General features: G+C 37.9%; 51 protein-coding genes, 3 tRNA genes and 1 other RNA gene (1 of these 55 running past the window's edge). 48 read left to right on the top strand and 7 right to left on the bottom strand.

Going from position 1 to position 57,671, the window contains the following annotated elements; all coding sequences use genetic code 11:
- Positions 1-64: 64 nt before the first annotated feature.
- Entirely contained in the window at positions 65-1,453 is a 1,389-nt protein-coding gene (locus EHV10_RS08640; RefSeq protein ID WP_128674106.1) for an ISNCY family transposase, read from the bottom strand.
- Between the two features lie 389 nt (positions 1,454-1,842).
- On the opposite strand from EHV10_RS08640, the gene EHV10_RS08650 reads away from it, so the two are divergent.
- The 4 genes from EHV10_RS08650 to EHV10_RS08665 all read left to right on the top strand — a co-directional run bounded on the left by EHV10_RS08650 (position 1,843) and on the right by EHV10_RS08665 (position 5,150).
- Positions 1,843-2,586 carry an HAD family hydrolase gene (locus tag EHV10_RS08650; protein ID WP_128674311.1) on the top strand — a complete coding sequence of 248 codons (744 nt, stop codon included), beginning with the start codon at positions 1,843-1,845 and terminating at the stop codon, positions 2,584-2,586.
- A gap of 3 nt (positions 2,587-2,589) precedes the next feature.
- Positions 2,590-3,564, top strand: a complete 975-nt coding sequence (locus tag EHV10_RS08655; RefSeq protein WP_128674312.1) for a zinc dependent phospholipase C family protein — start codon at positions 2,590-2,592, stop codon at positions 3,562-3,564.
- Positions 3,565-3,628: 64 nt separating this feature from the next.
- Positions 3,629-4,432 carry a TerD family protein gene (locus EHV10_RS08660; RefSeq protein ID WP_128674602.1) on the top strand — a complete coding sequence of 268 codons (804 nt, stop codon included), beginning with the start codon at positions 3,629-3,631 and terminating at the stop codon, positions 4,430-4,432.
- A gap of 10 nt (positions 4,433-4,442) precedes the next feature.
- Positions 4,443-5,150 carry an AIM24 family protein gene (locus tag EHV10_RS08665; protein ID WP_128674313.1) on the top strand — a complete coding sequence of 236 codons (708 nt, stop codon included), beginning with the start codon at positions 4,443-4,445 and terminating at the stop codon, positions 5,148-5,150.
- Between the two features lie 62 nt (positions 5,151-5,212).
- On the opposite strand, the gene EHV10_RS08670 is transcribed toward EHV10_RS08665, so the two are convergent.
- Complete coding sequence (locus EHV10_RS08670) at positions 5,213-6,994, bottom strand: phosphotransferase (protein ID WP_128674314.1); 1,782 nt, start codon at positions 6,992-6,994, stop codon at positions 5,213-5,215.
- Positions 6,995-7,269: 275 nt separating this feature from the next.
- On the opposite strand from EHV10_RS08670, the gene EHV10_RS08675 reads away from it, so the two are divergent.
- From EHV10_RS08675 to EHV10_RS08750, 17 genes are all read left to right on the top strand, one after another.
- Positions 7,270-8,928 (top strand): cell wall-binding protein, encoded by a 1,659-nt coding sequence (locus EHV10_RS08675; protein WP_128674315.1) that lies wholly within the window; start codon positions 7,270-7,272, stop codon positions 8,926-8,928.
- 296 nt (positions 8,929-9,224) lie between these two features.
- Complete coding sequence (mscL, locus tag EHV10_RS08680) at positions 9,225-9,623, top strand: large-conductance mechanosensitive channel protein MscL (protein ID WP_034213481.1); 399 nt, start codon at positions 9,225-9,227, stop codon at positions 9,621-9,623.
- A gap of 9 nt (positions 9,624-9,632) precedes the next feature.
- Complete coding sequence (locus tag EHV10_RS08685) at positions 9,633-10,007, top strand: desulfoferrodoxin family protein (protein ID WP_034213484.1); 375 nt, start codon at positions 9,633-9,635, stop codon at positions 10,005-10,007.
- A 3-nt stretch (positions 10,008-10,010) separates the two neighbouring features.
- Positions 10,011-10,166, top strand: coding sequence for a rubredoxin (locus EHV10_RS08690; protein ID WP_007594817.1), 156 nt, complete (start codon positions 10,011-10,013; stop codon positions 10,164-10,166).
- 114 nt (positions 10,167-10,280) lie between these two features.
- Complete coding sequence (locus EHV10_RS08695; protein WP_128674316.1) at positions 10,281-10,508, top strand: hypothetical protein; 228 nt, start codon at positions 10,281-10,283, stop codon at positions 10,506-10,508.
- Positions 10,505-10,675 (top strand): DUF6472 family protein, encoded by a 171-nt coding sequence (locus EHV10_RS14630; protein ID WP_009664255.1) that lies wholly within the window; start codon positions 10,505-10,507, stop codon positions 10,673-10,675. The genes EHV10_RS08695 and EHV10_RS14630 overlap by 4 nt, the downstream gene beginning before the upstream one ends.
- Positions 10,675-11,823, top strand: a complete 1,149-nt coding sequence (locus EHV10_RS08700; protein WP_128674317.1) for an ATP-binding protein — start codon at positions 10,675-10,677, stop codon at positions 11,821-11,823. The genes EHV10_RS14630 and EHV10_RS08700 overlap by 1 nt, the downstream gene beginning before the upstream one ends.
- 13 nt (positions 11,824-11,836) lie before the next feature.
- A complete protein-coding gene (locus EHV10_RS08705) occupies positions 11,837-12,988 on the top strand; it encodes a metallophosphoesterase (protein ID WP_128674318.1) in 1,152 nt (383 codons plus the stop codon).
- Positions 12,989-13,000: 12 nt separating this feature from the next.
- Positions 13,001-14,227, top strand: coding sequence for a peptidase T (pepT, locus tag EHV10_RS08710; protein ID WP_128674319.1), 1,227 nt, complete (start codon positions 13,001-13,003; stop codon positions 14,225-14,227).
- 71 nt (positions 14,228-14,298) lie between these two features.
- Positions 14,299-15,732 carry a sulfatase-like hydrolase/transferase gene (locus EHV10_RS08715; protein ID WP_128674320.1) on the top strand — a complete coding sequence of 478 codons (1,434 nt, stop codon included), beginning with the start codon at positions 14,299-14,301 and terminating at the stop codon, positions 15,730-15,732.
- Positions 15,722-17,530 carry a sensor histidine kinase gene (locus tag EHV10_RS08720; protein WP_128674321.1) on the top strand — a complete coding sequence of 603 codons (1,809 nt, stop codon included), beginning with the start codon at positions 15,722-15,724 and terminating at the stop codon, positions 17,528-17,530. Before EHV10_RS08715 ends, EHV10_RS08720 begins: the two co-directional genes overlap by 11 nt.
- A complete protein-coding gene (locus tag EHV10_RS08725) occupies positions 17,508-19,010 on the top strand; it encodes a response regulator transcription factor (protein WP_128674322.1) in 1,503 nt (500 codons plus the stop codon). The genes EHV10_RS08720 and EHV10_RS08725 overlap by 23 nt, the downstream gene beginning before the upstream one ends.
- A gap of 144 nt (positions 19,011-19,154) precedes the next feature.
- Positions 19,155-20,240: an ABC transporter substrate-binding protein gene (locus tag EHV10_RS08730; RefSeq protein ID WP_128674323.1), complete on the top strand. Its 1,086-nt coding sequence runs from the start codon at positions 19,155-19,157 to the stop codon at positions 20,238-20,240.
- Positions 20,241-20,255: 15 nt separating this feature from the next.
- Positions 20,256-21,041, top strand: coding sequence for an ABC transporter permease (locus tag EHV10_RS08735; protein WP_009219646.1), 786 nt, complete (start codon positions 20,256-20,258; stop codon positions 21,039-21,041).
- Between the two features lies 1 nt (position 21,042).
- Positions 21,043-21,831, top strand: coding sequence for an ABC transporter permease (locus tag EHV10_RS08740; RefSeq protein WP_128674324.1), 789 nt, complete (start codon positions 21,043-21,045; stop codon positions 21,829-21,831).
- Entirely contained in the window at positions 21,810-22,586 is a 777-nt protein-coding gene (locus EHV10_RS08745; protein ID WP_128674325.1) for an ABC transporter ATP-binding protein, read from the top strand. Before EHV10_RS08740 ends, EHV10_RS08745 begins: the two co-directional genes overlap by 22 nt.
- An 11-nt stretch (positions 22,587-22,597) precedes the next feature.
- Positions 22,598-23,347, top strand: coding sequence for an ABC transporter ATP-binding protein (locus EHV10_RS08750; RefSeq protein WP_207667148.1), 750 nt, complete (start codon positions 22,598-22,600; stop codon positions 23,345-23,347).
- Between the two features lie 141 nt (positions 23,348-23,488).
- On the opposite strand, the gene EHV10_RS08755 is transcribed toward EHV10_RS08750, so the two are convergent.
- Together EHV10_RS08755 and EHV10_RS08760 are read right to left on the bottom strand one after the other, a co-directional pair.
- Positions 23,489-23,908: an RrF2 family transcriptional regulator gene (locus EHV10_RS08755; protein ID WP_007594809.1), complete on the bottom strand. Its 420-nt coding sequence runs from the start codon at positions 23,906-23,908 to the stop codon at positions 23,489-23,491.
- A gap of 105 nt (positions 23,909-24,013) precedes the next feature.
- On the bottom strand, positions 24,014-24,301 hold the full coding sequence (locus tag EHV10_RS08760) for a GNAT family N-acetyltransferase (RefSeq protein ID WP_408610089.1): 288 nt from the start codon (positions 24,299-24,301) through the stop codon (positions 24,014-24,016).
- Between the two features lie 117 nt (positions 24,302-24,418).
- Between EHV10_RS08760 and EHV10_RS08765 the strand changes: the two genes are divergently transcribed.
- Positions 24,419-24,491: transfer RNA gene (locus tag EHV10_RS08765), tRNA-Thr, on the top strand.
- A 104-nt stretch (positions 24,492-24,595) separates the two neighbouring features.
- Here EHV10_RS08765 and EHV10_RS08770 read toward each other — a convergent pair.
- Both EHV10_RS08770 and EHV10_RS08775 read right to left on the bottom strand, forming a co-directional pair.
- Positions 24,596-25,579, bottom strand: coding sequence for a biotin--[acetyl-CoA-carboxylase] ligase (locus EHV10_RS08770; RefSeq protein WP_128674328.1), 984 nt, complete (start codon positions 25,577-25,579; stop codon positions 24,596-24,598).
- Between the two features lie 29 nt (positions 25,580-25,608).
- Positions 25,609-25,681, bottom strand: a tRNA-Arg gene (locus EHV10_RS08775).
- A gap of 119 nt (positions 25,682-25,800) precedes the next feature.
- On the opposite strand from EHV10_RS08775, the gene EHV10_RS08780 reads away from it, so the two are divergent.
- The 5 genes from EHV10_RS08780 to EHV10_RS08800 all read left to right on the top strand — a co-directional run bounded on the left by EHV10_RS08780 (position 25,801) and on the right by EHV10_RS08800 (position 29,310).
- The gene (locus EHV10_RS08780) at positions 25,801-26,604 is read left to right on the top strand and encodes a hypothetical protein (RefSeq protein WP_128674329.1); all 804 of its coding nucleotides are present in this window, start codon (positions 25,801-25,803) and stop codon (positions 26,602-26,604) included.
- 1 nt (position 26,605) lies between these two features.
- The gene (queA, locus tag EHV10_RS08785) at positions 26,606-27,631 is read left to right on the top strand and encodes a tRNA preQ1(34) S-adenosylmethionine ribosyltransferase-isomerase QueA (RefSeq protein WP_128674603.1); all 1,026 of its coding nucleotides are present in this window, start codon (positions 26,606-26,608) and stop codon (positions 27,629-27,631) included.
- A 23-nt stretch (positions 27,632-27,654) separates the two neighbouring features.
- Positions 27,655-28,248: a L,D-transpeptidase family protein gene (locus EHV10_RS08790; protein WP_034211030.1), complete on the top strand. Its 594-nt coding sequence runs from the start codon at positions 27,655-27,657 to the stop codon at positions 28,246-28,248.
- A gap of 106 nt (positions 28,249-28,354) precedes the next feature.
- The gene (locus EHV10_RS08795) at positions 28,355-28,834 is read left to right on the top strand and encodes a GNAT family N-acetyltransferase (RefSeq protein WP_128674330.1); all 480 of its coding nucleotides are present in this window, start codon (positions 28,355-28,357) and stop codon (positions 28,832-28,834) included.
- Positions 28,831-29,310, top strand: a complete 480-nt coding sequence (locus EHV10_RS08800; protein WP_128674331.1) for a GNAT family N-acetyltransferase — start codon at positions 28,831-28,833, stop codon at positions 29,308-29,310. The genes EHV10_RS08795 and EHV10_RS08800 overlap by 4 nt, the downstream gene beginning before the upstream one ends.
- Before the next feature lie 51 nt (positions 29,311-29,361).
- Here EHV10_RS08800 and EHV10_RS08805 read toward each other — a convergent pair whose 3' ends face one another.
- Positions 29,362-30,264, bottom strand: a complete 903-nt coding sequence (locus EHV10_RS08805) for a selenium metabolism-associated LysR family transcriptional regulator (RefSeq protein WP_128674332.1) — start codon at positions 30,262-30,264, stop codon at positions 29,362-29,364.
- Between the two features lie 243 nt (positions 30,265-30,507).
- On the opposite strand from EHV10_RS08805, the gene EHV10_RS08810 reads away from it, so the two are divergent.
- The 21 genes from EHV10_RS08810 to EHV10_RS08910 all read left to right on the top strand — a co-directional run.
- Positions 30,508-30,580 (top strand) — tRNA-Lys (locus EHV10_RS08810).
- Between the two features lie 141 nt (positions 30,581-30,721).
- On the top strand, positions 30,722-31,804 hold the full coding sequence (locus tag EHV10_RS08815) for a 6-phosphofructokinase (RefSeq protein ID WP_128674333.1): 1,083 nt from the start codon (positions 30,722-30,724) through the stop codon (positions 31,802-31,804).
- Between the two features lie 11 nt (positions 31,805-31,815).
- On the top strand, positions 31,816-33,375 hold the full coding sequence (gene dnaX / locus EHV10_RS08820; RefSeq protein ID WP_128674334.1) for a DNA polymerase III subunit gamma/tau: 1,560 nt from the start codon (positions 31,816-31,818) through the stop codon (positions 33,373-33,375).
- A 10-nt stretch (positions 33,376-33,385) separates the two neighbouring features.
- The gene (locus EHV10_RS08825) at positions 33,386-33,730 is read left to right on the top strand and encodes a YbaB/EbfC family nucleoid-associated protein (RefSeq protein WP_034211039.1); all 345 of its coding nucleotides are present in this window, start codon (positions 33,386-33,388) and stop codon (positions 33,728-33,730) included.
- A complete protein-coding gene (recR, locus tag EHV10_RS08830) occupies positions 33,730-34,326 on the top strand; it encodes a recombination mediator RecR (RefSeq protein WP_128674335.1) in 597 nt (198 codons plus the stop codon). Before EHV10_RS08825 ends, recR begins: the two co-directional genes overlap by 1 nt.
- A gap of 37 nt (positions 34,327-34,363) precedes the next feature.
- Positions 34,364-37,549 (top strand): tetratricopeptide repeat protein, encoded by a 3,186-nt coding sequence (locus EHV10_RS08835; protein WP_128674336.1) that lies wholly within the window; start codon positions 34,364-34,366, stop codon positions 37,547-37,549.
- Positions 37,549-38,241 (top strand): CvpA family protein, encoded by a 693-nt coding sequence (locus tag EHV10_RS08840; RefSeq protein WP_007594772.1) that lies wholly within the window; start codon positions 37,549-37,551, stop codon positions 38,239-38,241. Before EHV10_RS08835 ends, EHV10_RS08840 begins: the two co-directional genes overlap by 1 nt.
- 13 nt (positions 38,242-38,254) lie before the next feature.
- Positions 38,255-39,901, top strand: coding sequence for an O-antigen ligase family protein (locus tag EHV10_RS08845; protein WP_128674337.1), 1,647 nt, complete (start codon positions 38,255-38,257; stop codon positions 39,899-39,901).
- Positions 39,894-40,982 (top strand): tryptophan--tRNA ligase, encoded by a 1,089-nt coding sequence (gene trpS / locus EHV10_RS08850; protein ID WP_128674338.1) that lies wholly within the window; start codon positions 39,894-39,896, stop codon positions 40,980-40,982. The genes EHV10_RS08845 and trpS overlap by 8 nt, the downstream gene beginning before the upstream one ends.
- A gap of 149 nt (positions 40,983-41,131) precedes the next feature.
- A complete protein-coding gene (locus EHV10_RS08855; protein WP_009664247.1) occupies positions 41,132-41,518 on the top strand; it encodes an ArsR/SmtB family transcription factor in 387 nt (128 codons plus the stop codon).
- Positions 41,519-41,530: 12 nt separating this feature from the next.
- Positions 41,531-41,752, top strand: coding sequence for a cation transporter (locus EHV10_RS08860; protein WP_007594764.1), 222 nt, complete (start codon positions 41,531-41,533; stop codon positions 41,750-41,752).
- A gap of 36 nt (positions 41,753-41,788) precedes the next feature.
- Positions 41,789-43,675 carry a heavy metal translocating P-type ATPase gene (locus EHV10_RS08865; protein WP_128674339.1) on the top strand — a complete coding sequence of 629 codons (1,887 nt, stop codon included), beginning with the start codon at positions 41,789-41,791 and terminating at the stop codon, positions 43,673-43,675.
- Positions 43,676-43,685: 10 nt separating this feature from the next.
- Positions 43,686-44,165 carry an S-ribosylhomocysteine lyase gene (locus tag EHV10_RS08870; RefSeq protein WP_128674340.1) on the top strand — a complete coding sequence of 160 codons (480 nt, stop codon included), beginning with the start codon at positions 43,686-43,688 and terminating at the stop codon, positions 44,163-44,165.
- 284 nt (positions 44,166-44,449) lie between these two features.
- Positions 44,450-51,475: a MucBP domain-containing protein gene (locus EHV10_RS08875; RefSeq protein WP_128674341.1), complete on the top strand. Its 7,026-nt coding sequence runs from the start codon at positions 44,450-44,452 to the stop codon at positions 51,473-51,475.
- A gap of 131 nt (positions 51,476-51,606) precedes the next feature.
- Positions 51,607-51,783, top strand: a non-coding RNA gene (gene ssrS / locus EHV10_RS08880) — 6S RNA.
- 59 nt (positions 51,784-51,842) lie between these two features.
- The gene (gene greA / locus EHV10_RS08885) at positions 51,843-52,337 is read left to right on the top strand and encodes a transcription elongation factor GreA (RefSeq protein WP_034215563.1); all 495 of its coding nucleotides are present in this window, start codon (positions 51,843-51,845) and stop codon (positions 52,335-52,337) included.
- Between the two features lie 8 nt (positions 52,338-52,345).
- Complete coding sequence (gene dtd / locus EHV10_RS08890) at positions 52,346-52,783, top strand: D-aminoacyl-tRNA deacylase (RefSeq protein ID WP_128674342.1); 438 nt, start codon at positions 52,346-52,348, stop codon at positions 52,781-52,783.
- A gap of 1 nt (position 52,784) precedes the next feature.
- On the top strand, positions 52,785-54,389 hold the full coding sequence (locus EHV10_RS08895) for a response regulator (protein ID WP_128674343.1): 1,605 nt from the start codon (positions 52,785-52,787) through the stop codon (positions 54,387-54,389).
- 3 nt (positions 54,390-54,392) lie between these two features.
- Positions 54,393-56,183 (top strand): cache domain-containing sensor histidine kinase, encoded by a 1,791-nt coding sequence (locus tag EHV10_RS08900; RefSeq protein ID WP_128674344.1) that lies wholly within the window; start codon positions 54,393-54,395, stop codon positions 56,181-56,183.
- Positions 56,170-57,138 (top strand): type 1 periplasmic-binding domain-containing protein, encoded by a 969-nt coding sequence (locus EHV10_RS08905; protein ID WP_128674345.1) that lies wholly within the window; start codon positions 56,170-56,172, stop codon positions 57,136-57,138. Before EHV10_RS08900 ends, EHV10_RS08905 begins: the two co-directional genes overlap by 14 nt.
- A 15-nt stretch (positions 57,139-57,153) precedes the next feature.
- Positions 57,154-57,671 carry the 5' portion of a galactose ABC transporter substrate-binding protein gene (locus EHV10_RS08910; protein ID WP_128674346.1) on the top strand. The gene runs 502 nt beyond the window's last position, so the window shows 518 of its 1,020 coding nt (coding positions 1-518); it begins with the start codon at positions 57,154-57,156; its stop codon lies beyond the right edge, outside the window.

Here is a 57,671-nt window from a genome sequence, read left to right on the forward strand (position 1 = left end):
TGTCAAGCATAAATGATTATGTCCCAAAAAAATTAATTTATAAGCCCCATAAAAGGGGCTTTTATCATGCACTTTTTATGTCTTCTTCAATTCTGTGTGGCTGTGAGTGTACGAATTTATAAAAGGCACCTAATCTCCAAGGATGGTTCATTGGTGGAATATAAGGTTTTCTAGGCTCGGGTTGTTTGTAATCAGAATCCAAGTCCTTAGATTTATACTCATGGGGCGGTATTTCTTCCAGAGCGTAAATATCTTTGTCATTTACGCACGCAAACAAAGACCTATCAAATGCTTTGATAAGCATAACCTTGGTACCTTTTCGGTAATGGGTCTGCATTCCTTTATTATCTACCATCTTATAAAATTTCTTCTCGAATTGAATCGCATGTCCGGCATCAACAGTTCTCTCGGTTAAAACCGCCAAAGTAAGATTTATTTTTTCTTTAGACGGTTGCTTTTCAAAGACAGATTTGATACCATTACATGGAAGTGAGAACTTCTCATTGAATTCTTTTATGTAGTGGTAAAGGAATTCATTGGCATTATTGATGTCGGTTACGCCTGCGAGTCTAAACTCAATAGGCAGGCGTGACTGTAAGGTTTGATTCAATCGTTCTATGCGTCCTTTAGCCTGTGGTACGCTGCTTGATTCAAGTTGTATACCAAGTTGCTTGCAGGCGTAAGCGAACTGTGTATAGGTGTCTTTGTCGTCAGATAAGGCACCTTTTTTCTTGTATGTAAATACAGTTCGTTTATCAGTAAGAAACTTATAGGGAATACCATAATCAGTAAGAATCTGTTCAAACACATGGTAGTAGCCGTTAAGAGTCTCTTGAGTATCAAACCATGCACCCGTAACAACACCTGAGGCATCATCAATGGCCAAATGTAGATGCCATATCTGTCCGGGCACCCATTCATAAGGTGTAGCATCCATTTGAAGCAATTCGCCGAAATAAGCACATCTTGGACGACGACTGTGAGCATCTTCAACTGCTACTAAGTTAGCTTGTATCTGTGATAATTCCTTTTTTGATGTTGCAGCTTGCTTCTTGGCTCTGAGAGCCTGCTTAATGCGTCTACGCTTAGCTTTTGTAGCCTTTGGAGATAGAATGTACTCTGACTCCAAAATACTCATTACAGAGGAAGAAGAGATGCTTATACCCTCATGCTTTTTAAGAAGCTCCGTATAGTGTTCAAAGTTAGCCTCGTAGTATTTAGTTCTGTATAGATCAATAACCTGACTTCTGACATCAGGACGGATAGTGGTAGCAGGCTTCTTACCTCTGTTACCATGGATAAAGAATGCCTTACCATCTTTAATATAACCTTGTATCATACGGTTTATATGCCTCTTGGTGCATCCTAGGATAAGAGCAGCTCTATCCTTATTAGCTGTATCCGGGTGATCTACCAGCCCTTTAATAACCTCATATTTTCTTTGTTCATTCATTGATAAAATAACCTTTCTGATAAGTCAGTCCCTCCTAGTGTTAGAATATACAAAATACTATTCTACCATAAGTGGGACATTTTTATTTGTGGTATACTAGGACTTTATCATTTATGGCTTATATTCATAGAAGCTAAAGTTAATTTTCTGTTGACCTATTTCAAAAAAGTCGTTATAATAATTAGCTGTGAGCATAGTTACATTATAACATGTAACGGAGAAAGATGGTTGTCGTTAGCCATCTTTTTTTATGTAAAAATTTAGGAAGGAGTGACTCATCATGAGTTACTCCTCCCTCTTTTATGGCTGTCATTTCCCGACAGCCCCCTTTTTGATAATTAAATTTTTTTTAAAATGACTATTTTATAAAAAAGTGTTAAACTATCGATATGAATATTTTATTTACAGATTTGGACAATACTTTGATCTATTCAAAGAAAACGGATATAGCAGAGAAAGTACCGGTGGAGCTTTATAACGGAGAGATAAACAGCTTTATGTCAAAATACTCCTATGAGCTTTTGCATAAATTAAATGAAAAGATCCTTATAGTTCCCATAACAACAAGAACCTATATCCAATACAGCAGAATAGAGCTTGGTATCATCCCAAAGTATGTACTATGTGCAAATGGAGGAATACTTTTAAAAGACGGCATAAAGTCGGATGAATGGTATAAGGAAAGCCTTGATATAGTAAAGCCTTCATCAGATGAGAGAGAAAAAGCATATGCATTTTTGCAAAAAGATAAAAGAAGAAAGTTTGAATGCAGAAATATTGATGACTTATTTATCTTTACAAAATGCGATGAGACTGAGGATGTTGTAAGAGATCTTAAAGCCATACTGGACATGACAAAGGTAGAGGCCTTGTACAATAAAGATAAGCTTTATATAATGCCTAAGAATTTAAACAAGGCGGATACAATTAAGCGTTTTATAAGAGAATATGCTACAGAGAAAGTACAGATATTTGCGGCGGGAGATACGGAGTTTGATACCGGAATGATAGAGATTGCAGACATCGGATTTGCACATAAGGATTTGAATATAAGTAAAAATATTTTCAATGATTATGAAGGACTTTTTTCAGATTTTTATCTGGAAAAGGTTTTAGAATATATTAAGGAGTAGGAAATGCCGGGATTTACAACTCACTATATTTTAGGGTTAAAGGCATATGGTGGCTTAGAAAACTCAGGTTTAAAATATATTATATCTAAATACAGATGGCTGTATCAGCTGGGACTTCAGGGACCGGATATGTTTTTTTACAATATTCCGATACTGAGACACAGGGATTACAGAAATGTCGGTTCATATATGCATGAGAGCCATGTAAATGATTTTTTTGCAAATGCACTTTGTGAGATACAGGGGATGGAATCAAAACAAAAGCAGCAGCAGGCGATAAGCTATATTGCAGGTTTTTTATGCCACTATGTGGGTGATTATATCTGCCATCCTTATATTTACGCAAGGATAGGGCATGAAAACGGAAAAAACAGCGCCTATGTATACGGACTTCATGCAGCACTTGAAAATGATATAGATACCATACTTTTAAAAAAGTATAAGAAAAAGAAAACTTCGGAATTTAATCAGGCAGCCACTCTTGCACTAAACGGTTTTGAGATACAATTTGTTTCGGATTTCCTTGCAAGAGTTATAAATAAAACCTATTATCCGATTACATATAAGAATAATTTCAGAGTAACACCTGCCATGGTACACAGATCTGTACTTGCAATGAGGTTTGGAGTAAGAACTCTTGCCGATCCTACGGGTAGAAAGAAAAACAGGATAAATGCTATAGAATCCCTGTTTTTAAAAAGTCCTATAGTTTCACAGAAGATACTCTCAGATGAAGTACCGGATGTAAAAGGAGCCCTAAATCTTGAACATGAACTTTGGATAAATCCATGGAATAAGAGTGTTCATTCAAATGAAAGCTTTCCGGAGCTCTTTGATAAATGTATTGACAGATGTGAGGAGATATTTAAGATACTGAATACGGAAATAGTGCCGGACAGAATGGAAGAAACCGATTTTCACAGACTGCTTGAGAATATAGGAAATTACTCCTATCATTCAGGACTGGATGTAGGTTGATCAAATGATTAGTATTTAAAAATTTAAATATTATTATTTTAAAGAAAGTGAGGTGAATAAGAGTATGTATCCGATGAATGTAACAAAACCTATAGGTGCAGAACAACTCGATAATCTGAACCAGAAAAAAGGTGTTGTATTAAATAGTGACAATGTAGATATTTTGAATACTTCCTATTACAAGAAGACCGGAAGCACAAATGCCGCCGCTCAGTCCGGAAGTACACAAAGTTCGTCCGGTACTGCAACAAGTCAAAACACCGGACAGGCTCAAAGCACAGGACAAAATGCCAATGTAAGGCGAATAACATTGCCGGCATTAAACAAGAGAGTTTCAAAGGGGCAAAAAGTTTCGCTTACCTTTTCTTCAAATAAGATAAAGGTGAATTTCGGGTGGAATGTGAACAATGCAACCTGTGATGTGGATGTCTCCGCATTTTTACTTGCCGGAAACGGAAAAGTAGTCGGTGATGACTTCTTTGTTTTCTACGGACAGGAGAGCAGTCCTGAGAGAAGTGTACTTTTTAAAAATGTTGAAGAGACGAATGCATTACAGGTATTTGATATAGACACTTCTATATTAAATCCGGCTGTACAAAAGATAGTCTTTGTAATGACTATAAATGATGCACTTGAAAAAGCACTTAATTTCGGTATGCTAAAAGATGCATATATACAGATCGTGGATCCTGTGACAAATACTGAAGTGGCTTCTTTCCTTGTGGAGGAATATTACAACAATATAAATTCCATGATGATGGGAGAAGTATATCTGCACAACGGTGCATGGAAATTTAATGCAATAGGAAACGGAGTAAATAAGGACTTGGCGGGACTTTGCGAATTTTACGGAGTACAAGTCGAATAAGGAGGGGAATATGCTGACATTTGAAGTAATTAACGAGTTGACACTTAAGGTTACCTGCGAGGGAAATGATACATTGATTGCAAAAGCAGGTGCATTCATAGCAGGAGAAAATCCGGGAGGGAAGAACTATACTTTTGAAAAGATGTTACTTGGACCGGGAGGAAGTATCGGACAGGCATTACTCGGACAGCTTGTAAGAAGAGTTGCAGGTGAGAATATACCTCTTATGAAGGTACATTTAAACGGAGCTTCCACAACATACTATGCAAACTACGGACAGCATGTAGTAGTGTATAAGCTTGCACCTGGTGAGACGGTTTCAGTAGAGTCTGAAAATATACTTGCATTTACAAATGACTGTGATTACTCTGTAAGATTTTTGGGTGTAGGTGTACTTTCACAAAAAGGTCTTGCTACAACCACATTGGTGGGTAGAGGAAATAATGCCTATGTGGCACTCCTTTCAGATGGAAATCCGCTTGTGGTTTCAAACGTGAAGTCAAGAGATACACTTGCGGTAGATCCGGATGCTGTAATATGCTGGTTCAGCAAGAACGGAATGGGAGATCCACAGATAAGAGCGGATATTTCATGGAAGACCTTCATAGGTCAGGCTTCAGGAGAATCCTATTCATTTGAATGGTCAGGAAATGAGCCTGTAACAGTTTTGGTTCAGCCAAGCGAGAGAAGCGGCGGAATCAGAGTGAGTGTAGATTAATAAATTTGGGTTATTTAAAGCTTAAAGCAGCCGGAAAATCCGACTGCTTTTTCATCATTTTATTAAAGCTTCATTACTTCATTAAAAAAGTCCTTTGCATATCTGTACATTTTAAGAGAATACTCTCCGAATTCTTCGCCTACATTCGCCTTATATACCGTCCATAGCGCCCAAAGGTAACCGCTGAGTGCCATGTATGAATAAAATTTCTTATACTCATCTGTAAGAGGCTTTCTTTTAAGATATGTTTCTAAAAGTTCATCAGCCTGAGATTTATTATAATAAGAATAGATTGCACACATTGCCACATCTATAATAGGATCCGCCATTCCGGCATATTCCCAGTCAATAAGCTTTATCTTATTATCTGATGTAATGATAAAATTATCGGCTACACTGTCTATATGACAGAGGCAAGTTTCGGATTTTATCTCCTTTAAGAGATCCAGCAAAACCGTCATATTCTTATGAACCGATTCTACATCTTCAAAAGATATTCCACCTGTTTTTTCACAGAGTCCTGTATAATATTCTATTCTCTCGGCTATATCAAAGCTGTGGCTTACACTTACATCAGTCTCATGCAAAGTCCTTAGAAGATCCATACATCTTGACATTTCTTCCTTATTAAAAGCATCGGCATTTTTTGAACCCTCATAAAACTTTGAAATTTTATAACCGCTTTCCTTATTAAAATAAATTATTTTCTCCGTAATATGCAGATCCTTGACAGCCATATAGCAGTCATACTCATTTGAACGGTTTATAAGTACATCTGTGCCCTTTCCGGGTATTCTACATATATAACTCTTATTATCCACTTCAAAAAGAAAAGATTTATTTGTCATACCGGCTTTTAATGTACGAAGACCTTTTATATGACTCTCAGGGATATTAAAAACCTTTGCAATAAGTTCAAGAGCCACATTTCCGCTGTTTTCCATATATTTATCATCAAATGCTCGAAGCTCTTCCAGATTCTCAAACTCATAGACTTGATTTTCAGGCTGTGGATTTATATGTATGGCAGGCAGGGTAGAGTTTTTCTTTTGTAATTCACTCATAAGTACATTTTCCCAATACCAGTCATCACTTCCCGGAGTAACAAAGGCTTTTTCCAGTATCGGCATAAACTCTTTTGAAAAGTCTTTGCTGAAATATACAGGTCCGTACATTACATAGGCATCTCTTCCGCCTACGTTTATAGAAGTGATTTCACGTTTTTTATTGAAATCAAGTACCCATTCATTTGTATTTCCTTCCATATATATGGAAGAATACCATGAGTAAGGTTCATAGCTGTGATACATATTATCTCTCATCCAGTTATCGGAAGAGAGTATATATACATTTGAATTCTCTATATACTTACATGCATAGTGCAATGTAGAAATATTGTTCTTAGTAGAATAGTCAGGATTATACACAAGCTTTACATTGTACTTATCTATAAGATATTCAAAATGCTCCTTTAAATATCCCACAACTATTACTATGTCAAAGACGCCCGCTTCATGGAGCTGCTTGATTTGCCTCTCAATCATTCTCTCACCGAATACCTCAAGCAGTCCCTTGGGCGTTTCAAATGTAAGCGGAACAAATCTTGAGCCGAAGCCTGCAGCCATGATAACGGCACGTTCCACCTTAAAAGGAGCAAGATAATCAAGTCCGGCTTCGGTAAGACTTATACTGCTTCCTTCCTTATATAAGTAGTTTAACGCCATGGCATCTTTTATAAGTGAGTTGATGCTTCCAAGAGATAGGTTTAACTTATTTGCAAGCTCCCTTTGAGTAATCGTATTACATTCAAATATTTCTTTGAGTAAATATGCATATCTGTTCATATAAGCTCCCAATATAATAAAATAAACATTAAGTTCAAAAACAATAAAATTATATCTATATTGAACATATTAGCATAACAGGGGATATAAGTATACATATATATCGCGGAAAAGACAGAAATGTAATATTTTTGTAAGAAATCAGAAAAAGAAAATATATTGTAAGTAATAAAATAAAGTTATATACTAGCTTTGTCTTAAGATAAAGGACTGATAAGAGCCTTTACGGGACGCATTAGATTTTAAAAGGATTTCAAAAAGGAGATGCATTCATTATGAGAAAGCAAACAAAGATTGCTGCATTAATTTCAGCAGCAGCAGTTCTCTCAGTTGGTGGAGCTATGACAGCTTTCGCTGCTACAGGTTGGCAACAGGAGAACGGTACATGGGTATATTATAACAGAAACGAAGAGAAAGTAACAGAGACATGGCAGAAGTCAGGTGACTACTGGTTCTATCTTGACGATAAAGGCGAGATGGCTACAGATTCACTTATCGACGATAACAGCGATACATACTATGTTGATGTTAACGGTGTTATGGTTACAAATCGTTGGGTTGCAGTTGACAACGAGAACGCAGGCGAAGAGAACGAGCCAAATCAGTGGTGGTACTACTTCGGAGCTAACGGTAAGGCTTACAAGAGAAGCGATTCAGCTACAGGCGACGTTTCTTTAAAGACTATCAACGGTAAGAAGTACACATTCAATACTGACGGTAAGATGCAGTATGGTTGGGTAAAAGACGGCGAGACACAGCATGATGAAAATGCTTGGCAGGATGCTGAGTACTACTTCGGTGATGAGAACGACGGTTCTATGACAGAGGGATGGAAAGAGATCGCTATCAAGGATGATCAGGCAGCTGAACTTCAGCCTGGTGACAACTACTGGGATCAGGATCAGACAAGATGGTTCTACTTCAAGGCTTCTGGAAAGAAGGAGAAGAAGCAGACAGGTAAGACAATCAACGGAAGAAAGTATGGCTTCGATGAGTATGGCCGTATGAACGCAGGTTGGTTCACAACAGCTACAGCATCTAACACACCTGCTAAAGATGGCGGTTCACAGGGTATTGCTACATACTCTAACTCATTCTTATACTACTCAACACCTGAAGACGGTGCTAGATCTACAAAGGGTTGGTTCAAGGTAACTCCTGGTTACTACCTCCAGAGAGATAAGTATGAGGATGGATCAGATTACTGGTACTACTCAGACGGTAACGGAAAGCTTGCAGTTAACGAAATCAAGACAGTAAACGGTAAGAAGTATGCATTCGACAACTACGGTAGAATGATTAGCGGATTCGTTGTACTTCAGATGGAAGGTAACACTTTAGGTTCAGGTTACAGCTCAAAGAAGATCGTTCAGAAGGTAGATTCTGACGGTACATATGATACAAGTGACAACTACAACAAGTTTGTAAAGGCTAACGACAGCTTATTCACATCCGGAGAGCTTAAGGCTTACTTCTTCGGCGGAAGCGATGACGGTTCTATGAAGACAGGAAAGCAGACTGTAGAGCTTGATAGCGAAAAGTACACATTCGAGTTCGCTAAGAACGGTTCTAACAAGGGTGCCGGTATCAACGGTATGGAAGATCACAAGTTCTATGTTGGTGGAAAGCTTACAACAGCTGATGCTGACAACAAGATCGAGATCGTTGTCCTTAACAGCAGCAACAAGTTAGTCGCTAAGTTATCTGTAGAGGATGCTCTTTTAGCTTACGGTAACGGTGGAGTTCAGCACTTCAAGTCAAACGGAGACTTAGATTATACAGAGTATAAGTTCACAGGTCTTCCAACAGGAACTAAGGCTTATGTTGTTAACACAACAGGTGCTATGATTAAGAGCGGAACAAAGAAGGACGGAGATGATTACAAGGTTAAGACATCTAACTACACAGTAGATTATGTACGTCTTGAGGAATAATCTCAGTTAATTAAAATAGATTTTATATAGGCTTGAGGTGGAGCGAAGCGAAGCCTCATGGCATCTGATAAATCTAATGCGAGAGGAATACTTCCCTGTGGGGGTATTCCTCTTTTTGTTACTTGTAAATTGTATTAAATAAAAAACAGGAATTATTCTCATTATTGTGCTTGACTTTTTAGAAGTTTTAGTTCATAATAAAAGCACATTGAGGTTGTGTAAAATTAAATCTAACAAGCGTTAGATTTGACGCTAGCAATAGCAGGCTCATGCATAACCGGATATTGGAGGACAAGATGTTAAAAGATTTTAAAGAGTTTGCGTTTAAAGGTAATGTTTTGGATATGGCGATAGGTGTTATCATAGGCGGGGCCTTCGGTAAGATTGTCACATCTTTGGTAAATGATTTGATTATGCCTATCATATCTATATTGACAGGAGGTTTAAACTTCACTGATTTGAAGTATGTTATCACTCCTGCACACGGAGACATAGCTGAGAATGCTATTGCTTACGGATCTTTCATCCAAAATGTAGTTGATTTCCTTATCATTGCATTCTGTATCTTCATGTTTGTAAGACTTATAGAGAAGTTTAAGAAGAAAGAAGAGGCTAAGGTAGAGGAAGCACCTGCAAAGGCTGATGATGTTGTTCTTCTGGAGGAAATTAGAGATTTATTAAAAGCAAAGAACTAAGGAGGAAATATGAGTTTTTATCGTTGTGCACACTGTGGAAATATTGTCTCAGTAGTAGTTGATTGTGGTGGTACACTTGGATGTTGTGGAGAGCCGATGCAGCTCTTAAAGGCTAACACAACAGATGCAGCTAAAGAGAAGCATGTACCTGTAGTAACTGTTGAGGGTAATAAGGTTGTTGTTAATGTAGGTAGCGTAGATCATCCTATGACACCTGAGCATCTTATCAACTTCATCATGATCGAAACAAACCTTGGAAAGCAGTACAAGGGACTTACAGCTGAGGATAAGCCACATGCTGAGTTCGTATTACAGGATGGAGAGAAGCTTATAGCAGCTTATGAGTATTGTAATTTACATGGTTTATGGAAGGCAGAGGTATAATTTATGAAGTATGTATGTGATGTTTGCGGATGGGAATATGATGAGGCTCTTGGAGATCCTGATAACGGAATAGCTCCTGGAACAAAATGGGAAGATCTTCCTGATGATTTTGTTTGCCCACTTTGTGGCGTAGGCAAGGATGAGTTTTCTCAGGAATAATATTTAAATAAAATTATTGAGAGCCCTTAGGGGCTCTTTTTATATATGATCGGGCAGGTTTTCCTGCTCGATTGTTTGACTTGTAAGTATATACTATAGTATATTAGAATCATTATGAATGGAATAAAAAGAGATTACACCGATATGATAGATATGGAGCTTCCAAGCTTGAAGGTTCCTTTATCAAGAAAAGAGAGAGCTTCACAGTATCTGGCTTTTGAGGCCGTATTAAGCGGTAAAAAGCTTTTGGAGAAGGGTGAAGAGATTTGGCTTAAGGAGTATGCGCCTGAGGATTATAAGCAGGAGGTATACAAAAGAGATCAGAGACAGGAAGAAACATGATTTGCGATTATTGTATTAATTATATATATGACGAAGATGCAGAGGGTTATATCTGTGATGTGGATATGGATGAGGATGATTATGCAAGAATGAGAAGCAGTGATTATTCCACCTGTCCGTATTATAGAAGTAATGATGACTATTTGATAGTAAGGAAACAAATGTAATGGAAATTGAGATAGGAAAATTACCGGAGTTACAGAATAAAAAGATAATAGACATAAGGCCCGGACATGAATTTAAAAGAGGAAGTATTCCGGACTCTGTTAATATAGCGGAAGAAGATATACTTGAGAGAATAAAAGATTTTGATAAAACCGATATTATCTGTCTGGTATGTGCTACAGGTAATAAGACCGAGTATCTGGCGGAAGAACTGGAAAGTAAGGGCTATGAGAATATATATAATCTTGTAGGCGGATATGAGGCCTATATGAAACTTAAATTAAATGAGTTTCTAAAAGAGGAAAGTAAAAAAGATGAGTCGAATAAAAGAAGCAGAGATATTGAAAGAAGCCTTATAAAGAAGTTTAGAAAGAGTATCTGGAGAAAATTTACAGCCGCCATAAATGAATATGAGCTTATAAAAGACGGTGATAAGATTGCGGTATGCATATCAGGAGGAAAAGATTCTATGCTGATGGCAAAGCTTTTTCAGGAGCTTTTAAGGCATGGAAAGAGGAATTTTGAGTTGGTATTCCTTGTAATGAATCCGGGATATGATGATATAAATTATCAGACTATAGTGGACAATGCTAAGATTTTGGATGTACCTATAGTAGTATTTGAATCATCCATATATGATATTGTGGCAGAGGATGAGAAATCACCATGTTATCTCTGTGCCAGAATGAGAAGAGGACATTTATATGCCAAGGCAAAGGAGCTGGGATGTAATAAGATTGCTTTGGGACATCATTTTGATGATGTTATAGAAACGATTGTTATGGGAATGTTATACGGTGCCCAGATACAGACAATGATGCCGAAACTTCACTCCACAAATTTTGAAGGTATGGAGCTTATCAGACCGCTTTATCTTGTGAGGGAAGAGGATATTATTCATTGGGCAAAGTACAATGAACTTAATTTTATAAGATGTGCCTGCAGATTGACAGACAATTGCTCCATATCGGAAACAGGCGACAAGGGCTCTATGAGGGCTGAAGTAAAGAAACTTATAAGGGAGTTGGCTGCTAAAAATCCATATATTGAGAAGAATATTTTCAGAAGTGTGGAAAATGTCAGCCTTGATACAGTAATAGCCTACAAGAAAAACGGGGTAAAACACTCTTTCTTGGAGGACTACGATTAAGAGGTTATCTTGTATGAGTGAGAAAACTTTGAATATTATGATAGCTACCGATCTCCACTACCTTTCAAAGAGTATAAATGACGGAGGAGAGGCCTTTGCAAATGTAATGGAAAAGGGCGACGGTAAGGGAATGACATATATTGAAGAAATAGTGGATGCATTCTGCAATGAAGTTAAAAAAAGAAGGCCGGATCTGGTGCTCTTACTGGGTGATTTAACTTTTAACGGAGAGAGAGTAAGCCATTTGGAACTTTCACAAAAACTTAACAGTATAGTGAAAGAGGGTATACCGATATATTTGATACCCGGAAACCATGATATAGATTATGAAAGAAGCTTCGGATTTCGCGGAAATGAAATATATAAGGTTGACAGTGTGTGTGCAAAAGATTTCAGAGAGATATATGCCGACTGCGGTTATAAAAATTATGAGTACTTTGATGAGTATTCCGGAAGCTATATTTCAAAACTTAGGGACGATTTATATTTGATAATGCTGGATACTAATTCCTATCACTCAAATTATTTGTGCAAGGAAAGTATTCTTTGGCTGGATAAGGTGCTTTTTGAACTGTCAAAAGCGGATGCGCAAATACTTGCAGTAAGTCATCAAAATCTTCTTGAGCAAAATTATATGTTTACTGAAGGTTTTATGATTAAAAATGCGGAGGAAATAGAAGCCCTTTATGCCAAATACAATGTAAAGCTGAATCTCAGCGGTCATATGCATATTCAGCATATTGAAAAGAATCTTATAACGGAGATTGTCACATCTTCATTGGCAGTGTCACCAAATCATTTTGCAAATATTATTTATGACGAGAAGTCATTTGAATACTTTACAGAATGTCTGAAGGTAGAGGCTGTAAATGATTTTGAAAATTACAGCAGGCAGTTATTTAAAGGTGTTGGGAGTAGACAATTGAATAAGTTGTTTAATACTCATACCTTTGACAATGATGAAGAAGAAGATATTCAAAAGATGGGCAGAGCATTTCTTAGGATGAATGAATGCTATTTTGCCGGAGAGATTTTTGATACAACGGGTTTTGAAGAAGGCATAAGACTTTGGGAAGATCAGCATGAGAGCTTCACATCTTTATATATAAAGAGTATACTGGATTCTGTGTTCAATGAGCAGAATAAATTTAAATTGGAATTATAGAGAGGAGATACAATGGAAAGATTTGTAGATAGATTTTTGCGTTATGTAAAGAAAAATACAAGATCTGATGAGAGTAAGGCGGGAATAGAGATTCCGTCCACAGCTTCACAGATGGAGTTTTTGGAGGAACTTAGTGAGGAGTTAAAGAGAATAGGTTTTGAGGAAGTTAAGATAAATAAGAAAAATGCATTCCTTACGGCAACAGTTCCTGCAAATGTGGAAAACGCTCCTGTAATAGGATTTATTTCACATGTGGATACAGCGGCTTTTAATGCCGAGAATATTTCACCACAGATACATGAAAACTATGACGGAGGAGATATTGCACTTGGCAACAGCGGATTTGTGCTTTCACCTAAGGAGTTCCCTAATTTAAAAAATTACGTAGGTCAGACTCTTATCACTACCGACGGAACTACACTTCTTGGTGCCGATGATAAGGCGGGAGTTTGTGAGATAGTTTCAGCTATGGAGTATTTGATTGAAAATCCGCAGATAAAACATGGTAAACTAAGAGTTGCTTTCGGATGTGATGAGGAAATAGGTGTCGGAGCTAATAATTTTGATGTGGAAGACTTCGGTTGTGATTTTGCCTATACAATGGATGGAAGTTCTGTAGGTGAATTACAGTTTGAATGTTTTAATGCCGCAGAGGCTAAGATTGATATTTTAGGTAAGAGTGTACATCCGGGTGATGCCAAGAATAAGATGATAAATGCACTTACCATATCAAGAGATATTCAGATGGCCATGCCTCTTTTATCCGTACCGGAAACAACAGAATGTAGAGAGGGCTTTATACATTTGATAGAGGCACATGGTGATGTGGAGAATGCAAGCCTTGTGTATATTATAAGAGATCATAACCGTGAGCTTTTTGAGGATAAGAAGAACACTGTAAGAAAGATTTGTGAAGAAATCAATTCAAGATATGATATAGACAGAGTAAAGCTTGAGATGCATGATGAGTATCGCAATATGGCTGATATCATAAAGAATGATCCAAGAAGTGTGGATATTGCAACAAAGGCTATGGAAAATCTTGGAATAACAGTAAATAAGGATCCTATCAGAGGTGGAACAGACGGTTCCAAGATATCCTTTATGGGGCTTCCTACACCTAATATTTTTGCAGGCGGAGAGAACTTCCACGGAAGATTTGAGTTTGTAAGCGTTCAGTCAATACAAAAGGCTATAGATGTTATTGTGGAGATAGCAAAGATAGCGGCGGAGAAATAATTTGATATATCTAAAGGCTTTGTTCAGCTGAGTAATATAAAGGAATAATTTTTTATATAAGGGGGAATAAAATGGAAATAAAAAAGCCTAATATAATACTACTTTTGTCGGATGATCAAGGTGAATGGGCTATGGGGTGTTCGGGTAATAATGAAATAATAACACCAAACATAGATAGAATTGCAAGAGAGGGAATAAGATTTAAAAACTTTTTTTGTGCATCACCGGTATGTTCACCTGCAAGAGCTACATTGCTAACAGGAAGAATACCCTCACAGCATGGTGTACATGACTGGCTGAGAGATGATAACAAAAAGCAGGAAGAAATCGAGTATCTGAAAGGGCAGACAGGATATACAGATATCCTGTCTAAAAACGGTTATGTCTGTGGTCTGTCGGGTAAGTGGCATCTAGGAAAGAGCTCTACACCGCAAAAAGGCTTTGATTATTGGTTTGCTCATAAGTCAGGTGGAGGTCCCTATTACAATGCACCATTTTATGAGGACGGGGAGCTTGTAAATAAAGATGGCTATGCCACGGACATAATAACCGATAAGGCTATAGACTTTATAAGAAAATATGCTAAAAAACAGCCTTTCTATCTACATGTGGGGTATACGGCGCCTCATTCACCTTGGGTTAATAATCATCCAAAGGAATACACAGATTTATATGATGACTGTGCTTTTGAGACCTGTAAAATGGACGGAGAGCATAAGGACAGTATATATTTGACCAAGGAAGTGCTTAAAAATTTAAAAGAAAACCAAAAAGGCTATTACGGAGCCACTACAGCCATGGACTACAATATAGGACGAATTTTGGACTTGTTGGATGAACTGGATATAAGAAAGGACACCTTACTTGTATTTATGAGTGATAACGGTTTCAGCTGCGGGCATCACGGATTTTGGGGCAAGGGAAATGCGACATTCCCGATAAATATGTATGAATCATCCGTAAAAGTACCTTGCATAATAAGCCATAGAGGAAAAATCCCTGAGGGCTTGGTGAGCTCAGATCTTGTTTCTGCCTATGACTTTATGCCTACACTACTTGAATATCTTGGAATTGATTATGTGTCCGAGATTGATTTGCCGGGGAGAAGCTTTGAGCCCGTTTTGAGGGGAGAGGAGCTGCCAAAGGACAGAGCGGTGGTAGTTATGGATGAGTACGGTCCGAACAGAATGATAAGAGGCGAAAGATATAAATTTATAAAACGTTATCCTTACGGACCTCATGAAATGTATGATCTGCTCAAAGATCCCGGAGAGAAAAACAATCTTATGGAAAAGGCTACCGATGAGAGCACGGAGCTTGCAAATAAGCTTGATTATGAGCTTGAAAAATGGTTTTTAAAATATGTAAATCCGGAAATAGACGGAGCGAAGGAAGCGGTATACGGCTCGGGACAGATAAACTTGGCAGGCTTATGGAGTAAGGGAGAAGTGTCTCACAGCTGTGACGATTACATAAAAGAAAAACTTAAAGAGAATGGCAAGTAGGTTTATAAAAAGAATCAAAGAATATACAGGGGAACTTAAGTTTAAGCTGTATTCCGCTTTCGGAATCATGCTTGTACTTATTGCCCTGTCTACGGCAACGGCGGTGCTTTTGGCAGTTAAGCAGGTTATAATAGTGCAGGTGGGGCAAAGCCGTATAGATGTGCTTAAACAGATATCCGAAAGATCCAATATAATAAAAAACAACCTTATCACAGTAATTAATTTGTATAAGTATAATACAGATTTGGTCCGGTATTTATCACAGACGGAGGCGGGAAATGTTCAAAAAAATGTTTTCGAGCTTGATGAAAAGAGAAAGAATTTTGATGTTGTTTTTAAAGATATAGGCTTTGAATACGATATAGTTATTCAGGGAGAAAACGGTTTTGTCTACTCGTCCTACAAAGAAGGAAGCTATGATTTTGAGAGCTTAAAAACTCAGCTGTGGTATAAAAAAAGCTATGACGAACAGGGAGATATGAGCTTTGTAAGCTATAAGAACGGCTTTATTCGTGAAAAGGAGAAAGCAACCTATGTTTTTGGAGGTTTCTCAAAGATAAAGGATGCTTCGGGTAATGTCCTTGGAACTATATTGATAAGCGTTGATGAAAATGTTCTTGAAAGTTTGTATGCAGGCTTTGAAACACAAGGCAATGTTTATATTTTTGATAAAAAAGGAAATGTCGTATCATCGAGGGATAAAAGTATACTTGGGAAAAATATGATAGGAGCCGAAAATTTTCGCAAGCTGTACGGAAACGGAAGCTCCCATATAATAAAAAAACTGGGGAAATACTATTTTCTGTCAAATTGCTACGACTCTCAGACGGGCTGGACGATAGTCGAGGAGATACCCTGTGAAATAATGTTTTCGGTCTTGATAAATATGACCGGATATCTGGCTGTATCAATGGTGGTTTTTTTATTTACAGCCGCCTTTATTTCATATAGACAGGCAAAGAGTATAAGTGAACCTATAGCGAGCCTTTGTCAATCAATGAAAAGAGTAAGCAGCGGTGAGTTTATATGTGTTCAGGAAGAGAATGCCTGTAATGAGGTGCTTGCTCTGGGAAAAAGTTTTAACTCTATGTCCGGGAAAATCAAAGAGTTGCTGGAAGATATAAGAAATAACGAAAAAGAAAAACGAAAATCGGAGATGGACTTTTTAAGAGCCCAGATAAATCCCCATTTTTTGTATAACACCTTATTTTCCATTCAGTGTATGGCGGAGCTTAACAAAAATGAGCAGGCGGTGAAGATGATAAAAGCCTTCATAGCTTTACTTAGAAAAACCTTATCTACAGACAGGGATTTGATTCCTTTAAGAGAAGAACTTGAAAATACAAAAAGTTATTTAGAGCTTGAAAGAATAAGGTATTCCAATATTATGGATTATGAAATCGAGGTAAGTACAGAGCTTGAATCCTGTCAGGTTCCGGCGCTGATTTTGCAGCCTATAGTTGAAAATGCGATTTTTCATGGCTTGGAAGCCAAGGATTCAGGAGGACTCATAGTATTAGAGGTTCTTAAGGACGGAGAAGATTTACTTATAAATATAAGTGATGACGGCAAGGGTATGAACATCCGGCGTCTAAAAGAGGTTAGAGCACGTATTAACCTTGATGAGGATGAAGCAAGGAAATCCATAGGCCTCGTAAATGTATCCGGTCGTATAAAAATAAACTTCGGAAAAGAATACGGATTGACAATAGACAGTGAAGAAAACATAGGAACCTGTGTCAGCGTGAGGTTGCCTATAATCAAAGGGACGGAATATGAAGATACTTATAGCGGATGATGAAAGGATGATATGCGAGTGGCTGGAATATTGCATAGCGGACAGACAGGATTTTCGTTCAGTCGGAACTGCTTATAATGGAGAGCAGGCATTGACTCTTTTTTATGAGACAAAGCCGGATATTGTGTTTACAGACATAAAGATGCCGGTGAAAAACGGAATAGAGCTGCTAAAAGAAATCAAAAAGGTTTCGCCTTCAATCCTTGTAATTATCCTGACAGCTTTTGCGGAGTTCGACCTTGCAAGAGAGGCAATGCGCTACGGTGCGGATGATTATTTGCTGAAAACCGAGATGAGTAAGGAGAGCCTGGAGCAGATACTTGACAGGGCTAAGGAAAAGCTTGGAAATGGTACAAAAGAGGAAGTAGGAGACAGCGGTGGAAGAAGATATGCCTTTATCAGAGATGTTCTTAAAAACACTGTGCTCAGTGAAAGTAATATACAAAGAATGAAGGATGAGGGAATACGCTGGAGAGACGATGGGCTTTTTGCTGTGGCTTTATGGAAGAAGGATGTAAAAGAAGGCTTTAGTCTGCCTGATGTTGATTTTGTCCATCATCTGGTAGAATTTGAGTATAATAACCTTATATATATGCTTTTGGGTAATCTTTCAAGGGGAATGAGTGAAGGGAAAAAAGAAAAACTTATATATGAGTATGCCGGAAGGCTCAGTGAAGAAAACTCCTGTATGGTGGGAGTAAGCACTGCAATAGATAGGCTTGTTAATCTTACCGATACTGTAACAGAGGCGGTATATTCCTTGGGTTTTGGGTATTATAAAGAAAAAATAAAGGTATATACACCGGGAAAGTCCGCAAAAGAGATAAGAGAGCTTATAGAAAAAAATAAGAGTGGATTCAGACAGAAAATAAGACAACTCTATACGCTTTCAAGAAGAGAATTTAAAAAAAGCCTTGAAGCGGAAATGGAAGAGGCGGCAAGGGGAAGTGAATATACACTGCACGAATTTTCATCTTTCTGTTGCCAAGCCGTCGAGATGGCATATATGAGGTTTGCGGGCAATGACCTTAAGCTTGTACACTGTATGCTTCAGGATGAGCAGTGTAAGATTAATAATACAAACAGCTTTTCCGAGGTGCAAAAAATTGTCAATAATTTTGTAAACTATATTTATGACGAGCTTGATTATGACAAAAGGAAATTTTCCAAAGGCGTGGAGCAGGCTGTAGAATATATAAAAACGCATTATTCAAAGGCAATAAGCTTAGACGAGGTGGCAAAGAGCGCGAACCTGAATCCCGAATATCTGTCAAGAGTATTTAGAGAGGAAACAGGTAGTAATTACAGTACTTATTTAACGGATATACGCTTGAAGCAGGCGGCGTATCTGCTTTCAAATACTCCGCTGAGAGTACAAAAAATTGCCGAAGAAGTAGGATACCCCAATGTGAGCTATTTTTCCACTATTTTTAAAAAGAAGTACGGAGTTAATCCTTACGAGTTCAGAAGAAGAGAATAAAATCAAAAAACAAAAGGAAAGTAAAAAAAACAATACTTTCCTTTTTGATTTGAGAAAATGAGAAAAAAAAGTAAAAAAAACAAAAAGTATAAGTAGGGTTGATAACATATAATAAAATAAAAAGGACTTGGGAGGATCTTAAAAATGAAGAAAAATAAGTTTTTAGCAATGATGTTGGCAGTGGGAATGGCAGTTTCTTTAATTGCTTGCGGTAACAGCGGAAGTTCCGAAAGCAAGGCGGAAGGTGAGACAAAAAAGATGGAGCAGAGTGAGGCTGAAAATACGGGTGATTTGCCGGTGCTCAGAGTGGCGACAATGCCTTTCATAACAAGCTTACCTACGGAATACATCATTAAGAACGGTTTGGATGTTAAGGCGGGCTTTAAGATAGAGCCTACAATGTTTGCAACCGGGGCGCCTATGAATGAAGCTTTGGCTGCTAATCTGTGGGATGTGGGAGCAATGGGAGCTGCATCCATAACAGGAGTGGCAAACTATGATATGATGATTATAGGTGAGGTTTTGGAGTCTACAGACGGTCTTGGAGTATTTGTAAAGCCCGATTCACCTATTGCACAGGCAAAGGGAGCTAATCCGTCCTTCCCTAATGTACTCGGAAGTGCGGAAACGGTAAAAGGAAAGACAATTTTACTTCCGATAGGTACAGCGCAGCATTTTACAACTCTTAAGTGGCTTGAGAAGTTGGGACTGAGTATGACTGATGTAAATATAGTAAATATGGATACCGTTCAGGCTTATCAGGCACTATTGGCGAATCAGTGCGATATAGTTGCCCTTAATGTACCTACATTTTTTGATGCACAAAAAGACGGCATGGTTCAGGTAGGAAATCTTGCGGATCTTGGAACAAGATATGTGGATATGGTTGTTGCAAACCGCAAAGCTGTTGAAGGAAAGAAAGAGATTGTTGCAAAGTATATGGATTGCATCATGGAAGCTTGTGAAGCTTTGAATGCCGATAAGGAAATGGCGGCTGATTTACTGGTTGAGTACTTAAAGGAAGCGGGAACGGAAACAAGCAGAGAAAGCTGTGTAAGTGACCTCGGACGTGTGAATTTTATTACAAGAGAGGATTGGAAGGACAGAGATCTTGGAAAATTTGCAAGAGAGCTGGGCGAATTTTATGTAGGATTGGGACAGCAGGAGCCAAGTTTAATGGAAAAATTTGATAAAAATATAGACGATGAATTTATAAAGCAGAATAAATAAAAAAGGAAGTTACCGATGAAAGGATTTTTTGAAAAAAATAAATACAGGCTTATTTCCCTTTGTTCTGTGGCAGGTGTTTTGCTTATATGGGAGCTTGTAACAGATGTGTTTCATCTTATTTCGCCTATGATGCTGCCGGCACCGGGAAAGGTGCTCGAAACCTTTATATACAAGCTTACAGGCGGAGTAAATCCTGACGGAGGGAGCCTTTTACAGCATATTGTATCAAGTATGAAAATTTCCCTGGGTGGATATTTTGTGGGAGTTTTAATAGGAGTGCCTTTAGGTATATCTATGGCATGGAGTCGGAAGTTCGAGCTTTTTGCAAAGCCTCTGTTCGATGTCATAAGACCTATACCGGCGCTTGCATGGATACCGTTAATGATTTTATGGCTTGGTATAGGCTATGAATCGAAGGTGGGAATAATATTTTTCGCGGCATTTATAAGTGCTACGATAAATTCCTATGCAGGAATCAAGCAAACGAACAAGGTTCATTTGTGGGTTGCAAAAACTTTCGGTGCAAGCAACAGACAGCTTTTGTTTAAGGTTGCTATACCGACCGCAATGCCCATGATTTTTACCGGACTTAGGTTGGCGCTGGGTTCTTCATGGGTTGCGCTTGTAGCAGCTGAGCTTCTTGCGGCTACAAAAGGACTTGGATACATGATACAGGTATCAAGAATGCTAGGTCGTCCGGATGTGATAATTGTAGGAATGGTGACTATAGGCATAATAGGTTACTTATTGTCGAGTATACTTGAGAAATTACAGAAAAAATTTGTGAGGAGGACAAAATAATATGAGCTTAAAAAAGTTTGTAGACAAGAATATTTCCGTAATAATGACTGTTCTTGCCTTTGCTTCCTTACTTATTGTGTGGGAACTGGTTTCAAGGTTTACAAAAGCGGGACTGTTTTTGCCGCCCGCTTCCCTGATATTGGAGAAATTTATACTGAGCTTTAAAGAACCTATAGGAAAGTATACCATGCTTACCCATATAGGGGTGAGCCTTTACAGAGTGGGTGTAGCTTTCGGGCTTTCAACCGTATTCGGTATAGCTTTAGGTGTATCGATGGGATATTCTAAGCTTGCCGAAGCTATACTTAAGCCCATATTTGAATTTATAAGACCAATACCTCCGCTTGCATGGATACCTATGTCTATATTGTGGTTCGGGCTTGGAGATAAAAGTAAGTTTTTCATTATATTTTTAGGCTGTTTTTGCTTTATAACGGTAAATACTTATGAAGGAACAAAAAACGTGGATAAGACTCTTATAGGAGCAGCAAGGATGCTTGGAGCTTCGGAAAGACAGGTGTTTTTTGATATAGTTTTACCGTCATCCGTACCCTATATATTTGCAGGTCTGCAAATAGCGGTAACTGCAGGATGGTCCGCCGTTGTAGGTGCGGAAATGGTACATTCAAATGAAGGAGTAGGCTGGCTCATAGTAATGGGAATGACCTACGGAAAAACGGTGCAAATAATGGTCGGAATGCTTGCGATAGGCTTGGTGGGCTTTGTTTTGGCAACCGGAATGGCAAAGCTTGAAAGGAGATTATGCGCATGGAACAATCAGGGAATGTAAAAACCATACTTGAATGCAGGAATGTATCTAAGGAGTTTGATGCCTATGACAAGAGCGGCAAGACCGAGGTTTTGCGGGATATAAGTTTTTCGGTTAAGGAAAATGAATTTCTGGTGCTTTTCGGACCGGGACAATGCGGAAAGACTACTCTTATAAATGTACTTGCAGGACTTGAAACTGCAACGAGCGGAGAGGTTATAGAAAACGGCAAAAAGGTAACAAAACCGGCACCCGAAAGAGGGGTGGTTTATCAAAAAACAGCCCTGTTTCCTTGGCTTAGTGTAATGGGAAATGTAGAGTTCGGTCCAAGAGTGAGAGGGCAGGACAAAAAAACGAGGCGTGAAACGGCAAAGCATTACATAGACCTTGTAGGCTTGAGCGGTTTTGAAAAAAGCTACCCTTCGCAGCTTTCCGGAGGTATGAGACAACGTGTCGGTATTGCAAGAGCCTATTGCAATCAGCCGGAGATTATGCTGATGGATGAACCCTTCGGACATTTGGATGCACAGACAAGGTATATGATGGAAGAAGAGCTGCAGAGAATATGGCAAAGTGAAAAGAGAACCGTTATCTTTGTAACCAACAACATAGAAGAGGCTCTATTTCTGGCAGACAGAATAATACTTTTAACAAACTGTCCGTCGGGCATAAAAAAGGAGTATATTATTGATATGCCTCATCCAAGAAGCTATGTAGATCCGAAGTTTTTGAGCTACAGACAGGAAATAACTGAGAATATGGATAAATCATTGTAAAGGAGAAAATTTTGGAAGACAATAGAAAAGACAAGGTAAAGGTGACTCATCTTACCAAGAAGTTTGATGATTTATTGGTGCTTGACGATATTTCCTTTACTGTAAAAGAGGGAGAATTTTTATGCATAGTCGGACCTACGGGTTGTGGAAAAACGACATTTTTAAACAGTTTGACAAAGCTTTATAAACCCACAAGCGGAGAAATACTTATTAATGACGAGCCGGTGGACTTGCTTAAGCATAATATCGCCTATATATTTCAGGAATATTCAACTATGCCTTGGCTTACGGTTGAGGAGAATGTAGGCTTCGGTTTGGATATTAAAAAAATTCCAAAAAGTGAGGCGAAAGAAAAGGTAAATGAGTATTTGCAGGTAGTGGGACTGGAAAAATACAGAAAGTATTATCCGGATCAGCTTTCGGCAAGTATGCTCCAAAGAGTTGTTATAGCGAGAGCTTTTGCCACCGAGCCCGAGGTTTTGCTGATGGATGAGCCTTACGGTCAGCTTGACATAGAGCTTAGATTCAGGCTTGAGGATGAGCTTTTGAAGCTTTGGGAAAGAAACAAGACAACGGTGATTTTTATAACACATAATATAGAAGAGGCGGTTTATCTCGGTGAACGTATACTGGTGTTAACAAATAAGCCTACCGGTATAAAAAAAGAGATATACAATAATATCCAAAGACCGAGAAACATTGCAGCCAAGGATTTTGTGGATTTGAGAAATGAAGTTACGGACTTGATAAAGTGGTGGTAGAAGAAATAGTGAGACTCACTAAGTTTTTTGGTAATTTTGATTGAGAACAAGGAAGAGAGTAATACTAAATAGTTTATTTTAAATAGGAGTGTATGGCTAATTATGAGTCATACACTCCATAAAATTAAAGCTTGTTTTGTATTAAATCACAAAGTCATTTCCGGGATCTTCTACTATCAGATCGGCAATGGAAATGTTATCAAAATAATCATTTATCATTTTTGAGAGTTTACTCCACATATCAATAGTGCGGTATTCGCTTGTGCGATACATGCTTTCAGTATCTTCATCATCAATCATTATATTTTCTTCTGCAATTCTAAGTACCTCACCAACAGTGATATCACTTGGATGTCCTGTTAGTTTGTAGCCGCCGCCTTTACCGCGCAGTCCTACAACAAGCTTATGCTTTACAAGAAGTTTTATTATACTTTCCAGGTACTTTTCTGAAATGTCCTGTCTTTTGGCAATGTCACGTAATGGTATAAAGTCATCGGATTTATTTTCTGTCAAATCAATCATAACAAGAAGTGAATATCGCCCTTTTGTTGAAATTTTCATATGATTTACCTACTCCTTAATTTATAATCCTATTATACAGGTAGGTAATAGGTAAATCAAGCAAATAATAAGACAGAAATGAAAATAGTGATGTAACAGTTTATATTAACCTATATAAAGGTCTTTGTATTCATCTCTGTTTTTCTCAAACCATTTTACCGCATAAGAACATGTAGCCTTTATTTTTTTATTATTTGATTTTGCATAGTTTATGACCTCAAGCATAAGTTTTGCAGCAATTCCCTGACCACGAAGAGAGTCATCAACAAATGTATGGTCTATAACTATTGTATTATCATCCAAATTTGGGAAAGTAACCTCAGCAATCATCTTTCCTTTTTCATCATCCATATATATTCTGTTATCAGCTATATTAAACATAGTACCTCCAATATTTTTATTATTTAAGTAAAGAGTAACATGTGAGAGAGAAAAGTCAAGGGATATGTAAATTAAGAGCTCTTAATTCATATTGACAGCAATATGTCTTTATGCTACTATTACCTAGATGCTGCTGTGGCACAGGTGGTAGCGCACCTCATTGGTAGTGAGGAGGTCACGGGTCCGAGTCCCGTCAGCAGCTTGAGCTTAACCCTTGATTTTACAGGGGTTATTTTTTATGTGTTGTATTTTGAATTGTATATTAACGATTTTTGCTTACAAAAAAGCAGGTTTTTCCTGCTCATTTTATACATAACCGTATAGTCCTCTTACGCTGACCTCACCGCTGATAATTCTTTTTATTTTCCCTTCCGCATTTACAAGCAGTGCACCTGTTTCATCAATTCCAAGAGCAACTCCTTGGTAAATTCCTTTAGGGTCAAGTATCTTCACGTCTTTGCCGATATTTACCAAATGATTTTCATAGTTTTCCTTCAGTCCGCTCATATCACCGGTTTTTAGAAAGATATTCATATTTTTGTAGAAATGATATATAACAGCTGCAATCAATTTTGATCTATCCGCTAAAATACCGGTTTCCAGCAAAAGAGATGATGCCATATCTTTTATATCATCAGGGAATTCCTTATTATTAACATTTATACCCATTCCCGAAATAATGTATTTTATACCGTCCATATCTGAGCTCATTTCTGTAAGTATACCTGATATTTTCTTTGAATTTATGACTATATCGTTAGGCCATTTGATGGTGGCGTTTATAGGGTAAAGCTCTTCTATAGCATCACAAAGGGAGACAGCGGTTACAAGAGTGATCATAGAAGTCTTTTCTACAGCCATCTCAGGCTTTATACAAAGGCTCATAAAGATACCGACTCCGGCAGGTGAACTCCAACTTCTTCCCATTCTGCCTTTTCCCAAAGTTTGCTTATCGGCTACTACAAGGAAGTCGGAATTTATCTTTTCAGCCATCAGTCTGGCGTAGTTATTGGTAGAGTCGACTTCATCCAGATATATTATCTGTGGCGCATTGGAGAGTTTATAAGAATTTATATTTTGCTCTATTTCCACTTGATTTAGAATATCGCTTTTTGCCAAAAGAAGATAGCCTTTGTTATTTACAGACTCTATATTGTAGCCTTCTTTTTTCAGTGTGGAAATAGCCTTCCATACAGCAGTCCTTGAGACACCGAGACTTTCCGAAATATCTTGACCGGATACGTGAATGTTATTTGATAATAGGATTTTTAAAACTTCATTCTTTAACATATTTCTCCTTATATGTCACTAAAAAATAATGTATCAAGTGGGATTCGAACCCACAGTCTTCAGAGTCGGAGTCTGATGCGTTATCCAATACGCTATTGATACAAATAAATATTACAAAATTATATCATTTTTTATAATAAATTGATAGGTGCTTTTTGCAATAATATTTGATAAAATAATACCGGAATCAAAAGGTTATAAATTATTATAAAGAGGCATTTATGAGAAATAAAAAAATAATAACAGGAATAGGTATGATGGCAGTGATGATGGCGGTTGCTACGGGCTGCAGCAATACAAGTAATGCGGTAAGCACTGAGGAGACCACTACAGTTGCCGAGTCTACCATGTCTGAAGAGGAAAGAGTATTATCGGATTATAAAACATATGGTATGCAAAAGGATCCGATTCCGGGAATTATAGAGCTTGTGAAGGCTTATCAGTACGCAAAAGTAAATGCGGATGCCAGAAGAATGTACAATGTTTTTGGAAGAAGTGATGAGGACGGACTTGCAGATTTGCAGGCAAAACTGACAGATGAGGCAAAGGTATACGAGTCATTTGATGACACTGTTACCTATGTGACAAAGGGATATGAGGATAATTCATATGTGGTATTTATCAGTTCAAATGTAAAGTTCCATGATATTGATACAAAAGCACCTATGCTTACATGGGCATATGTAAAAGAAGAACCTAAGGATGCTTTTTATATGGTAGAGACTGACAAGCTGACTGATGAAGAGAGGCAGTATGTAGAGGATGTTTCCAAGTCTGAGGATATTATTGCGCTTGATGCACAGATGAGAAAAGACCTTGCAACTGCTGTAACAAGTGATATACAGCTTGGAACACTGTACTCTATTTGGGTGCAAAATGCGTCTACAAATGAGAGCGGTGCTGCAGTGGAAACTTCAGAGCAACCTACAGAAACAACTGTAGAAGAAAGTACTGTGGAAAGCATTACAGAAACAAGTAAAGAGGAAGCTAATGTATCCATATCGGAGACAAAGAGCGGAAACTGATATGGATGTAAAAGATTTTTGGTATGATTTACCACAAGAACTTATAGCACAGGATCCTCTTGAAGACAGAGCTTCTTCAAGACTTTTGGTACTTGATAAAGTGAGTGGGGATATCAGTCATAAGCATTTTTTTGATATTATAGATTATCTAAATGAGGGTGATTGCCTGGTACTTAATGAAACAAAGGTAATACCTGCAAGACTTATGGGTGTGAAAAAGGATACCGGAGCGGCGATAGAAATACTTCTTTTAAAGAGAACATCAAAGACTGCTTGGGAATGTCTTGTAAAGCCGGGAAAAAAATGTAAGGTTGGAGCAAAGATTGATTTTGGTGACGGATTACTTTTGGGAACAATAGTTGATATAGTGGAGGAAGGTAACAGAATAATCGAGTTTGAGTTTGAAGGGATTTTTGAAGAAATCTTAGATAAGCTTGGAACAATGCCGCTTCCACCATATATTACACATGTGCTGAAGGATAAAAACAGATATCAGACAGTATATGCAAAGAATGAGGGTTCTGCGGCGGCACCTACAGCAGGTTTGCATTTTACAAAGGAGCTGCTTGAGAAAATAGAAAAAAAGGGCATCAGACTTGCAAAGGTTACACTGCATGTAGGACTTGGTACTTTCAGGCCGGTAAAGGTAACGGATGTGAATGAGCATCATATGCATTCCGAGTTTTTTCAAATCTCAAAAGAGGCTGCTGACATTATTAACAGTACAAGAAAAAACGGTAAAAGAGTAATTTGTGTGGGAACTACAAGCACCAGAACCATAGAAAGTGCGGCGGATGAAAACGGTCATCTGGAAGAAAAGTCGGGGTGGACAGATATTTTCATATATCCGGGATATAAGTTTAAGGTTTTGGATGCTCTTATTACAAACTTTCATTTACCGGAGTCAACTTTGGTAATGCTTGTGAGTGCATTGGCGGGAAGAGAGAATATATTGCATGCTTATGAGGAGGCTGTAAAAGAGAAATACAGATTTTTCAGTTTTGGGGATGCGATGTTTATAAATTAAATTTATTTTTAGAAAGGGTTTTTATGAAGATGAGAAAAAGCATTGTGGCATTACTTGTTCTGTCAATGATTATCGGATTGATGAGCTTCAGTGTATATGCCGCAACGGTAAGAAAGGTAACTACAAGTAATTACACACCTCAGCAGAGTGAGCCTGCCACAAGAATCTATGTAAGCAAGACAAGCAAGGAGCTTACGCTTATAGCCGATAATAAGGTAATAGGCAAATGGCCATGCAGCCTTGGAGAGTTTTCAGCAAACGGAACAAAGCAAAAGCAGGGTGACAGAACAACTCCAAACGGTGATTATTATATCTGCGTAAGAAATGATAAGAGTGCATATCATTTATCTCTTGGACTTTCTTACCCTGATAAGGCTGCAGCCGACAGAGGATTTGAACAGGGAATTATTACACAGGAAGAAAAGGATGCTATATACACAGCTATTGATAAGAAGGTATGTCCTCCATGGAATACAGCACTTGGCGGTGCAATAATGATTCACGGAAATTATCAAAAGGGTGTACCTACAGCAGGTTGTGTGGCTGTAAGCAATGATGTAATGGATATTATCTGGCCGTATGGACAGCTTGGAATCAAGGTTTCGGTAGGACCATAAAGATATAGGGCATGTTATAGGCTTTGTCTATAATATGCCTTTTTTAAATAGAGAGCAGTATATTATTACTGTTTATATTACAAACTTTTGGTAAAGGAAGTATAGGATGAATATTAGAAAAGCAATTCCTTCTGATTATAACAGGATAATGGAGATATATGCTATTGCAAGGGAATATATGAAAAATAGCGGCAATCCAAATCAGTGGAAGGACAGTTATCCCGAAAAAAATATCGTAAATAAGGATATAGAAGAAAAAATAGGCTATGTATTGGAAGATAATGGTCATATTTTTGCCTGTTTTGTATTTATAAAGGGCTATGAAAAGAGCCAAGAACTTAAATTTCCTTCTGATAAGGAGTATGGGATAATACATAGAGTGGCAAGTGATGGAAGTAAAAGAAATATTGTAAGCCGTATAGTAGATTTTGCAAAAAAGGAAATGTCTATTTTAAGAATAGAAACCCATGAGGATAATAAAACTATGCAAAAAGCTGTGGAAAAACTTGGGTTTAAAAGACTTGGAATAATACAGCTTGATGATAAAAGTTTTAGGATTTTATATGAATTAAAGGAGGATGTATGATCAGACATGTAAAAGCGGAGGATTTGGACAGACTGGCACAGATAGAGGCGGATTCTTATCCTAAAGCGGAGGCGGCAAGTAGGGAAAGCATAAGAAAGAGGATGGAAAGTTTTCCGGAGTGCTTTTGGATTTTGGAAGAAGACGGTGTAATAAAGAGCTTTATAAACGGTATGGCTACCGATGAAGAGGACCTGACAGATATTATGTATGATGATGCCTCTATGCATAAAAAAGATGGAGAGTGGCAGATGATATTTTCCGTAGTTACAGAAAAACCTTACAGAGGCCAAGGACTTGCGGGCTCAGTGATGAATAAGGTGATAGAGGATTGCAGGGAGAGGGGAAGAAAAGGAATAGTACTTACCTGTAAAGACGGACTCAGACTTTTCTATTCAGAATTCGGTTATAAGGATGAGGGAATATCACAGTCAAATCATGGCGATACTATCTGGTATAAGATGAGGCTGACATTCTAGGTGGAATATGTAAGAGCCGATGAGATCAAAACGATTTCATCGGCCCTTGTTTTATTTGTACATACCTTCATCTATCAAGTTTTGCACATAGTCAAGGAAAAGCTTGATGGTCGGATAGGACTTTTTTATATTCATATAGTGTAATGAGAAATGTCTCATATTTGCGTTATCAAGCGGATAGGTTATCACCTTATCGCTGTCCAATAAATTCTGAGTGGAAAATCTTGAACAGATACTTATGCCGAGACCGTGAACTATCATCTGCTGTATGGATTCAAGGTCGTTTGTCTGTGCAATAACATTCAGATCGCTTTTCTTTATGCCAAGCCCTTCCAGAAGTTTGCTGGCTACAAACTGTGTGCCTGAGCCGTTGGATCTTAAGATCATAGGATACTTTAAGATATCCGATATTTTGGCATGGCTGTCTCTTAATTTTTTGTATTCCTCGGTTGCAGGTGTGACAAGCATAAGATGATCCGGACATACCTTAAGGCTCTCACAAAGCGGTGAATTTATATCCTTTCCTGTAAAGGCTATATCAATACTGTCACTAAGTAAAAGCTCGGCTATTTCATCACTGCTTCCCTGCCAGATACTGAAATGCATCTCAGGATATTTCTCCTTAAATCTTGCAATAATTTCCGGCAAAAGATAGCCTGAAGGTATGGATGACGCCCCCATATGTAACATACTTTTTGATGACTGTTGCAATGAGAGTACAGCCTGATCCTTAGTCTCCACTATTTTTCTTGCATAGGAGAGAAATGTCTCGCCCTCAGGTGTGAGAGTAATGGACTTTGTGGTTCTTAAAAGCAGCTTTCTTCCCAAATCATCCTCTAAGTTTTGAACATGTGAGCTTATAGTTGACTGTGACAGATATAAATATTTTGCAGCTTGTGAAAAACTCTTTAATTCGGCTGTGGCCACGAAAGCCTCCAGTTGTCTAAATTCCATAAATTATCTCCTTTAATGCTATATTAACGATGTGGTGATATATGTTGTAAGGACTACATTTTAATATAATTATAGGTTTATTTATAGACAAAGTCAATAAATGGTTGCGCAAGATTGGTTAACGGTATAAAAAGAAAAAATAAAAATAATTTCAAAGTTTTTTAAAAAACATGTTGACAACAACTTTTATATATTGTATTATATCAAAGTGTTCAAAAAACAGGAACACAAAAAAATAAAAAAGCGCCTTTAGCTCAGTTGGTAGAGCAGTAGACTCTTAATCTATTTGTCCAGGGTTCGAGTCCCTGAAGGCGCATGAAGGTCCTACTTGATAGACAGTGAGCTATTGGGAAGGGCTTTTTTTATTGTATAATGAATAAAATTAGGTTATAATTAAAGACAATGCTTAAATGCAAAAGCAGTGAATTTGTTTCGACTTTGTGCAAAGGAGTTATATATGCTGAGAGTTGGTATGCTAACAAGTGGAGGAGATTGTCAGGCCTTAAACGCAACAATGCGCGGTGTGGCAAAGAGTCTTTACAAATCTGATAAAGATGTGGAAATAATAGGTTTTCTTGAAGGCTACAAGGGGCTTATGTATGAGGAATACAGAGTAATGAAACCTTCGGATTTTTCGGGTATATTGACAACGGGCGGAACTATGCTGGGAACCAGTCGTCAGCCTTTTAAACTTATGAGAGAGCCTGATGCAAACGGCATGGATAAGGTAGAGGCTATGAAGTCTACATATAAGAAGCTGAAGCTCGATTGCCTTGTTGTGCTTGGTGGAAACGGTTCACAAAAGACTGCCAATCTTTTAAGTGAAGAGGGTTTGAATGTTATCGGACTTCCAAAGACTATAGACAATGATCTTTATGGTACGGATATGACATTCGGCTTTCAAAGTGCAATGGAAATAGCTACAAATGCTATTGATTGCATTCATACTACAGCGGCCTCTCACAGCAGAGTCTTTATAGTTGAGGTAATGGGACATAAGGTTGGATGGCTTACACTGTATGCAGGCCTTGCAGGCGGTGCGGACATCATTTTGATACCTGAGATACCTTATGATATCAAAAAAGTAGCCGAGGCTATAAAGATAAGAGAAAAGGAAGGCAAGAAGTTTACTATACTGGCTGTAGCGGAAGGGGCAATATCAAAGGAAGATGCGGCTCTTTCAAAAAAAGAATTAAAAAAGAAGAAGCTGAAAGATGCAGGCAGATATCCTTCTATAAGTTATGAAATAGGGGATATGCTAAGTGCGGAGACAAATGTGGATGTGAGAGTTACAGTTCCGGGACATACTCAAAGAGGTGGAGACCCGAATCCTTATGACAGAGCACTTTCTACAAGGCTTGGTGCGCATGGAGCGGAACTTATACTTGGAAAAAAATTCGGACGTCTGGTGGTATTAAAGGGCACAGAGGTTACAGATATTGCTTTAAATGAGTCTGCCGGCAAGTTAAAATATGTGGATCCGGAGTCTTCGCTTGTAAGAGAGGCAAGACTTGTGGGAATAAGCTTTGGCGACAAATAGAAAGGAAGCAGATGGCTTATACAGCATTATATAGGAAGTTTCGACCTTCAAATTTTGATGAGGTAGTAGGTCAGGAAGCTATAACAAGAACTTTAAAAAATCAGTTAAAGACCGGAAGAATATCACATGCATATCTTTTTTGCGGAACAAGAGGTACCGGAAAGACAAGTATAGCTAAGATAATGGCAAGGGCACTCAATTGTGAAAATCCTACAGATGCGGGACCGTGTAATGAATGCCCTACCTGTAAATCAATACTCAGTGAGGCTTCCATAAATGTAGTGGAAATAGATGCGGCTTCCAATAACGGCGTGGACAATATAAGGGATATAAAGGAACAGGTACAATACCCGCCAACTTTCGGAAAGTACAAAGTGTTTATTATAGATGAGGTGCATATGCTTTCCACAGGAGCGTTCAATGCACTTTTAAAAACTCTTGAAGAACCGCCGCAATATGTTATATTTATTCTGGCAACCACAGAGGTACATAAGCTGCCGGTTACAGTGCTGTCAAGATGTCAAAGATATGATTTTAAAAGAATAGGTATCGATACCATATCTGAGAGACTTAAGAGTCTTTGTAAGAGTGAAGGTGTTGATATAGAAGATAGGGCGCTTGAGTATATTGCAAAATCTGCGGACGGAGCTATGAGAGATGCACTAAGTCTTTTGGATGAATGTATTTCTTTTTTACAAAATGAAAAGATAAGCTATGAAGCGGTACTTGATATACTTGGTGCTTCAGATATAAGTGTATTTAATGAGCTTTTGGACGGAGTACTTGAGGGCAATACTATAGAAGTGTTGAATCTTTTGAATAATTCCATAATAGACGGAAAAGAGATAGGGCAGTTTGTGACGGATTTTCTATGGTATCTGAGAAATATTCTGATACTTAAGTCCACACAAAATGACAGTTCGCTGGTTGACATGTCGGAACAGAACTTACAAAATTTAAAAGAAAAAGCAAATATTGTTTCCAAAGAAACACTTATGCGGTATATTAGAAATTTGTCGGAACTGTCAAATAAATTAAAGACTGCTACACAAAAAAGAGTTGTGGCGGAGCTTGAATTTATAAGACTTATGACTCCTGAGATGGAGGATAATCTGGACAGTGTGCTTGACAGACTCGCAAGACTTGAATCGGGAGTAAGGCCTGTTAATTCGGTACAAAGGAATCCGGAAGAAAAGGCGGATATTCCGATAGAGGATGAAGTCATAGAGCTTCCGAAGGCGACATATGATGATTTCATGGCAATAAAAAAAGAATGGAACAGCATAGTGGAACATCTTGGCGGCAAGGCAGGAAGTGTATACAAGGAAGCTGAGATAGAGCCGGTAAAAGAAGGCGGCATCGATGTTATTTTCTTTAACAAGATGTTTTACGATATGGGAAATAAGGAGACGACAATCTTAGATTTGCGTACATTTTTAAGTGAAAAATACGGAAAAGATATTGCAATCCGGATTTCTTTAAGAGAAAATAAGGTTGTAAGAAACACAAGATATGTTTCGATAGACGAGATAAAATCTGTTATAAACACAGACATTATTATAGAACAGTAAGGAGATATTTATGGCAAAGCGTGGCGGTTTCGGTGGAGGCATGATGCCCGGTAATATAAATCAGTTGATGAAGCAGGCTCAGAAGATGCAAAAGCAGATGGAAGAGCAAAGTGCAGCTTTTGAGGGTAAGGAGTTTAGTGCAAGCGCAGGAGGCGGTGCGGTTAGCATTACCGTTTCAGGTAAAAAGGAAGTCACAAAGGTATCCATAGATAAAGAAGTGGTAGATCCTGACGATGTGGAAATGTTAGAAGATTTGATAATGGCGGCTACAAATGAGGCTCTCAGAAAGATGGAAGAAGAGCATTCCGCACTGATGGGCGGCATTGCAGGTGGAGCAGGAAAGTTGCCATTCTAATGGATTATTACAGCAGTCATATCAGCAAGCTTATAGAGGAACTTTCAAAGCTGCCGGGGGTGGGAGCAAAGTCCGCACAAAGGCTTGCTTTTCACATAATTGGAATGTCAAGTGAACAGGTAGAGTCATTGTCAAAGGCAATAAAAGATGCCAAGGGCAATGTGAATTATTGCAAAGAATGCTATACCTTGACAGACGGAGAAGTCTGTCCTATATGTGCCAGTGAGAAAAGAGATCATAAGACCATAATGGTAGTGGAAAACACAAGGGATTTGGCGGCATATGAAAAGACCGGAAAGTATAATGGAGTATATCATGTTTTGCATGGTGCAATTTCGCCAATGCTTGGAATAGGTCCGGCGGATATTAAGCTGAAGGAACTGATAAAAAGACTTGAGGGTGATGTAAATGAAGTTATAATTGCCACAAACTCCACACTTGAGGGTGAGACTACGGCAATGTATATAGCAAAACTTGTAAAACCTACAGGTATAGAGGTGAGCAGGATAGCAAGCGGAGTTCCTGTAGGCGGGGATTTGGAATATATTGACGAAGTGACTCTTTTGAGGGCACTTGAGGGAAGAAGAGCACTCTAGGGTGCAAAAGTAAAAAATCTTGAGGTTTGGTGCAAGTATGGATAAATATGAATTTAATTTAAAGGTTGAACAACTGAATAAATTGGTGAAAAGCGGTGACTACAAGGCTGCTATGAGAATCACCGATACAATCGACTGGAGTAGAGTTCATAATGCAGGCTTATTGACAACCGTTTCAGAAGTCTATGAAAAAAACGATGAGTATAAGGAAGCCAGAGAAGTATTGCTTTTGGCCTATGACAGAGCACCGGTCGGTAAAAGAGCTTTGTACAGGCTTACCATGCTTGCGATAAAAGAGGGAGATATAGCGGAGGCTGAAGCTTACTACAGAGAATATATCGAGATATCACCTCAAGACAGCAGAAAATATCTTATGGAATATCATATTGCCGTGGCAAAGGGTGAAGACATACATAAGAAGATAAGAATTCTTGAGAAGTACAGTGATATCGAGAAGATGGATGAGCAGTGGAAGTATGAACTCGCACAGCTTTATGCTCAAGCAGGAAGAATAGATGATTGTATAAAGACATGTGATGAAATAATGCTTTTATTCGGAGTCGGCGAGTATGTGGAAAAGGCCGCTGCTTTGAAGGAGTCAACAGGCTGTCCATTAAGCTCAAAGCAGCAGGAGCAGGTTGATAACAAGGAGTTCTATGAGGACAGATTAAACTCGCTTGTAAAGCAGTATGAAAGTGAGAATTATCCGAATCTTAATCTGGATGATATGAGTGCATATAAACCCAGAGAGGAAAAAAGAACTACTATAAGTCTGATTGATGAGGAAGAAAGTCCAAATGAGGATGCTTCCATAAATACTGAGCTTTTTCCAAAGACTGTCGGTGTAAATGAAATAAGGATATCAGAAACAACATTTAAGGGGGAAAACGTGAACCCGGAATTTGAAATAGAACTCAAGAGGGCCATAGCAATTACAAATGAAAATTTGAATAAGATGAAGACTGAAGGCGATCATGCATCTATGAGAGAGATAGATGAAGAGGTCAGAGCACATATGGAAAGAGTGGAGAGAATCAAACAGGGAAGATTTAATGCTCCACCGGTCATGGGTGAAAGAAGAAAAAGCAGAATCAGTAATCACTTTGACAGTATGGGGCTTCCAAAAACTCACGGAAGCAGAGATGAACGTGAGGGAATGGATAAAGTACAAAATACATGGATAAGAGATGAAGAGGAAAGAAAGTCTCCAGACAATGACAATACATCTGAAGATTCACACATTACGGAGCCTGTTTTAGAAGATACTGTTTCTAAAGCGGAGCAGACAAAAGATAGTGAAAATATAAAAGAGCAGGTTGAGGAATTAGGCAAGGCCCATGTAGACGAAGCTGTTGTGGATGAATCGGATATCAAAGAAGAAAAAAATGATAAGATTGATTTGATAAATATAAATACAAATAATAGTGATGTATTTCAAAGTAATACGGATCAAAGTGACGAGGATGATGATTTCATAGAGGAGATACCTGATGAACTACCTGTAGAGAATATCACAGTTACAGAAACAGCCTCAACAAAGGTATTGGAAAACTATGTCCCGGAAAAGAAGAATCCTATATTTGATAAGGATGATTTAATAAACAGCTATTTTGACGATGAAATAGACATGGGTGTACCTACAGTTTCATCTGTTATGGCCAAAAGAAAAGAGCAAAAAGATGTAGTCCAAAGCAGTATAAAAAGTGAAACAACAATGGAAGTGGTAGATGATGAAGAAATCTATTACACAAAGGAAGAGAGAACTTTTGTAACAAAGGTAAAGAAGGGTGAAGAACCTGAGGAAATCTTTATAGAGCCTGAGTATAAAGAAGTGAAATCTGAGGATGAAGGTACCGTTATGATAGAAGAAACAGATATTCAAGAGGATGCAACAGAAGAAACAACAGAAGAAACAGATATTCAAGGGGAAGCAGAACAGGAAACTGAAGAGATTGCAAAATCAGATTCACCTGAAGATGATGAAGAGGGCGATACTGTTGTTATTGAAGAGAGTGTGGAAGAGGCTGCAAATGATGAAAGTAGGGAGGTCGATTTACCTGTGCACGGAAAGGTAATGAAAGCAAAAGCGCCAAAATCAAGAGAGCCGAAGGAATATTTGATGAGAAGACCGGGCTCCATAATGGTAGAGGGCATAACAGGACAAAAGGCTCTTGAAAATGCTATAGAGGTATTGAGAGAGGTAAATGAACTTACAAAGATAAAACATACAGTATTAAAAATCAAGGCAAAGAGCCTTAATGCAAAAGGAGTTATGAACTCCATTGATAAGATTAAGGGCAAAGATCTTATCATAGTTGAGGCGGGATACCTTGATGATAATACTATTGCGGAAATCATAGAGTTTATCAGAGACGGTAAGGAGACTGTAGTATTTGCGGATACAATAGAAGGAATTGCAAACCTGATAGAAGCAAACGATCTTTTGCATGGAATGAGTCTTGTTATGAGAGAGGAAGAGGTTCCTGTGAAGAGAAAGAATATTGTGGCAAATATTGAGCTGAAGGATAAAGCAAAGGAGCCTGAAAAGGAAGAAAGCAAGGAAGCACAGGAGAAAGCTGTTGAGGAAGTTGATACAGAAAAAGAGCCACAGAGTACTGAAGAATTATCGGACCTTGAAATCATAGCAAATATTTTAAAGAAGGAATATGGCGAGGATTTTCAGTTTGAAATGCAGGAAATCACAAGCTCGGACAGCATTACCTTCCATAAAAAGAACAATCTAAAGTCTGATGTGAAAGAGGAAGAAAAAGAGACAATTAAGATTGAACCGATTATATCACAGCCTGTAAAGAAAGAAGATAAAAAAGAAGATAAAGAAGTAGAAAAAGCTGAGACAACTGACGAAGAGCCGGCTCAGATTGAAGAGAAGGAAGATGAAGAAGCCTATACAGCTGATGAGGAAGAAGACGGAGAGGATAACGCTCCTATGGATGTGGACGATTTTATTAACTATGCACTCAGTTATGCAAAGGAGATAGAATGCGTGCTTTACAACAAGGCAAAGTATGCTGTGGAAGAAAGAGCGGATTATATGAAGGAAGATAAAACGCCTTTGACCAGAAAGAATGCCAGAAATCTTATAGATCATGCTGCAGACCTTGCTGAAAGGCCGGGTGTTGTGAAGGCTATATTCGGATTTATGAATCCTAAGTATGATAAAGAAGGCAGATTGATTCTAAGAGAGGAGCATTTTAGGATATAATGTGTTTTAATGTTCTGGAGGTCTGTATATTACTGTTTTTTATAGGTATGATAGCGCGAGGGTATAGGAAGGGCCTTTTAAAAATATCCATTACAATGCTGGCGCTCATATCAAGTGTAATTGCTCTGAATTTTGTAAATCCGTATCTCAGAAATGAGTTGCAACAAAATACCAAGATAAATCAATTTGTATTAACTACGATTTATGAAAAAATAGGGCTTAATGAGATGCATGAGGACTCATCAAATGCCGAGGGAAGAAGTAAAGCAATAGATAAGTTGAATGTACCTACAAAAGTCAAAGACGTTTTGAAGAAAAATGACGACAGAAAAGTATATGATAAACTTGGTGTATATACTTTTTCGGATTATATTGTAAGCTATGTCACCCAGATGACTGTTAATTCTATAAGTTTTATCGGTTCATTTGTACTCGTTTGGCTGGTGCTTGGAATACTGTTCAAAGGTAACAAGATTCTAAGCAAGATACCGGTTTTGGGCGGAGTCAATCAGTTGTTTGGAGCTTTTGCAGGTTTTATTTTTGCATTGATAATATTCTGGGTCGGCTGTATTTTTATTATCGCCCTTTCTGCAACAAAGACAGGGGCGAATCTTTCGGAAATGTTGGAATGCAGCCCGATTTTGGTATTTTTATCAAGAATGAACCCTATAGCGGTATTTTTAGGACTGTAGTTATGGAGGTTATATGAAATCTAAAAGAAAGCTGATGAATGCATCAAATGTGATAGTCGGACTTTGGGTTATGGCGATGTTTACCATCTTCCCTTTGATCTACAATGATTTTTATTTTGACATCTTGCAGACAAAATATTATACGGTATTGACTCTTTCAATAATAATGATTTTGGCTTTGATCGTAATATGCGGTTTTGCAGGCGGATTTAAAAATTTCTTTGATAATTTGAATAAAAAAGGGTTTGCCGTTTGGTTTAAAGAAGAATTCAGCATATGGGATATATGTATATTGGTATTCTGGCTGATGAGCGCACTTTCTACAGCATTTGCGGGAAGATTTGTAATGGAGTCCATTACAGGTGATAAGGGAAGATATTCGGGACTCTTACTTATTTCTATATATGTGATAATTTACTTTACGGTGAGCAGAATGTTTTCATTTAGCAAGGTATACTTTACAGTATTCCTTGCAGTAAGTATTCCGGTATGTTTGTTTGGTTATACCGATTATTTCAATATGGATATATTGGGATTTAAGGAGAAGATAAGCCCTGAGCAGTGGCCTATATTCACTTCAACCATCGGAAATATAAATACATATACCGCGGTATTGGCATTTTATATTGCGATTGCCGGAACCTTGTTCATCACTACGCCGTTTAAAAGTGACAATGGCAGAGGCGAGAGCATCGGAAAAATAGCTTTCTACTATGTAATAATGCTTATGAACTTTATTGCACTTACAATGGGTACTTCCGATAACGGTTATCTTACACTTGCAGCATTTTTCGGAATTGTACCTTTTGTGGCATTCAGAACCATGGAAGGTGTAAGAAGATTCGTACTGACGATTTTTACCTATCTTCTCGGAATAAAGATAATACAGCTGATAAATATAAGCTATGCGGGCAAAGTACTTGGTATTTCAGGTCTGTTCGATTTTATAAGTGATTTTAAATATCTGGATTTAGTCATTGTTGCTTTTGCAATAATAGTTATTATCATGTATGTACTTGAATACAGAAAGAAAGAAAAAAGAAGAGACAATGAAGCGCTTTTAAGAAGCTTAAGATATATCTGGCTTGCAATACTTGTTATAATATTTGCGGCAATAGTATTTATGGGAATGAAGATAAACTCGGATGTAACTGCTGCTAAAGAAAAGTACGGTGCTCTTGCAGATTATTTTGTATTTAATGATTCATGGGGTACTTTCAGAGGTTATATATGGAGAGCCGCCGTGGAAGAATATATGAAATTCCCGCTGCTTCACAAGATTTTCGGAAGCGGACCGGATACTTTCGGCTTATATATCGGATTACTCAGAAACGAAGAAATGACAAGTGTGACCGGTCAGTTCTTTGATGCAACACATAATGAGTATATACAATTTTTATTTACTCTTGGACCTATAGCTACAATAGCTTATATTCTGGCACTTATACTTCCAAGTGTTGAAGCACTCAGAACAAGACTGTTTTATCTTAGAGACAATACAATGCTGCCATATTTGTATGCATGTGCTATTGCAGTAATTTGCTATGCCACTCAGGCTGTCGTAAATTTGAACTTACCTGTGGTAACACCATTTTTATGGATATTCCTAAGTATCATGGTGGCAATACTTAGAGACAAAGGAGAAGTTATAAATGGATAAGATAATCCTTACAGGAGATCGTCCTACCGGAAAGTTACATGTAGGACATTATATCGGCTCTTTAAAAAGAAGAGTTGAATTGCAAAATTCAGGAGAATTTAAAAAGATTTTTATAATGGTGGCGGATGCTCAGGCACTCACCGACAATATGGAAAACCCTGAAAAGGTAAGACAAAATATTATAGAGGTAGTACTTGACTATCTGGCATGCGGTATCGATCCTAAGAAGTCTAATATATTTATACAGTCAATGGTACCGGAGCTTACAGAGCTTGCATTTTATTATATGAATCTTGTTACAGTTTCAAGACTTCAAAGAAATCCTACAGTAAAGGCTGAGATAGGGCTTAGAAATTTTGAAAACAGTATTCCGGTAGGATTTTTCACATATCCTATATCACAGGCATCGGATATTACAGCGTTTAAAGCAACTACAGTACCTGTAGGTGAGGATCAGTTGCCTATGATTGAGCAGACCAGAGAGATAGTAAGAAAGTTTAATTCAGTATACGGTGAAACTTTGGTAGAGCCTGAAGCGCTTATACCAAAGGAAGATGCGGCTAAGAGACTTCCGGGTACAGACGGTAAGGCAAAGATGAGTAAGTCGCTTGGAAACTGTATTTATCTTTCAGATGATGCAGATACTGTTGCATCAGCTATAAAGACTATGTATACAGATCCTTTACATATAAAGGTAAGCGACCCGGGACATCTTGAGGGTAACACGGTATTTACATATCTGGACGCCTTTTCAAGACCGGAGCATTTTGCAGAATACCTTCCGGATTATAATTCACTTTATGAGCTAAAAGAGCATTATACACGTGGTGGATTGGGAGATATGAAGGTAAAGAAGTTCCTTGCAAGCATAATGGAAGAAACCTTGGCACCGATTAGAGCAAGAAGAGCGGAATTTGAAAAAGATATTCCGGCAATCTATGAGATGCTTAAGGAAAGCTGTGAGGTTGCAAGAAATGAAGCTGCAAATACACTTTCAGAAGTAAAGAATGCTATGAGAATAAATTACTTTGATGATGTAGAGCTGATAAAGTCACAGGCGGAGAGATTTCACAATAAATAATAAAGTTTAAAATTTAAATCCAAGCTTTATTTATGATCTTATATGAGATTGTAAAATTAAGCTTGGATTTTTTGATTGAATTTTTTTATAAATTTTAAAATAACACTTGACAGTTGAACATATATTCAACTATAATAGCAACATAACAGTTGAACATATATTCAACTAAAGGGAGGTGTGTTGAAGTAGAGAGTTTAAGCAGAGAAGAGGCAATAGACAGAGCAAAGATAAATATGCTTGAGGCTGAAACGATAGATTCTCTGTCAAAGCTTTTTAAAGTATTAGGAGATCCGACAAGGATAAAGATACTTTGGGCATTAAATGTACATGATTTATGTGTACTTGATATTTGTGAAGTGCTGGGAATGACAAAGTCGGCGGTATCACATCAGCTTGGTACACTTAAGGAAGCCAAGCTTGTTAAAGCAAGAAGAGAAGGTAAGGAAGTATATTATTCACTTGATGACGAACATGTAAAGGAGATATTTGAAACAGGTATCGTACATGTCTCTCATAGATGTAAAGCAGATTTTTAAAGGAGAAAAGAAATGAAAAGAGTTTATAAATTAGAAGGTTTGGATTGTGCTGATTGTGCTGCAAAGCTTGAGAAAAAGCTTGCCGCCATTGACGGTATTACAAGTGCAAATATCAACTTTATGACATTAAAATGCACCCTTGAGGCTGAGGCTGAGAAGATGAATGAGATTATTGAAAAGGCTATGGAAATTATAAAGGTTGAAGAGCCTGATGTAGAGGTAAAGAGAGCGTAAGTAATACGGGTTTTATTCATTAGATAGAAGGATGATATGAACAATAAGCAAAAGAAGATGTTAAGTAAAATAATTATGGGGGCATGTCTTTATATAATTGCCGTCATAGTTTCAAAAATAAGCTTTTCTATGTCAAATATAATCAGTTTCGGACTGTTCATAGCGGCATATATAATAGTGGGAAAGGATGTATTACTTAAAGCCTTCTCAAATATAAAAAGAGGTAAGGTATTTGATGAAAACTTCCTTATGACTATTGCTACCGTAGGTGCAGTTATAATCGGTGAATATCCGGAAGCGGTGGGAGTTATGCTCTTTTATATGGTGGGTGAATTTTTACAGTCGCTGGCTGTAGATAAATCAAGAAAATCCATATCAGATATGATGAATATAAGACCTGATTATGCAAATCTTGTAAAAGAAGACGGCAGTGTGGAAACTGTGGATCCTTATGATGTGGAAGTAGGAAATATTATACTGGTAAAGGCCGGAGAGATTATTCCTTTAGACGGAATCGTAGTTTCAGGTAAGGCAATGCTTGATACTTCGGCACTTACAGGCGAGTCGGTTCCAAGAAGTGTAAATGAGGGTGCCAATGTATATAGCGGAAGTATAAATAAGGACGGTCTTTTAAAGCTTGAGGTTACAAAAGAATTTAGCGATTCTACAGCAAGTAAGATTCTTGACCTTGTGGAAAATGCCGCAGCGAAGAAATCGAAGACAGAAAACTTTATCTCAAAGTTTGCGGGAATATATACTCCTATAGTTGTTTTTGCAGCTATAGCACTGGCAGTGATTCCGCCTTTTATATTTCCGGGAACAGGATTCAGTACATGGATTTACAGGGCGCTTACATTCTTAGTGGTATCATGTCCTTGTGCATTTGTTATAGCGATTCCTTTAAGCTTTTTCAGCGGTATAGGTGCATCGTCAAAAATAGGTGTGTTGATAAAGGGAAGCAATTATCTTGAACTTTTAGCCGGAGTAAGGACTTTTATGTTTGATAAAACAGGTACCTTAACAAAGGGAGTTTTTGAGGTGGTAAGCCTACATCCGAATAATATAAGCGAAGAGAAATTACTTGAAACAGCTTCTTTGGCGGAAGAGTATTCTTCACATCCTATAGCAATATCTATTAAAAAGGCATATGAAGAACTAAAAGTCGAATCGGGAGAAAATACAAATATTTCCGACAGATTAAGTGATTTAAAAGAGATTGCAGGACATGGTATCAGCATAAAAGTTGACGACAAAGAGGTCCTTGTAGGTAACGACAAGCTTATGACTTCAAACAGTATAGAATTTGAAAAAAACGAAGAATTCGGAAGTATTGTCTATGTGGCCAAGGAGGGCAAATTCTTAGGATCAATTGTAATAAATGATAGAATAAAGGAAGATGCAAGTGAAAGCCTTATGGCACTAAAGAGTGTCGGAGTTGAAAAATCGGTAATGCTTACAGGTGATATAAAAGAGGTTGCGGATGTAGTGGCCGGAGAGCTGGGTGTGGATTTTGTATACTCTGAACTTTTACCACAGGATAAGGTTGAAAAGGTGGAAGAGGAACTTGATGACAATAAGGTACTGGCATTTGTAGGTGACGGATTAAATGATGCTCCGGTTTTGGCAAGAGCCGATATAGGTATTGCAATGGGAGGTATAGGTTCCGATGCAGCCATAGAGGCGGCAGATGTGGTTATAATGGATGATAAACTTAGCAATATAGTAAGAGGTATTAAGCTGGCAAAAAGAACTATGAGCATTGCAAAGCAAAATATTATATTTGCTTTGGGTGTTAAGCTTATTTTCCTATTGCTTGCGGCCATAGGTTTTGGTACTATGTGGGAAGCGGTATTCGCTGATGTAGGTGTAACTGTACTTTGTATAATCAATGCTATGAGAAACCTGCAGACAAAAAATATATAATGGAGATTTTATGGAAAAGATAACAAGCTTTACAATAGACCATCTAAAGCTTCTTCCGGGAGTTTATGTGTCAAGAAAAGATAATGTCGGTGAAGAGATTGTTACCACATTTGATATAAGAATGACCAGACCGAATTTTGAGCCGGTAATAAATACAGCGGAACTTCATGCTATAGAGCATCTGGGAGCAACATTTTTAAGAAACCACAAAGATTACGGAGAGAGTATTCTCTACTTCGGACCTATGGGATGCAGAACAGGATTTTACCTGCTTTTAAAGGGCGATCATGAGTCAAATGAGATTATACCTTTGCTTAAGGAGATGTTCGAGTTTATCAAGAACTTTGAAGGAGAGGTTCCGGGAGCCTGTGCAAAGGACTGTGGCAACTATCTGGATATAAATTTGCCTATGGCAAGATATATTTCAGCTAAGTATCTTGATGAAGTGTTGTCGGATATATCAAAAGAGAGACTGATATATCCTGAATAAATTTGAGAATGTATTTAAATAATATTTAAAGGTATGTAAGCTTCGGCCTATATACCTTTTTAACATGTAAGCAATAACACTTTCTTTCTAAATTATCACAAAAGGAGGAATGATTCCTATTATTATAGAGTGAAATCTATCGAAATTGATTTTATACAATAAAAAATGTAGAAATCAAGGATAAGAATAAGTATAATTATATCGTTAAATATTTTTCGCCTACTATATTTAATAGTAATAGAACAACGGAAGGAGGAGTACATATCAACACATTAAGAAAACGTTTGACCGGAGTATTGTCATTCATACTTGCACTTATAATTACATTTACTTCTGTGCCCATAGACGCACATGCAACAGGTATAGGTAGTCAAGTTACAACAAAAATAAGATACTCGGTAGGCGGTCAAACAACATCGCTGATAGGAAAGCAGGAATCTTACAGTATCCAGACGGGTATTTCAGGTACGGTAGGAAGTTATACACTGCCATACTCAATTATTTATTTGTCTAAAGACAAATTTGATGCACCGTCTGCAGCAGATGTATCAACAGCCAACTTCATACAAGGAGTCACGGTTGATAATACAAGCGATGCACAATACTATAAGATAAAAGTTACATACAGACAATTGACGGCAGGACCGCCTGTAACATTCCCGTTTAGAGCAGTTCTTAAAAACTTGAATGTTGCCGGAGGGGAGCAGGTTAATATTAAGACAACCTTCCACGAAAAAGACGGAGTGGAGATTGTAAATGACAACAAAAATTTCACTGCTGCAGGTTATGTGGCAGGTATTGAAGGAAATGACAACAGTCAGGCTAATCCGAGACAGATGGGATATGGTGAGACAATTGTAGATGCAGATGTTGATTCAACACATACAAAATTTTCACCAAATTACCAAAATGATATCACATTCTCTATTATGAACGGAAAAAAGAACGCGACAAATGGAGAAGTGACGGTAAAACCTTCAGAAGGTTTGGATAAGAGGCCGGTTAGAGTAACAGTTACATTGCCTTCAACATCGGTTTGGGATGCTTCATTACCGAACAATGCAGGCTGGACTTATAATTCGGCCGACAATACAATTACAAAAGATTTTACAAGAACAGGTTACGAGTTTAGACCTCTTTTTACCATAAAGTATGGAACCGCTACAACGGTAGGACGACAGACTTTCCCGGTAAAAACAGTACTTGTAAATACTGACGGAAGTACAGATTCCACAACAGAAAGAAACGGTAGCGTATTTAAGGATTATACTTATGTAAGAAAGCTTAAAGGAAATAAATATCACCTTCGCTACAATTATGCGGTTCCTGTAAAAGAAGAATACAAACATGCTTATTTAATTACAGCAGGACAGTATTGGGGAACTACGGTAGTACAAAATACTACAACAACATTAAATACAATCATTGATGAGCCATGGAGTCCAAACCTTTTTACAGGTTACGGAATCCGTGTACAAAACGGTTATTTTGATGCTGCAAATCTTGCGCTTATAGCTCAAAACAAGCTGATAGGTGTAAATGATGACGGCAGCGAGGAAGTTATACAGACAAATGTGCCGTATGAAGTGGTAAATAATGATGCGGCTATGACAACAGACAGCATACCGATTGCCATGACACCTAAGCACTATAAGAGTATAAGACTTGAATTCGACAACGAGGTGACAATATCAAAGTACGGTGAGAAGGCTATAGGTCTTGTAGTTGAGACACAGCTTACACCTGCCGAGTTTACAAAGGAGAAAAACAGACTTGCTGCAAATCCTTCGCCTTCATCTGCAAATGTTACAAATACAGGTAAGGTACAGTCATACTCAAACGGCGTATGGACAACTATAAGCTCAAATGCGGTATATATTATGCGTGAAGAGTTTGCTCAGATGCAGCTTGATAAATTAAGTCAGAAGATCAACGGCAATACATCTTCAAATATAGCTTACACAGGAAATACCATGGAATATGAGATGAATGTCAACTATGATGATTCATATATATTCAGCGAAGACAGAGATGTAGAAAACGGTAAGCTCGTTATGGTTGTCGATCCTGAGTTAAACTTTAACAGCATTACAGTCGGAGGAACACCTTACTTTAGCGCAGATACAAATCCTACGGAAGTAGCTAATTACGGCGGAACGGGAAAGAAAGCATATATTTTCGATCTCAATAATTTTGCATTCAAAAAGCAACAGCAGGCAATTTTTAAGAGAGATAATATAAAGGTTTCATTTACTCCAAGTTCAAGCCTTGAGGCGGGAGAACATAAAGTTGAAGCTATACTTTCATGGACCAATAATACGGATCAGGCAAACAGCAAGGATCCTCATACAGTATTTTCAAAGGATACTGCAAATTACCTTGATATTTATGATTCAAATGAGAACGGAAGTACAAATGACAGACTTTCAAGAATAGAGTGGAAGTTCAACTTCGTACCGCCACAGTCGGTTATAATAAACAAGGTTGAAAAGCTTGAATCGGAGCCTGACAGTGCATACCGTGCAAAGATGAAAGCTGAAAAAGATGAGATAGTTCAATATCGAATCATGGCTTATAACAACTCAAATGCGGATGCAACGGAGTTGAATTTCTTAGATATTTTCCCATATGCGGGAGATAAGAACACAGTAAAGGACTATGCGGGAAATTATGTATACCGTGGTTCCAAATTTGCAACTGTTTTACAAGGACCTGTAACTGCTCCGGCAGGATATACGGTTTACTATTCTACAGATTCACCTAAGGGTACATTTGCCGAGAACCTTGCAAATACCTGGGTAAGCGCTTCAGGCATTTCAGACTGGAGTCAGGTGACAATGTTTAAGGCTATAATGAATACAGGTGTGAAGCTGGCAAAGGATGACAAAGAGTATTTTACTTACAAGGTAAAAATGCCTGACACAAAAGATTTGGATGAAGACGATACAAGTAACAATTCTATTGCAACATGGTATGGAAACAATATTGACGGTGCAAATGAGGCAATTAACTCAAAGGTAGGTATTTACAAGTATCAGGTATCCGGAAAAGCGTACTATGATGTAGATGATGACGGAAAGTATAGTACAGGAGATGTGCTGATTGCAAACCGTCCGGTAAAGCTTTTAAAAGACGGAAATGTTATTGCCGAAACTACAACAGACGCAAACGGTGATTATACTTTCAAAAACATTATCACAAATGCAGGTAATTACAATGTGATGGTTGAAACATTAACAAGTGATACAATTATTCCAAATAATCCAAGTACAAGTTCGGTAATAGGACAGGATTTTAACTCTACAGAGTCATCAGCCTCAACACTGTTTAGCGGACAGACAAGTACTTGGGCAAAAACAGATGTAAGCCTTACAAAGACAAAGACTAAATCTGTTAAAAACATAGGTCTGAAAAATCAGACTTCAAATCTTACTGTAAAACATATAAAGATTGATGATAACACCGAACTTATACCGGATACAACTACTACTGCAGGTGTGGGAACACCATATACAACAGCGGCGGTTACAACAGATCCGAATTATGAGGTGGATACAACACAGCTTCCGGCAAATGCAAACGGCACTTATACGACTACAGATACAACTGTTGTTTATAAGTATAAGAGGAAAAACGCAGGAAAAGTTACAGTGCATCATTATGAAGTAGGTACAACTACAGAGCTTTACAAAGCTCCGGGTGCAACTGCGACAGGACCTGAGGAACTTGACGGAACAAATAAGCTTGGTCTTTCATATACAACACAGAGCAGAGAAAATGATATAGCAAACTTTGAGCTTACAACTCCTGCACCTACAAATCCGACAGGAACATTTACTACAGGCGAGCAGGAAGTAATTTATTACTACAAGAGAAAAAATGCGGGAAAAGTCGTAGTACACCACTATGAAACAGGGCAGACAACAGAGCTTTACACACCGGCAGGAAAAACTTCACCTGAAGCTGAAGAGCTTGACGGAAGCGGAAAGCTTGGCCTTCCTTATACAACACAGAGCAGAGAAAATGATATAGCAAACTTTGAGCTTACAACTCCTGCACCAACAAATGCAAGCGGTAATTTCACTACAGGAGTACAGGAAGTTACATACTATTACAAGAGAAAGAATGCGGGAAAGGTCACAGTGCATCATTATGAAGTTGGAGGAACCACAGAGCTTTACACACCGGCAGGAAAAACTTCACCTGCGGCTGAAGAGCTTGACGGAACCGGAAAGCTTGGCCTTCCATATGTGACAACGGAAAAGTCTGCAGATCTCAGTAATTATGAGCTTGTAACACCTGTGCCTACCAATGCAGTGGGAACTTTCCTGGCAGGAGAGCAGACTGTAACTTATTACTATAAGAGAAAGAATGCAGGAAAAGTCATAGTACATCACTATGAAGTAGGACAGACTACAGAACTTTATACACCGGCAGGTGCAACTTCACCGTCACAGGAAGAACTTGACGGAACAAGAAAACTCGGTCTGCCATATACAACGCAGAGCAGAGAAAATGATATAGCAAACTTTGAGCTCACAACACCGGCACCTACAAATGCAACAGGTACATTTACTACCGGGGTGCAGGAAGTAACTTATTTCTATAAGAGAAAGAATGCCGGAAATGTAGTGGTAAATTATCTTGAGCAAGGTACAAATACTGTGCTTGATACTCAGGAGACTTTGGACGGAACAGGAAAGCTTGGAACAGCATTTACAACAGTACAAAAGAATATAAATGATTATGATTTTGTATCTGTAAGTCCTGCGGCAAACGGAACATTCACAAACGGAACACAGACTGTCAATTACTACTATAAGAGAAAAGATGCAGGAAATGTTTTAGTACATCATGTAGAGCAGGGAACAACAAACTCTCTTTCTCCTGATGAGAATCTAAACGGTGCAGGAAATGCGGGATTGCCATATACAACAAGCCCTGCAAATATAGCAAACTACACCGTAGTAAATGCTACACCTGCAAATAACACCGGAACATATCCGGCAACAGGAACAATAGTAGTAACATATGAGTACAAGAGAAATGACGCAGGAGATGTAGTTGTACATCATTATATTGACAGAACAACAACACCGCTTGTACCTGATACCACTCTAAACGGAACCGGAAAGCTCGGATTACCATATACAACTACAGAGCATAATATTCCTAACTTTACACTGGTAGCACAGCCGGCTAATAAGAACGGAAATTATACTACAGGAAACCAGACTGTAACATATTTCTATAGAAGAAATGATGCAGGAAATGTAGTGGTTCACCATGTAGAGCAGGGAACAGGAACAACATTGGCTCCTGATGAGAACTTAAGCGGTGCAGGAAAGTCAGGACTTACATATACTACAAGCCCTGAAAATATAACCAACTTTACAGTAGTAAATGCTACACCTGCAAACAACAGCGGAACATATCCTGCAACCGGAACAACAGTAGTAACATATGAGTATAAGAGAAATGATGCTCAGAGTATAACTGTAAAATATGTAGAACAGGGAACGGGAACACCTCTGGATACAGACGATGTAATGGGAGGAACAGGAAAACTTGGACTTGCCTACACAACAACAGAGAAGAACATCCCTAACTATGAGTTGGTAGCACAGCCTGCCAATAAGAACGGAACATATACAAACACACCACAGACAGTAATCTATGAATATAGAAGAATACCTGCCGGAGATGTGACAAGCGTTTATGTAGATGAGGACGGAAATGAGATAGATATTCCTGATACACAAAGCGGAACAGGAAAGCTCGGTCTTCCATACACAACTACATCAAAGACAATACCGAAATTCACATTAGTGAGCGTACCGCCTAACGCAAACGGAACATTCACACCGGGCCCACAGACAGTAACCTATGTATATAGAAGAGCTGATGCGGGAGATGTAACCGTATACCACAAATCAGTATATGATAACAGCGACTTAAGCACACCGACAGTACTTGACGGAAGCAGAAAGCTTGGATTACCATATACAACAACCCCTGAGACTTACTCAGACTATGAGATAGATACAGTACCGTCTAACGCAACAGGAACATTTGTAAGCGGAAGCCAAACGGTAACATATCTTTATAAGAGAAAGCAGTCAGGCGGAGTAGTCGTAAATTATCTGGACAATCATGGAAACAGAATTGAGACACCTGATACAATAACAGGAACAGATAATGTAGGCTTGCCATACACAACAACCCCTAAGGTAATACCTAATTACACACTTATAGTAATACCGAATAACGCAAACGGAACATTTACAGCAGACACTATAACTGTAAACTATATCTATAAGCATGACGGTGCGGGAGATGTTGTAGTAGAGCATATAGATGAAAACGGAAATGTACCTTTAGAGAGCCCTGAGGTACTTGACGGAAGTGAGAGACTTGGAGAGAACTATACAACAAGTTCAAAAGTATTTGACAATTACGATCTGATAAGTGTACCAAATAACGCAACAGGAACATTTACAAGCGGTAGTCAGACTGTAACATATGTATACAGAAGAAGAGATGCAGGAGATGTAATTGCCCATTACGTAAATACTGCAGGAATACCGTTAGAAAGTGATGAGATACTTGACGGAAGCAGAAGCCTTGGCCTGCCATACGCAACAGCGGCAAAGGCAATAAACGGATATAGTTTATACCTTGTACAGGGAGCAGAGACAGGAGTATTCACAACAGGAAGAACAGAAGTAACATACATCTATAAGAAGGATCCAAGTGTGGTAGTAATACCGGGACCTTTAACCCCTGTAACTCCGATAAACCCAAGCCCGATAAATCCGATTAATCCGATAACCCCTGTAACACCGGTAAATCCAAGTACACCTACAACACCAACCACCCCGACAACCCCGATAAGAGTGGCAACCCCAAGCCAGATCACAATACCGGGAAGAGATGAGGATGTAGTTATCAGACCGAGAAGACCTTTAGCGACACCGTCAATAGCGACAAGCTCAAACGCAAGCAGAGGTGGAAGCGGCAGTTTGGGTGGAAACACAAGTGTAAGATCCGGAAAGGCAACTGTAAATAGTAATACAATATCAAAGAATGCAATCGAGAAGCCGGTAATCGTAACAGATGAGCCGAAAACTCCACAGCCACAGAAGGCACAACTGAGCAAGGATACAACAAAATCCATATCAGATACAAGAGTGGCACTTTCAGTTCCAAAGACTGAAGATAAAAATGCAACTCCGGTTTACGGTTTGATGTTGATTATTTCAAGTGCACTTGCTGCACTATGTATCTTCAAAAAAAGAAGAACTGAATAGTTTTATTTAGATAACATAAGTTATCGGAAGATAAAATTAGGTCCGGAAGAAATACTTTGTATGACTTTCGGACTTTTTAATTGAAATATATTGAAAAAAATATATTTTGTATTATAATTTTAATATAAAGAAAATTCCTGAGGTGAGCGATAACTTTGCCAATTTTGAACCTACATTTTGATTTATGGGATTCCAAATAACCTTCGATGGATGTCAAGCTTCTATAGGTAGAAGGCAGATATCAAGGTGAGGTAACCCACCTAGCTTCGCTAGGCGTCAATAAGCAGAGCCGTCACTTTGGGGTTTAAAAAAGAGTAGTTTTTACTACTCTTTTGTTTTATATAAAAAAAAGTATATGGATGGTTTTATGGCAGAGACGCTTACAAGAGATGATATTAAAAAGATAGAGGCGGAGATAGAAGAAAGAAAACTGGTGCTTAGACCGAAACTTATAGAGGCGGTAAAGGAAGCCAGAGCACATGGGGATTTATCTGAAAATTTTGAATATTATGCCGCAAAAAGAGAGAAAAACAAGAATGAGAGCAGAATCAATTATTTAGAGAGAATGCTTAGATTCTGTCATGTATATGAAGATAAGACAAAAGAAGATCAGGTCGGAATTGACAAGGTGGTAGAACTCTATTTTGAAGATGATGACGAGAGTGAAAAGTTCAAGATAGTTACTTCAATCAGAGGAGATTCACTGGAAGGCAGACTCAGTATAGAGTCACCGATAGGTAAGGCCATAATAGGTAAGAAAAAAGGTGACAGAGTACTTGTACCTGTAGGTGACGGAGGATATTATGTAAAAATAATGTCCATAGAAATAAGCAATGAAGAAGACGAGATAAGATCGTTTTAGGAGGAAATATGAAGCTTGTAATACAAAGAGTAAATCATGCAAATGTAAAAATAGACAGCGAAGAAGTAGGAAAGATAAACAAAGGACTTTTGGTTTTGGTTGGTGTAGCTGCAGACGATGATGAAAAGATCGTTGAAAAGTATTTTAATAAGCTTATTAAACTTAGAATATTTGAAGATGAAAACGGAAAGACAAACCTTTCATTAAAGGATGTGGGCGGTGAGCTTTTACTTGTATCACAGTTTACACTGCTGGCAAACTGCAAAGAGGGAAACAGACCAAGCTTTATAGGTGCAGGTTCACCGGATGAGGCAAAGAGATTATATGAGTATATGGTGGAACTTGGTAAGAAGTCGGATATTCATACAGAATGTGGGGTATTCGGTGCGGATATGAAGGTAAGCCTTGAAAATGACGGACCTTTTACTATAGTATTGGAACTTTAATATGAAAGAACTTTACAAAATTTTACTTGTGGATGACGAAGAGGAAGTCAGAAAGAGTATTATAAAAAAAATCAACTGGGAAGAGGAAGGATTTTTAGTTGTAGGCGATGCCGAAAACGGTGTTGAAGCACTGGAGAAAATAGAAAACTTAAATCCGGATCTTGTTTTTACAGATATCAGAATGCCCTATATGGACGGACTGGAGCTTATAAATGAAATAAATATAAGATATCCGCTTATAAAGTCCATTATTTTTTCGGGATTTGATGATTTTGACTATGCAAAAGAAGCCATCAAGATGGGCGTAATAGAGTATGTGCTTAAGCCTGTTTCCGCAGTTGAGCTTACTGAGATACTGAGAAAAGTACATAAAAGTATGGATGAGGAACTTGATAAAAAGAGAGATATTGAGAGACTCAGAAGAGGATATCAAGCCAGCATTCCTATACTTAGGGAGCAGTTTTTAAACGGTATTATACATGGAAGTATAAGTGCTTCGGAGATAGACTATGCTATGTCCGAATATGATATAAATTTAAACAATGCAGACAGATATATAGTAGCCGCCGTTCATATAGACGATATGGACAGCAGTATAGTCGATAAAGAACTTATACCTATATCTGTAAAGGTAAACCTCCTTGAAAACCTGAAATATAAATTACAGGCGGAGGTCTTTTCAATGTATTCGGAAACCAGTATAGTTATATTGACAGGACTTCCTGAGAAGATGTCAAAAAACTATATAATGTCCATACTTACAGAGGCAATAAGAGATGTAAACAGAGCCATAGGTGTAAATCTTACCATAGGTCTGGGCATCAGTGTAAAGGATATCACAGATCTACACCGCTCATATACTCTGGCAAAGGAGGCTCTCGGCTACAGAGGTATTGTAGGAAGCGGCGAAGTTATCTATATAAAAGATATGGAGCCCGTAAAGTCGGATAAGCTGAAGCTTGAAGATATTGAAGCTAAGGAATATATCAATATATTAAAATTCGGAAGTGATGAAAGTATAGCCGAATATGTGGAAAAGATAGCATCAAAGCTTAAGGAGTCAAAGGTACATTCAAGTCAGTATCAGTCCTATATGATAAATGTTATAAATATTATTATAAATCTGGTACAGGATTACGGACTTGAGCTTTCAGTACTCACAAAGACTGCAACGGACTATATAGATCTTTTGGATAAGATAAAGGATACAGGCGGTTTCAGAGAGTGGTTACTTGAGGCAAGCATAAATATAGCTCATAAGATAAGAGAAGATCGAGCCTTCACATCAAAGAAGGTACTTGAAGAGGCAAAGGCCTATATAGAAGAGAACTTTGCGGATATGGAATTGTCGCTTGAAAAACTTTGTAAACATTTACATGTCTCTGTTGCCAGGTTTTCCACAAACTTTAAAAGGGATATGGGGATATCCTATGTAAATTTCCTTACCAATGTCAGATTGCAAAAGGCTGTGGAGCTTTTAAAGACCACAGATGAAAAGACATATATTATAGCGGAAATGGTGGGATATGCGGATCAGAATTATTTCAGCTATGTGTTTAAGAAAAAGTATGGGGTTTCACCTTCAAAGTACAGACAGCAAGGTTAGTATATGGAAAAAGGGAAATTCAGTTTAAAAAACTTGAGTATAAAAAATTTGAGCATACAAAGCTCTATTTTCATGTACTTTACAGTTACGGCGATTATAGCCATAGCACTTATAAGCCTTATAATATTTCAAAGATTTACAAACAGTCTAAATGCCACCATTATTGAGGAAAACTCAGGCATTGTAGGACAGCTGGGAGAGTCGGTTGATTCGTATCTTAGAAATGCCATGAAGGTATCCGATTCAATTTATTATAATGTTATCAAAAATACGGATATATCAAATGATGATATAAAAAGGGGAATGAACCTTATCTATGTCAACAATGACAATATGATAGATGATATAGCTTTGATATCCGGAAAGGGCGAGCTTATAGAGTCTATGCCGGCACTTAGATTAAAGGATAACAGCAATGTTTTGGAAAAAGATTTTTTTAAAAAAAGTATGGCGGAAAGTGAATATATAAACTTTTCCATGCCACATATCAGAGATCTCTTTGACAGGAATGAAAGCAGCTATTCATGGGTGATTTCTCTTTCAAGAGCGGTTGAGGTGACTGATGAGGGTAAGGCTACACAGGCACTTCTTCTGATAAACTTAAATTATATGTATTTTGAAGAGATATTTTCAAATGTAAATTTGGGAAACGGAGGCTATGTGTATTTGACCAATGATTATGGAGATATTATATGGCATCCGAAACAAAATGAGATATATTCGGGAAGATTTAAGGAAGATAATAAATATGCCGCCACTTTAAAAGACGGAATAACAGCTGAAAATCTGAGCGGAAAAAATATTACACTTAATGTAAGAACGATAGGATATACAGGTTGGAAGCTTGTGGGAGTTACACCAAGTGCCGCACTTGGCGTAGACGGAATAAAGTTCAGATTCTTTGTTCTTTTTGTTGCAGATTTGTTCTTATTTTTATTGGCTATGATAAATGCCTTTATTTCCGATAAGATATCAAATCCTATAAAGAGGCTTGACGGCAGTGTTAGAGAGATTGAGAGCGGAAATCTGGATGTGGAGATAGTACCTAGCGGTTCTTATGAGGTGGAACATCTTGGTAAATCAATTAAAAATATGCTTGGCAGGATAAAGGTGCTGATGTCAGATCTTGTGGCTGAGCACAACGCTAAGAGAAAGAGCGAGTTTGATACATTGCAGTCTCAGATAAATCCGCATTTCTTATATAATACTTTGGATATTATTGTTTGGATGATTGAAAACGAGAATTCCGACAAGGCTGTAAATATTGTGACGGCACTTGCAAAGTTTTTCAGGATTTCATTAAGTAAGGGAAAGAATATAATCACTGTAAAAGATGAGGTGGAGCATGTAAGAAACTATCTGATGATACAGAATATGCGTTTCAAAAACAGATTTGAATACAGTATAGATGTGGATGAGGAAGTACTTTCTTATTCATCGCTAAAGCTTATGCTGCAACCCTTGGTGGAAAATGCGATATATCACGGAATGGAGTTTATGGACGGCGACGGTGAGATAGACGTAAAAGTATTTAAAGAGGATGACAGTCTTTATTTTACGATAACCGACAATGGACTTGGAATGAGTGAAGATATGGTTGAAACTTTACTGAGTAAAGACTTTGTCCCAAGTAAAAAAGGATCCGGTATCGGTGCAAAAAATGTAAATGAAAGAATAAAGCTGTATTTTGGAAGTGAATACGGGTTGAAAGTTGAATCGGAGCCTGATGAAGGTACAAAGATTACAATTCATTTGCCTGCTGTAGCATATGGAGAGAATGATGAAGACAGATAAAATATATATATGGATAGTATGGTTTATATCAATTCTCTTACTCTTTGTAATTTCACAGACAAATTTGATATTAAAAGAAGAAACACCGAGAGTTTATCAGGTATCTTTGATACTTGACGGTGAGGATGAAAGTAAATACGCAAATCTTAAAAAAGGTGTGGATGCTGCGGCAAAGAAATACAATATAGATATAAACCTCATTACATTAAATAATATGAGCCAAAAGGAGCTTATAGAGTCCGAGGAGGAAAACGGTGCAGACGGTATTATTGTGCTGGCAAAAAATGATTTAAAAATCAATCTTATAAAGTCACCGGTGGTTGTATTAAAGTCAAAGGATACGGATGTATTTGACACGGCTAAGATAGGAAGTGCAAATCCAAGCATAAATATCTCAAAGAGGACTATAAATATTGACTATACAGATATGATTGAAAGGCTTTATACAGCATTTGAAGAAAAATATGACGGAAGTTCACCGGTTTATGTATTTGTAAATGATTTGAATCTTGCAGGTGTAGCAAAGGAAACAGATTTCTTGAAATCAAAACAATCTTCTAATATAATTCTTGTAGAGGGAGATGAAAAGGAGTTTCGAACGGCAATAGAAGATTTGGTGCATAGTAAGAAAAGTGCTTTTATATTCTCTCTTGATAAGATAAGCACTGACAATATATGTAAGATACTTGGAGGAAGCAGCGTTTATAAGGAACATATACATGGATTTTATTGTATAGGAGCCACCACATTCTTTTTGAATAAATTAAATGACGGTACGATAGATGCGATAGCTACTCTAAATGAGTATGACGAAGGATATTCGGCAGTGGAAATGCTTATGGCGGACTTAAAAAAGACGAACTATATGTCAAATATCGATATGGAAAATATGCTTGTGGATAAGGAAAGTCTGGAAAATGAGGATATAAAAAAAGTGCTGTTCCCAATTGACTAGCACTGTGGGAGGAAGATGAAAAAAAATGGTTTTATAATAAGCATGGCGATTTTTGTAATTGCTCTTGTCGTCGGCTTTATATCTATGATGAGCAGGGTTGCATCGCCCAAGAAAAATGTCATCAAGATAGGACTTTGTCTGTATAGATTTGATGATACATTTATTTCAAATGTCAGACAGGAAATTGAAGAGTATGCAAAGGAATATGAGAAAGAACATGATGTCAAGATAAATCTTGAGGTAGTGGATGCCAGAGACAATCAAAATACTCAAAATCATCAGGTGGAGAGATTTGTATCTCTTGACTATGACGTACTTCTTATAAATGTCGTTGACAGATTTGCCGCTTCAAATATGATTGAAACGGCGGTCGGTGCAAAGATACCGATAGTATTCTTTAATAGAAAACCGGTAGATGATGATTTAAACAGAGCTGACAATATTTATTATGTAGGCGCAGGACCGAAGGCGGCAGGAATCGAGCAGGCCAAGATAATAATAAATGCCTATAATGAAAATCCTCACAGCATAGA

The sequence above is a fragment of the Lachnoanaerobaculum gingivalis genome, assembly GCF_003862475.1.
In the GTDB taxonomy this organism is placed as follows: domain Bacteria; phylum Bacillota; class Clostridia; order Lachnospirales; family Lachnospiraceae; genus Lachnoanaerobaculum; species Lachnoanaerobaculum gingivalis.

What these genes read in the sequence shown, in the direction of transcription:
- EHV10_RS08640 (WP_128674106.1), bottom strand. Translation starts at nt 1,453, where the DNA reads ATGAATGAACAAAGAAAATATGAGGTTATTAAAGGGCTGGTAGATCAC.
- EHV10_RS08650 (WP_128674311.1), top strand. Translation starts at nt 1,843, where the DNA reads ATGAATATTTTATTTACAGATTTGGACAATACTTTGATCTATTCAAAG.
- EHV10_RS08655 (WP_128674312.1), top strand. Translation starts at nt 2,590, where the DNA reads ATGCCGGGATTTACAACTCACTATATTTTAGGGTTAAAGGCATATGGT.
- EHV10_RS08660 (WP_128674602.1), top strand. Translation starts at nt 3,629, where the DNA reads ATGTATCCGATGAATGTAACAAAACCTATAGGTGCAGAACAACTCGAT.
- EHV10_RS08665 (WP_128674313.1), top strand. Translation starts at nt 4,443, where the DNA reads ATGCTGACATTTGAAGTAATTAACGAGTTGACACTTAAGGTTACCTGC.
- EHV10_RS08670 (WP_128674314.1), bottom strand. Translation starts at nt 6,994, where the DNA reads ATGAACAGATATGCATATTTACTCAAAGAAATATTTGAATGTAATACG.
- EHV10_RS08675 (WP_128674315.1), top strand. Translation starts at nt 7,270, where the DNA reads ATGAGAAAGCAAACAAAGATTGCTGCATTAATTTCAGCAGCAGCAGTT.
- mscL (WP_034213481.1), top strand. Translation starts at nt 9,225, where the DNA reads ATGTTAAAAGATTTTAAAGAGTTTGCGTTTAAAGGTAATGTTTTGGAT.
- EHV10_RS08685 (WP_034213484.1), top strand. Translation starts at nt 9,633, where the DNA reads ATGAGTTTTTATCGTTGTGCACACTGTGGAAATATTGTCTCAGTAGTA.
- EHV10_RS08690 (WP_007594817.1), top strand. Translation starts at nt 10,011, where the DNA reads ATGAAGTATGTATGTGATGTTTGCGGATGGGAATATGATGAGGCTCTT.
- EHV10_RS08695 (WP_128674316.1), top strand. Translation starts at nt 10,281, where the DNA reads ATGAATGGAATAAAAAGAGATTACACCGATATGATAGATATGGAGCTT.
- EHV10_RS14630 (WP_009664255.1), top strand. Translation starts at nt 10,505, where the DNA reads ATGATTTGCGATTATTGTATTAATTATATATATGACGAAGATGCAGAG.
- EHV10_RS08700 (WP_128674317.1), top strand. Translation starts at nt 10,675, where the DNA reads ATGGAAATTGAGATAGGAAAATTACCGGAGTTACAGAATAAAAAGATA.
- EHV10_RS08705 (WP_128674318.1), top strand. Translation starts at nt 11,837, where the DNA reads ATGAGTGAGAAAACTTTGAATATTATGATAGCTACCGATCTCCACTAC.
- pepT (WP_128674319.1), top strand. Translation starts at nt 13,001, where the DNA reads ATGGAAAGATTTGTAGATAGATTTTTGCGTTATGTAAAGAAAAATACA.
- EHV10_RS08715 (WP_128674320.1), top strand. Translation starts at nt 14,299, where the DNA reads ATGGAAATAAAAAAGCCTAATATAATACTACTTTTGTCGGATGATCAA.
- EHV10_RS08720 (WP_128674321.1), top strand. Translation starts at nt 15,722, where the DNA reads ATGGCAAGTAGGTTTATAAAAAGAATCAAAGAATATACAGGGGAACTT.
- EHV10_RS08725 (WP_128674322.1), top strand. Translation starts at nt 17,508, where the DNA reads ATGAAGATACTTATAGCGGATGATGAAAGGATGATATGCGAGTGGCTG.
- EHV10_RS08730 (WP_128674323.1), top strand. Translation starts at nt 19,155, where the DNA reads ATGAAGAAAAATAAGTTTTTAGCAATGATGTTGGCAGTGGGAATGGCA.
- EHV10_RS08735 (WP_009219646.1), top strand. Translation starts at nt 20,256, where the DNA reads ATGAAAGGATTTTTTGAAAAAAATAAATACAGGCTTATTTCCCTTTGT.
- EHV10_RS08740 (WP_128674324.1), top strand. Translation starts at nt 21,043, where the DNA reads ATGAGCTTAAAAAAGTTTGTAGACAAGAATATTTCCGTAATAATGACT.
- EHV10_RS08745 (WP_128674325.1), top strand. Translation starts at nt 21,810, where the DNA reads ATGGAACAATCAGGGAATGTAAAAACCATACTTGAATGCAGGAATGTA.
- EHV10_RS08755 (WP_007594809.1), bottom strand. Translation starts at nt 23,908, where the DNA reads ATGAAAATTTCAACAAAAGGGCGATATTCACTTCTTGTTATGATTGAT.
- EHV10_RS08770 (WP_128674328.1), bottom strand. Translation starts at nt 25,579, where the DNA reads ATGTTAAAGAATGAAGTTTTAAAAATCCTATTATCAAATAACATTCAC.
- EHV10_RS08780 (WP_128674329.1), top strand. Translation starts at nt 25,801, where the DNA reads ATGAGAAATAAAAAAATAATAACAGGAATAGGTATGATGGCAGTGATG.
- queA (WP_128674603.1), top strand. Translation starts at nt 26,606, where the DNA reads ATGGATGTAAAAGATTTTTGGTATGATTTACCACAAGAACTTATAGCA.
- EHV10_RS08790 (WP_034211030.1), top strand. Translation starts at nt 27,655, where the DNA reads ATGAAGATGAGAAAAAGCATTGTGGCATTACTTGTTCTGTCAATGATT.
- EHV10_RS08795 (WP_128674330.1), top strand. Translation starts at nt 28,355, where the DNA reads ATGAATATTAGAAAAGCAATTCCTTCTGATTATAACAGGATAATGGAG.
- EHV10_RS08800 (WP_128674331.1), top strand. Translation starts at nt 28,831, where the DNA reads ATGATCAGACATGTAAAAGCGGAGGATTTGGACAGACTGGCACAGATA.
- EHV10_RS08805 (WP_128674332.1), bottom strand. Translation starts at nt 30,264, where the DNA reads ATGGAATTTAGACAACTGGAGGCTTTCGTGGCCACAGCCGAATTAAAG.
- EHV10_RS08815 (WP_128674333.1), top strand. Translation starts at nt 30,722, where the DNA reads ATGCTGAGAGTTGGTATGCTAACAAGTGGAGGAGATTGTCAGGCCTTA.
- dnaX (WP_128674334.1), top strand. Translation starts at nt 31,816, where the DNA reads ATGGCTTATACAGCATTATATAGGAAGTTTCGACCTTCAAATTTTGAT.
- EHV10_RS08825 (WP_034211039.1), top strand. Translation starts at nt 33,386, where the DNA reads ATGGCAAAGCGTGGCGGTTTCGGTGGAGGCATGATGCCCGGTAATATA.
- recR (WP_128674335.1), top strand. Translation starts at nt 33,730, where the DNA reads ATGGATTATTACAGCAGTCATATCAGCAAGCTTATAGAGGAACTTTCA.
- EHV10_RS08835 (WP_128674336.1), top strand. Translation starts at nt 34,364, where the DNA reads ATGGATAAATATGAATTTAATTTAAAGGTTGAACAACTGAATAAATTG.
- EHV10_RS08840 (WP_007594772.1), top strand. Translation starts at nt 37,549, where the DNA reads ATGTGTTTTAATGTTCTGGAGGTCTGTATATTACTGTTTTTTATAGGT.
- EHV10_RS08845 (WP_128674337.1), top strand. Translation starts at nt 38,255, where the DNA reads ATGAAATCTAAAAGAAAGCTGATGAATGCATCAAATGTGATAGTCGGA.
- trpS (WP_128674338.1), top strand. Translation starts at nt 39,894, where the DNA reads ATGGATAAGATAATCCTTACAGGAGATCGTCCTACCGGAAAGTTACAT.
- EHV10_RS08860 (WP_007594764.1), top strand. Translation starts at nt 41,531, where the DNA reads ATGAAAAGAGTTTATAAATTAGAAGGTTTGGATTGTGCTGATTGTGCT.
- EHV10_RS08865 (WP_128674339.1), top strand. Translation starts at nt 41,789, where the DNA reads ATGAACAATAAGCAAAAGAAGATGTTAAGTAAAATAATTATGGGGGCA.
- EHV10_RS08870 (WP_128674340.1), top strand. Translation starts at nt 43,686, where the DNA reads ATGGAAAAGATAACAAGCTTTACAATAGACCATCTAAAGCTTCTTCCG.
- greA (WP_034215563.1), top strand. Translation starts at nt 51,843, where the DNA reads ATGGCAGAGACGCTTACAAGAGATGATATTAAAAAGATAGAGGCGGAG.
- dtd (WP_128674342.1), top strand. Translation starts at nt 52,346, where the DNA reads ATGAAGCTTGTAATACAAAGAGTAAATCATGCAAATGTAAAAATAGAC.
- EHV10_RS08895 (WP_128674343.1), top strand. Translation starts at nt 52,785, where the DNA reads ATGAAAGAACTTTACAAAATTTTACTTGTGGATGACGAAGAGGAAGTC.
- EHV10_RS08900 (WP_128674344.1), top strand. Translation starts at nt 54,393, where the DNA reads ATGGAAAAAGGGAAATTCAGTTTAAAAAACTTGAGTATAAAAAATTTG.
- EHV10_RS08905 (WP_128674345.1), top strand. Translation starts at nt 56,170, where the DNA reads ATGAAGACAGATAAAATATATATATGGATAGTATGGTTTATATCAATT.